The sequence below is a fragment of the Pseudoalteromonas umbrosa genome, assembly GCF_030125375.1.
Taxonomy (GTDB): Bacteria; Pseudomonadota; Gammaproteobacteria; order Enterobacterales; family Alteromonadaceae; genus Pseudoalteromonas; species Pseudoalteromonas umbrosa.
Genome location: NZ_JASJUU010000008.1, coordinates 1 through 57,671 on the forward strand (window position 1 = coordinate 1; position 57,671 = coordinate 57,671).

Consider the following 57,671-nt stretch of genomic DNA (forward strand, 5'->3'; position numbering starts at 1 on the left):
TGTCATGGTGTGTGCAAACTTTTAACGCCACTGTATTAACAAAAAAACCGATTAATGACGATAGTCCAGCATCTGCTCTATTCGCCACCGGCGTGCCAATGACAATCTCCGACCGGTTACTGTGGCGTGCTAACACTTGTGCGATTAAACCATGAACCAACATAAATGGCGTCATACCCTGTGCTTTCGCTAGAGCCTTAATACCCTGTGCAACACCTGTATTTATAGATGTGCAGACCTTTGCGCCTTGATACTGCTTTTGCGGCGGCCTTGGTTTGTCTAAGCGTAAACCATGGATAGGCTCTACATCTGCCAGTTGCTGCTGCCAATAATCCAACTGAACTTGCTGCCTCTGTGTATCTAACCACGCTCTTTGCCAGTGCACATAATCACTATATTGCAATGCCAAAGGCTTCGCCTCATAGTCAATCCCTTGCTGAAGACTGTGATACCCAGCCATAAACTCATCGATTAAGATATTTAAAGACCAGCCATCCGATGCAATATGATGCATATTAAAAAGCAGCACCCCTTCTTTGTCCCCTGTTGCAATGTAACTGGCTCTCAACATCACATCTTCACTAAGGTTAAATGGACGACTCTGCTCCGCCTCAATGCGTTCTGTCAGCGCATTTGACTGAGCCACTTCGGGATGTCCTGATAAGTCTTCAAAGCCAAGCTTAAATTGCCAAGTAGGCAATACTTTTTGTCTCGGCCCTTCTGGTGAGTCGAGATAGACACTTCTTAATACTTCATGCCGAGCAATGATGTCGCAAAATACCGACTCTGCCACCTTATGTTCAAACACACCTTGTACTTGAAAGCTTTGGAACAGGTGGTACTCACTACTTTGCCCTTGCAGCTTATCAATAAACCAAACTCGTTGCTGTGAAAATGACAACGGTGCTTCTGTCAGATGTAATCGCTTTGGTTCACATAGGGCGCTCGTGTGCGTTTTCTCCACCGCTATCGCTAGGTCTTTAACTGTTCGCAGCTCAAACACATCTCTTACTGACACATCTTTGCCCCAGAGCTTTCTGATTTCAGCAACTAACCTGACCGCTAATAAAGAGTGTCCACCCAACGCAAAAAAGTCCCCCTCTCGACTGACTTGGCAAAGCTCTATCGCTAATAACTTGCTGAAAATAGCAGCGATGTCTTGCTCAACCTCTGTCGTGGGTGCAATGTATACTTGCTCCGTGATAAACGCATCAATCGTCGGCAATGCCTTTTTATCTAACTTGCCATTCGCTGTCATCGGCCATTTATCTAACCAAATAAATATCGATGGAACCATATAACTGGGTAAAGTCTCTGCCAACTGGGCCTGTAACGCACTGTTTGACACATCTGGCGACGTGTCCTCTAAAGACGAGCGCGTTAAATACGCAACTAAATGCTGTTTGCCCTGCTGATCTTCTCTGGCCAAGACCTCAGCCTGTTCAACACCTTGGCAGCGGTTCAATTGATGGGCCACTTCGCCACACTCAATACGCAAACCGTTGAGCTTCACTTGCTCATCCGAGCGCCCAAGATACTGTAAGGTGCCATCGTGGCGATGACGTACTAAATCGCCCGTATTATACATGCGATCTGTATCATTATCCGTGAAAGGGTTTGGCAAAAACTTTTGTGCTGTTAGCTCCGGCTGATTCAAGTAACCTCGGGTTACACCTGCCCCGCTTAGATATAAAGTCCCTATTGTGCCGCGAGGTACCAGTTTCCGTTGTGTATCCAACACATAAGCACGTGTGTTTAAGATTGGACGACCAATATGTTGAGCGCCATTTAACTTCCGTAATCCGCAAGTTGAATAAACAGTATCTTCAGTTGGACCATATAAGTCATATACCTTTTGAACCCCTTTTTGATATAAAGCATCAACCAAAGTTTGCTTTAATGGTTCCCCGGCTAGATTTACAACCTCAACGCTACTAGGGAGCGCACCCGCTTCTAAAAATGCAACCATGACAGAAGGGACTGTGTTGATTAAACTGACGTCAGCATCTACCCCTTGCTTACACACAGTTAGTAAGTCTGAGGCTAGCCAAACTTGACCACCAGCACTCAATGGAGCAAATATTTCAAAAATCGAGATATCAAAACATATCGAGGTTGCAGCCAATACGCTGCGCAGCTCCTCTGCAGTATAAGTTTGCAGCGCCCATAACATCAGGGCGTATGCATTTCTATGTTCGATCATGACGCCTTTTGGTCGGCCTGTAGAGCCCGATGTGTAAATCACATAGGCAAGATCATGACTCCTAACTTTCACTTGCTTGATATCAGGGTTATGAGTGTTAAACGCTCGTAGATCCAGCTTATCCAACATAACCCAGTCTGGCGCATCATTCTTGATTGATAACTCCGCCAAAGCCATTTCACTCAAAACGACTGATACTCCTGTATCTTCAAGCATATAGCTCATTCTATGTTCTGGGTAAGTGGGGTCTATTGGCACATATGCACCTCCGGCTTTGAGGACCCCTATCATAGCCGCCACCATATCGAAAGAGCGATTAATGCATAACCCAATTAGTTGCCCCGGACTGATGTCATGCATTTTTAGCAAATAATCAGCGATTTGGTTGGCTCTAGTATTTAATGCATGATAGCTATAACTACATTCGCCGTGTTGCAACGCGACTTTATCTGGATATCTTGCTACTTGAGCCTCAAATAACTGATGAATACAGCCATGCGTTTGTGACTCTTCAACTTGACCACTCAGTGTCTCCAATAAATATGTACGCTCAGATTTGGACAGTATGTCCAACTCACTCAATGGCGTATTACACAAACCTGCATTGGCTTGAGCTGAGGAAAAGGTCCCCAACAGGGTCTGGAAATGGAGCGCAAGTTGCTCGATGTAATGCGGCTCAAACAAAGCATTGTCATAGAGCCAAATAATGTTTAGCCCATCATCATGCCATTGTAAATCTACCTCCAAATCAAACTTCACTGCGACATTCGATCTATCCCTCACGGATAATTGCGTATCACCTAGCTGTATACTAGAGCGAGTATTTACCGCACCTCCATCAAAGTCTGAGTTAGTAGTAAGCATGATTTGAAATACAGGGCTGTATGAGCGAGTAAATGGCAAATCCAAGCTTTCTACAACCTGCTCAAATGGAACGTCTTGATGATTTTGTGCGTCTAAATGCACTTGCTTTACATGAGACAGATATTCATTAAGACACTTATGCTTTGTGTTAACTCGTAAAGCTAGCGTATTGACAAAAAAGCCAATTAACGACGCAAATAAAGCAGAGCTGCGATTTGCAACTGGCGTACCAACCACAATGTCATGGCGATTACTGTTACGCGCTACAACCAACGCAAACAAAGCGTGTAACAACATAAAAGGCGTAAGCCCCTGTTCACTTGCAAATTGTCTTAAATTTTCTGCTATGAGCTTGTCATTTTGCAGACTAACTTTGCTGCCTTTAGACTGTTTTTCTTTGGGCCTTGGCTTCTCTATTAACAACCCATGTGTTGGTTCTATATTATTTAATTGTTGATGCCAATAAGTAAGCTGTTTTTGCAATTTACTTTCATCTAACCACTTCTGTTGCCAAGCTACAAAATCCGTATACTGCAAACTTAAAGGCTTAAAAGCGAGTTTTTCACTATTTAAATTTGCTAAATAGCCTGCAACAAATTCGTTAATCAACACCTCAATCGACCAACCATCAGAGGCAATATGATGCATATTGAAAAGTAATACCCCTTTATTGTTCGATAAGATGACATAGCTGCACCTCAGCATGAGATCTGTTTCAAGATTAAATCGCTTTTCTCTATATAGATTTGACAACCTATCCAGCTCAATACTCTGCGTCTGGTCACTCAGCGATGAAATATCCTCAACTTGTATATTGAATTGCCATTGAGTACTGACTCTTTGTCGCAGATCATCGCCGCTCTCAACGTAAGTCGTTCTCAATATCTCATGCCGCTGAATAATTGCATTGAATGCGATTTCCGCAGCTTTTAAGTCAAACTCGCCTGATACATCGAAGCTCTGGAATAAATGATACTCACTGCTTTGACCTTGTAATTTATCGATAAACCATAAACGCTGTTGTGAAAAAGATAAGGGGCCTTCATTAAGATTTAAACGCTTAGGTTCAAGGTATTCACTTGAGCTGGTCCCCTCTATCGCTTGCGCTATCTCTGCCACAGTGCGTTGCTCAAATATATCTTTCACGGAAATACTTTTTTGCCAAAACTGACGAATTTCTGAAACCAATCGCACTGCAAGTAAAGAGTGACCGCCAAGCTCAAAAAAACTGTGTTCTCGACCTATACCTTTTGGCTCAACATTAAGTAATTCACCTATAATTCTAACCAACTCTCGCTCAGTGTCGCTTTTTGGCGCAATATAATTCTGAGTCGTAATATGCTCTTCAATCGAAGGCAGTGCGCTCTTGTCCAATTTTCCATTAACTGTAATCGGCCAATGCTTCAAGCCTATATATATTGATGGCACCATATAACTTGGCAATGCGCGCTTTAAATGCGCTTGCAATGTACTCGGTGAAATATTTAATTGAAGCTCAGACTCATCGACATACTTAATATAAGCGACCAAATGGTGCTGACCGTTTTTATCCTGCTGAGCTAAAACTTGTGCCTGTTCAATCTCTCTAACGCCACTCAGATGATGCGCGACTTCGCCACACTCTATCCGCAACCCATTTATCTTTACCTGCTCATCCACACGGCCTAAATATTGTATTCGTCCATCGTTGAGGTATCTGACCAGATCTCCCGTATTGTACATTCGGGTACAAACGTCACTGACAAAAGGATCGCGGGTAAACTTTTGTTCTGTTAATTTCGGCTTATTTAGATACCCTCGTGTAATACCCTCACCACTTAGATATAAAGTTCCGACTTCGCCTTTGGCGACCAAACGCTGTTGATCATCAAGAATATAAGCTCGGGAATTAGTGATGGGACGACCAATGCTCGGCTCTATGTCAGGTGCTCTCAAAGCATAGGTTGAGTAAACCGTATCTTCTGTAGGACCATATAGATCAAAGACCTGTTTAACACCTGCTTTATAAAGAGTTTCTACCAATGCTTGACTAAGCGGCTCACCAGCAAGGTTAATCACCTCTACACTAGACGGCACCTTACCGGCTTGCAAAAAGGCTGACATGACAGAGGGCACCGTATTTATGAGACTGATCTCTTTACTGATCCCAGTCTCGCACAAAGCCAATAAATCCTGTTCGATTAAAACTCTCCCCCCAACCATCAATGGAGCAAATATCTCAAATACAGAAATATCAAAACACATTGAAGTCACAGCTAACACGCAATTCAACTGAGATGGTGTATAAGTCTCACTCGCCCAATGCATGAGCGCATTCACATTACGATGTTCCACCATCACACCTTTGGGACTTCCCGTAGAGCCAGAGGTGTAAATCACATAAGCAAGATCCGACGCCTTCACTTCGTCACTACAAGCTTGATTATTTTCAATACAATATTCATCTAATGAAAGACAATCTAACGCTAACCATTTGGTCTTCATTGAGGTGATACCTTGAAGCCCACTTTCACTCAGAACTAGGCTCAGGTTTGCGTCTTCAAGTATGTATTGTATTCTGTCTTCTGGATATGTAGGGTCAATCGGTACATAAGCGCCACCGGCTTTAAGAATAGCCAACATCCCAACGACCATATCCATGCTGCGCTGAACACACAGACCGATCAGCTGACCTCGCCTTATTTCGTGTTTACTCTTTAGATAAGATGCAAGCTGATTTGCTCGCTGATTAAGCATCTGATAGCTAAGAGTTGTATCACCACATTGTAAAGCCACCTTATCGGCATATTTATTCACTTGTGCCTCAAACAATGTATGAACACAATGATTAGTAACTTCACATACCCTTGCTGATTGAGATAAATCCAATAAGTGTTTTACCTCCTGATCAGGAAGCAATTGAAGTTCTTCTAACTTAATATCTGGATTACTTGCAACTTGCTCAATGATAAATAACAGTCGGGACTTTAGTAATGCCATATCATGTGGTGACAGATAGCTCAAATTATAATCGAACTGAAGCTCCACGCTATTCTCAAGCTCCCATACATTTAAGACAAGGGGTAGCTGTTCATGGAGGTTTGAAATATATTCTAAATGTGCATCTTCATCGCCGAATAATATTGATGTCTCTACTTTTAGATAATTGAATGCAATATCGAACAGGTTTTGCCCATCTAAATCATCATATAGAGACTTTTGATGACTGATGGGGAATTTTTGATGACGAAAATTAGCTTTTGTAGTACTCGCCAAGTCCTTACAAAACTGTCGAAAACTAGATGTTGATGTTGCGTAGATATGACACGAATTAAAATTAGTAAATACACCTAGACTGTTTTTTTCTATAAATGTCCTACGGTTATGCACCGGCATGCCCATTGTAAACGAACTAAAATCATTTAACTTTAAAAAGTAGCTCGCTAATAAACTCATATATATTTGAGCAATACTCACACCGGACTGTGTACCAATCTCAATGATCCTTTTATGTTGTGCTTCGCAAATTAACATATTTTCACGTTGACTTGGCAAACAATCAACAGCTTTAAAGTCCGCTTTATAATTTTGCGTTATTGCACTCTTTACTTTTTTATTTTGCGCTTTTAAAGCAATATTTTCCCAATATTTCCTGCTTTTTTGATACTGCGCAGAGCTAATATAATCTGCACCTTTGTTTGCTATCTCCTGCCAAGATATCGGTATCTGGCTCGTTGAGCCTGTATTATATATCTCAGCTAAACATTTCGCCCAATTAGAAAAGCCCCAGCCGTCACTCATCAAGTGATGTGCCAAACCAACATATAGGTGTTTATTTTCACCTGTTCTAATTAGCAGGCTCTTAAAAAGCTCATTATCAAAGATTTCTATAGGAGTACTGAACAATGTCTGTAACCACTGTCTAACCTCTATTTTAGACTTTGCACTGAAATCTAATACTGTGAGCTCGACAGTTCTTTCTAATGAAATTTTTTGCTTATGTTCGTTTTCAGTAGAGACAATCCTTAGGCCAAAAATATCGTCGCTTTCAATCAGCTTGGCATGTGCCTGTATTAGTCTATTCTCATCAATATTAACTAAATTTATTACCCCACCAATATTATACATCGGATTATTTGGGTGGTTAATCTGATCAAAAAATATATCTAATTGAGGTAAGGTTAATTGAAACTCATTATATTTATTTTCCATCAAGGTTATCTCTACTCTTATTCTTTTTATTTTGTATCTAGTAAATATATCTCTACTTAGGCGGGCTCTAACTGCTTTATAAGGGACTCATTTTCTGCTCTAACCTTACCACTCTCCATTACTATCGTTTTATCAGCAATATGAAAGTATCTATCGTCATGGCTAATAACAATAATTACTTTATTTTTTGCTTTAAGTTCTGGAAGTATCTTGTTATAGAAAATATCTTTAAACACTGGGTCCTGATCTGCTGCCCATTCATCGAAAAGATATACCTCTTTATCAATCATCAATGAGACCAGCAATGCCATGCGCTTCTTCTGCCCATCGGAAAGAGAAAGCGTAGAAAATCTGCCATCTACAATGTTCACTTTGGCATCTAATTCAAGCATTTTAAGATATGTATTTGCACGAGCTAAGCGCTCACCGTCAATATCAAATAAAAATGTATCAAATAAGAAATAATCAGAATAAATCGCACCTATTTTCTGTCTATAACTTTCAATATTATTTAACCCTAGCGATTCCTCACCAAAAGAAATCACACCATTTTTTGGCAAATAGTGTAGCGTCAATAGTTTAGAAAGTGTCGATTTTCCAGAGCCATTTGCACCAACTAAAAATGTCACATCTCCCTTTTTCAGAGTGATATTAATTGGGCCAACCGAAAAGCCTGCCTCTTCTCTTTTACTTGGATAAGTATATTCAACATTTTTTAGTTGTATTGTTTCCCATTCAGGTGTGTCTGAGACTGTTTTAACATCTGTCTCCACCGGAATACTTGCTAGCAATTTATTTAATTTACGATGAGAAATTGAAGCGACAACCATACGAGGGATGGTATCGAGCAAGACTGAAATAGGACCCGTGATATAAAGTAACGCCATAATTACACCAACCAGTTCTTGAGAGCTAATTGTGTGGTAACTGATAAACACAAAACAAACGGCACCAATAACAAAGAAACTGATTAGATCTCCAAAAATCCCCATCATAGTGATGATACTGTAAGCACTTTTTTCATCTTTCAAAATTTTTCTTTCGTTATCCAATAGCGCTTTTTCAAAGTAAAACTCACGATTTTTCTTATCTAATTTCAATTCTTTAAAGCCGTATATCAAACCATGAATTGAGCGCTGTAGTTCGTCTCTAGTCTCACGTGACTTTTCCAACATTTTATTTCCAATAGACATAGGTAGTTGAAAGCATACTCCTCCTACGAATATTGCTAACATGACAAGCTTAAACACTTCAAAATTAATAAATATTAGAAAACCTAACATCCCTATGAGTGTAATACTGTTGACTAAAATAGAAGGTAGCGCTCCAGCCCCAGAAACAATTCGTGGGATATCGGTACTGATAGAAGCTATCAACCTTGACGATCCTATATTTTCTACACTCAATAAAGATGAACTGATGATCCGTTCATAAAATTGACTGCGTAAATCTTTGCCAACTTTGGCTGCGACTCTAACCAAGATAATCTGTGAGACACTTCTCATTACAAGAATTGATACACAGGTAACAAAAAACAATGCAGCCATTTTATAGTTAGATACATTGAATGATAGAACTTCAGTGGTTAGCTCAATTTTATTCGTAAAATTAGGGTCTTCAGGAGAAATACTAGATAAAACAAGAGGGATAAGAGACGAGTATAGAATCCCCGCCAATGCCCCAAAGATAATTGAGATAAATAGGGCGTTAGGTGCTTTTTTCGAAAACAGCGTAAGCATATTCATTGTTATAACTCCTGATTAGTTTACGGGTATTAATGTTTGAGATTTACTTACGGGTCTGTTTTTGTCGAAATTAATATATTCAAAGTTACTGAACATACCAACCATATCATCGTAGTGCTTACTGCCTATTTGGCCAGACTGCCCTGTAGAATTGATAAACTCATGTGATGGCTCACTGGGAGACATACTGATAATTTGCCTAAAACCAGCACCAAAAACTTTGCTATAGCCATTATCTTTGTCATAACTATAGGACGATGCATTAATCGTATTAATATGGCCTTGCGCTTCGAGCTGCCTTTCAAATAGCTGCTTAAGCACTTTAACATCACTAAATGGCATATGCTTTAGAACGGTAAAATGCGTGTCTCCCCAGCGCCAGTCCTCGACTTTTCTACCAAATTGCTGCTGTAATTCGCCAATAGAATTAGTAAAAGAGGTGTGTAATACGTCAGCACATGACTCCAATGCTTCTGTCTTTACATTGTCACACCATGGGCTTTCGTCATTAATCGTTTTGTAGACAGTCGCAGCTTCAACACTCGAAACAAAGCTTTGCAAATACAAATTATGTTTTCGATTGTTCCAACTAGGTGACAGCTCGTCTTTAAAAATATCTCTTTTTATATTCTCTAACCATTTATGTGCTATTGTTGCACCAATACTGTCTTTATTTACTCGACCATCCCATTGCTCTAGTGCTTCTTTTGCTAATATGATCTCCTTGTCAGTCGCTTTTATATAGTGTACATAGCTCTTCATTGGTACAGCAGACAAATCAAACACATCAGCTTGAATCTCTCTCATATGTGCAACACCGATTTGTTGATACTTATCTATTAAGTCTTTAACCCTCTGAGCACGGTAAGGTGGTGCAAAATAACTTGAAATATAGTGCGGGTAGTCATCTGCAACATTTCTATTATTTGCATTTATGATAATGCCACTAGGTGGGTTAGTTTGTTGAGGCATTTCAGAGTAAGGGATATATCCAATCCAGCCTCCTACATCAGGGTCAGAATAACGAGCACTTTTATCAACCTCCTGCCTAATTGGGATTTTCCCAACACCTTGTAAGGCAATATTGTGTTCATCCACGTAAAGTAAATTCAAGGTTGGTGCTACAAAATGTGCCAAAGCCGACCTGAAACTTTGTAATGAAGAGGCGTAATTTACTTCTAACATTGCTTGATAAGTCGTATCTTGTTCACTTAGTCCGGTCCATCTCAAAGCAACAGGCCCATCAATTGTACTGTAATTATCGTTAATAACTGGCCCAACTTTCGTCATTCTAATTGATAGCTCTATATCATTAAGTTCAGGCCTTAACATCGCTGGGAAGTCATTTTTTATAGATATGCTTTCTGAAACCACTGTAAAGTCATGCCATTTTCCTTCATACCAATATTGCTTTGCATTATCCGGGTTGATCACGAGAGGAACGAGATCTTGCGTATCCGCCATCATATTCGCTCCTCCCCATGCAATTTCTTTGTTTTTACCAAACATCACAATAGGTAAGCCGACAATACTCTGCCCCTGTACATTTAGATTTTCCCCTTGAATCTTTACTGCATACCAAAAAGAAGGGATCTGTAAACCAAGGTGCGGATCATTTGCAATGATTGGATATCCTGTTTCAGACCTTTTTCCATCTACAGCCCATACATTACTACCCACATATTTACCGCCTATATTAAACTTAGACTCAAGCTCTTTATTAATATCATACATTGCCAAATATGACTCAACATCACTCTTAGATGAATGCCTATTTTGTGAAACTTTGATATTCGGAAATAAACTGCGTAGTTGGTCTGGATTAAGGTAATTACTCACAACTAATTGGATAAGCTCTTCATTAAGATCCCCTGACAGGTTTAGGGCAAAAAGTTTGATCCAAGCCAAAGAGTCAGCAACGGTCCAAGGTGACATTTCATTGTTTAATAATGAAAACTCAGCTGGCAACTGTTCAGTTTGGCTTATCCAAGTATTGATTCCATCGGTGTATGCCTCAAGCGAAGCAACTGCTTGGGGTGATAAATGTGGTATGCTTTTTTGTGCCTTATTGTATAGCTGTAATGTCCGGATCCATAGATCAGTTTTAACCGTGTTTTTTCCCATTATTTCGCTTAAAGTTCCTTTTACTAGGCGTCTTTGCAGCTCTAATTGCCAAAGCCTATCTTGCGCGTGGACATAGCCCATCGCAAAAAATGCATCTTTGTCTGATTGCGCAATTAATGACACCACGCCATACTGGTCACGCTCAATAGAAATAGGGTGTGAGATACCTGATACTTCAACCTTTTCACCTAGCATATTCAAAGGCCGCTCAATCAAATATAGGCGTGTCAGCAGCGTGAATACGATTAATGGCATTATTAAAAAAATTAAAAACCGAGCTAACAACGGATACTTTTTTATCATTATTTTTCCTCACTACAACTCTTTTTTGCAGTCTGCTCATGGTCATATTGCATGAACCCAGCAGACTGTGCCGACAGCACTTTCTTACTTTTGCTAATCATTGCTCACTTCCAGGCTAAACTTAGTTTTATTTTTACACGGTATAATTTACGCTCTATACCAAACAGGCTTAGTATCGAACACAAGTTACTTCAACACCCATTAGTCTAGATTGAGTACATAGCAATTCACAAAACTGTGTTTTGATAGAAAACATAGTCAGTTTTTCAGATAACGTAATTGCTTGGACCTACTCCACAATTACTTTAATAAAACAATGTGTCTATTAGAATTAACGTCGAATTGCTTTGCTTTTTGAGCAATGTGACTCAATGCCAAAAATGATGTTCGTTGACATAATAAGTAGTGGCAACGAAATTCACAAGCTTAACCTTTCATTAATTAGGTTTTAATTTTTTAGCATATCGAATAAAAGTCTTTACGATAACTCGTCTCACGTGTGAGATGTGTGGCTTAGTTGTCAACCGCCGTAATTTATGGTCTGATAGTTATAAATTGTCACACACTCAATAGACAACATAGTTTGCCCGATATTTACACTTAAATAAGTTTACTAACTTAATACCTCTTCACCTTGATTAGGATGCATAAATACAGGCTAACTTCATCACTTGTAAAAACAAGTATAAGGAAAACAATGGAAAATACAATAATGGCTTCAGTTGCTGCTGAGTCAATAACAAGGCGTTCGTTTGATCACTCTAATACTCCTTACGTATATGAATCGAATAATACTAGCGAGAACTTAATTGAATTTTTCGATAATAATACAGCATTGATTAATCAAGATCTCAATCAGCACGGAGCGTTATTGTTCAGAGGATTTAATATAAAAAACATCCAAGATTTTGATAAGTTTACATCATATAGATTGCAAGAAAATGTAAAATATGTTGGAGGTGCTACACCAAGAAAAAAACTATCAAAACTGACCTCAACTTCCACTATCTTCCCTAAAGATCAATCGATCCGCCTTCATAATGAGCTATCTTATGAAATCACCATGCCCGCAGAGCTCTTATTTTGCTGTATTATTGCGCCAAGTGAACAAGGTCAAACGCCCATTGTAGATACACATAAAGTTTATAACGATATTGACCCCCTCATTATTGAAGAGTTTAGACAACGAAACGGTTGGAAACTCACCAGAAACTATGGACAATGCTTTGGTCCCTCAGTAAAAGAAGGTTTTGGCACAACTGATAAAGAGCAAATAATAAGCGATTGTAAACTTCGCGACATTACCTGTGAAATACTTGATACTGACAAAATACGAACAACCCAAATTAGGCCAGCTGTTCATGAGCACCCAAATAAAGTAGGTTTGCCACTTTGGATCAACCATGTCGCCTTTTGGCACTCATCTAGTTTATCAAAAGAATATTTTGAACATATGTCTTCTAGTTTGGCACCAGAGGAATTCCCTTACCTTATACAATTTGGTGATGGTACAAATATTCCTGACTCTTATGTAGAACACATTCATAAGGCATACCAAAAAAACGAAATTATATTTGACTGGCATAAAGGCGATGTATTATTACTGGATAACTACCAAATGGCGCATGGCAGAAAGCCATATGATGGAAATAGATTAATTGCCGTCTCAATGGGATATTAAAAATAAACTATGAATATCAATAATTTAGCAATAAACGCGACTTTATCTATGTTACTATTCAGTAACTATGGGTACACTTTCGAAGAGTTTTCTATGGAAGAACAAATTCAGTTTATCGAAAAACTGGAGGACGTTTTAAATGACTCAACATTAGATACCGGTGTTATCGAAAAAACTGTTGGACAGCTTAAAAATAACGTAAAGCAAGATAAATACCTTGGATATGAGCAAGTAGAATATTTCGCGAAAAAAATACAATCAGACTTACAAGAGTATACTGACAGCAAAAACCTGATAATAAACCATGAGCAAGCAACCCATCTAGATACTGAGCTGTCGGACGATAACCCTATCAATTTTAATATTGTTAATGGAGATATCGGTTTTTTAACTGTAAATGCTTTCAGTTCAACAAAAGAAATAGATCTCGCTCTCGATAAAATTAATGAAATCGATACTCTTATCATTGATTTGCGCACGAACAAAGGAGGTAAAGAATCTGTTTCACGTTATCTGGCAAGTTATTTTTTTGACCAAAAAACTTTACTAAGACGTGTAATTTATAAAGATAAACAAAACAATACTGATGTATGGACCAACCCAAACAAAAATAATATAAGTAAGCCATTATTACCAATTTATATTTTGGTTGATAAAGCAACATCAGGGCTTGCTGAACGCTTTACGATGAGTATGAAAGCGTATGACAAAGCCTATATTGTTGGCGAGCCTACACTTGGAGAGATCAGTTTTATTAAGTCATACCCGCTGCTTAAAGGTGTCAGTATTGAACTACCTGTAGCGAGCATAGCTGGACCAAAAGGCGAGACGTGGCCAGAAAGTGGTATAGAGCCAGATTTATCTGTTGTATCTGTACTAGCATTTAGAGAAGCACAATCAATGGCACAATATTCCGCTATGGAATATCGCGTTAAAACGGGCAGAGGTACAGCAAATGAAGAATATACAGTTAACAAAGGGGAAATAGATTATGGTGATTGGGTACTTTATAATGGAAGCTGCTTATTAAAATATAAATTTGCCAAGCCACTATTTAACAAAAATAAAAAAACATATTCATTCCCTTTTCAGCTTATGTATTACGGTATTAATCCAACATCCATGACTTATAGGCTAGGAAACAATGATAAAACAATAAAACAAACTGTTAACTTTACATCAAGGAGTGATATCAAAAAGGGGTTAGCTATAGGTTTTAAAAACCCTGAAAACTTTAGAGTTATAAGCTGCGAACACGATAAATAAAAAATGAAAGTAGCCTTTAATTACCGATAAGGCTACTTTCATTAAATAAGTAGTAAACCATAAAAGTATAACCTCGTAAAAATCATTACCAAAAATATTTCTAGAACAATATAAACTAAAGAACCTCTCTTGCAATTTCAAATAATATTGTACTTACCGCTCTTTTAAGGTCGCTACCACTTAATAAAGTTTCTGGAAGCAATTTCGCACAAATATCATCAGTGTATTTACTTAACAACGGATCTAGCTTACTCGGGCCAATTGTACCTGATTTAATTCCAGTAAAATTAACCATAAGAGCGTGTCTGTTTTTTTGCAATTCCAAGATCACTGCGCTGCGGATTGGACTGCTTTGACAAAGGTGCTTCTTACATGCGCGAATCGTTATTTCCATAAACGCAGAAATTTCGGCATTACTGTGAGTTGGATTATTTAAGCTTTTACGCTTACCCTGCGCACTAGATACATGGGTAATGCTATTTTTAAAACCAAGGGCTCTATCACCAATTAGTTCCATTTCATCACTCGTTAACATCTGCTCGCCAAATCTCGCAAAGTACATCACTTTATCCGTTTCGTTTTTTAGGATAATTATGCGGGTAATTTTTCCGGTGTACATTACACTTTATTACACGCTCTGTTATAAAATTTAAATTTGTTGCGCCATATACAAAACGATACAATACGACTTTTAATCCAAAGAGCCTGCTATCGTGCAATTTGAAGTTGAAGCCATTGGCCATATTGAATCTCCATATAAGCAAAAGTTTGCTATTCCTAGACAGCCTAGACTGGTACCAGAAGCCACTGCAAAGTTGATATTCAGCGATGCATTTAACCGCGAAGAATTTGTACGGGGTATTGAAGAGTTCACACATCTTTGGCTGCTATTTCGATTCCATGAGACTGCTGATAAAGGCTATTCAGCGCTAGTGCGCCCACCAAGACTTGGCGGTAATGAACGAAAAGGCGTATTTGCCACCAGAGCAACTTTTAGACCTAATGGCATTGGCATGAGCGCGGTAAAGTTAGAAGGTGTTGAATATAAGAATGGCCAACTTGCACTTTTGCTGTCAGGCATCGACTTACTCGACGGCACACCAATCGTCGATATAAAACCTTATCTGCCCTATTCGGATGCACTGCAAGATGCCTCAGCGGGATTTGCAGATACACGTCCAGAAACAGAAATGACCGTTTCTTTTAGTGAGCAAGCCAAAAGCTTTATTGAAAAGCAGCGTCAATATCCCGAGCTAATGAGCTTTATCAGCAACGTCTTAAAGCAAGATCCAAGACCTGCCTATAAAAAGAAAAAACAACAAACACAAAGCTATGGCATGAGTCTGTACGAATTCAATATTCGCTGGCAAGTTGAAGATGAGCATAACCATGTCATCGAAGTGAGCGCAGAGAAACCGCAAACAGCCAAAAAACCACAAGAATAAATATCTTTACAGCGAAAATAACTCTTTTTTAGCACCTTAGGCACTGTTAAACTACGTGCCTAATTAAAAACACATAACATTGAACGGAACAAGCATGCGTACCAGTCAATATATTTTAGCGACTCTTAAAGAGACGCCTTCTGATGCCGAGGTGGTCAGCCACCAGCTAATGCTACGTGCGGGTATGATCCGCAAACTCGCTTCAGGTTTATACACTTGGTTGCCGTCAGGTTTAAAAGTACTTCGTAACGTAGAAACTATTGTACGCGAGGAAATGGAAAAAGCTGGCGCGATCGAGATGTTGATGCCTGTCATTCAGCCTGCTGATCTGTGGGAAGAATCTGGCCGCTGGGAACAGTTTGGTCCTGAACTACTAAGAATTACCGATCGCCACAATCGTCCATTTGCACTTGGCCCAACGCACGAAGAAGTGATCACTGACTTTGTACGTAAAGAAATAAGCAGCTACAAGCAATTGCCTTTAACCCTTTATCAAGTACAAACTAAAGTACGTGATGAAGTTCGCCCGCGTTTTGGCGTAATGCGTGCACGTGAATTCACAATGAAGGATGCTTACTCTTTCCACCTAGATGACGCTTGCCTTGAAAAAACTTATCAAGTTATGCACCAAGCATACTGCAATATTTTTGAACGCCTAGGTCTAGATTACCGTCCAGTTATTGCTGACACAGGCTCAATTGGTGGTAGCGTATCACATGAATTCCACGTACTTGCTGAGTCTGGTGAAGATGCGATTGCATTTAGCACTGAAAGTGATTACGCGGCAAACATCGAAAAAGCTGAAGCACTGGCGCCTTCAACTGAGCGCGCAGAGCCAAGCAAAGAACTAAATACTTTCGATACACCAAACGCAAAAACTATCGCAGAGCTTGCTGAGCAACATGGTGTTAAAGCGCACAAAGGCGTTAAAACACTGATTGTATACGGCGCTGAAAACGAAGACGGTGAGCGTGGTCTGGTTGCATTAATCGTTCGTGGCGATCACGAATTAAACGAGCTTAAAGCTGAAAAGCTACCGCTTGTTGACTCTCCGCTTGAAATGGCAAAAGAAGAAGACATTGTTGCTGCAATTGGTGCAAAACCTGGCTCACTTGGCCCTGTTGGCCTTGATATGCCAGTTATTGTTGACCACAGTGCTGCTGTTATGTCTGACTTTGTTGCCGGAGCAAACAAAGACGGTGTGCACTACAGTGGGATTAACTGGGGTCGCGATGTAGCTGAATTCACAACTGCTGACATTCGTAACGTGGTTGAAGGCGATCCAAGCCCGTGTGGTCAAGGTACTTTGCAAATCAAACGCGGCATTGAAGTTGGTCATATCTTCCAGCTTGGTAGCAAGTATTCAGAAGCAATGAATGCAGGCGTACTAGGTGAAAGCGGTAAAAACCAAGTAATGACCATGGGTTGTTACGGTATTGGTGTGTCACGTATCGTGGCTGCGGCGATTGAACAGAATCATGATAAGTTTGGTATTAAATGGCCACAAGCACTTGCACCATTCGACATCGCAATCGTTCCGATGAATATGCATAAGTCTCACCGTATTCCTGATATCGCAGAAAAGTTCTATGCGGACTTAAAAGCAGCAGGTCTTGAAGTATTGTTTGACGATCGTAAAGAGCGCCCAGGCGTTATGTTCAACGATATGGAACTAGTTGGTGTGCCATTCACATTAGTTATTGGGGAGCGTAACCTTGATAACAATCAGGTTGAGCTGAAAAACCGCCGTACTGGTGAAAAAGTCATGTTAGACATTGATTCAGCAGTTGCTGAAATCACTAAGCTCATGGCTTAACTCTCCCCCTCTTTTAAAAACGCGCCTAAATGGCGCGTTTTTTGTTTCTACCTGCTACCTTTGCAGAAAATGTCATCTTAGCGTCTCAATACTGATAAAAGTTTGTCATCTCGTGCCTTTACCGTAGACATTATTACGCTTGAGAGTAAACAAGATGGAGCAAACTTACTACCCCAGCATATGGATTTCAGATGTGCACCTTGGCTATAAAGATTGTAAGGCTGAATTCTTATTAGACTTCTTAAATTGCACGCGCTGCGATACCCTGTATTTAGTAGGTGATATCGTGGATCTTTGGTCTTTAAAAAGGCAGTTTTACTGGCACCCAAGCCACTATCAAGTTTTAGAATGTATTCAGAAAAAAGCAGAGTCCGGTACACGTGTTATTTACATCCCGGGTAACCACGACGAGACGTTTCGCAATTATGTAGATATGACACTGTTTAATGTTGAAGTGCACCACACATACGTGCATACCACCTCTGCAGGCAAGCGTTTCTTATTGCTACACGGCGATGACTTTGATTCGGCCACCCGCTACAACAAATTAATCAGTATTATTGGCGATCAAGCCTATGACTTTTTGCTGTTTCTAAATCGTTGGACCAATCGTGTGCGTAAGCTCTATGGCGGACACTATTGGTCGCTGGCTTCTTGGCTTAAAAACCGAGTTCATAAAGCTCGCGCAGCGATTGCCGCATTTGAGCAAGCCGCTGTGCACGAAGCAAAAAAGCAAGGCATGGATGGCATTATCTGTGGCCACATTCACCAGCCCAGAATTAATGTAACTGATGGTATCGTATATTGTAATGATGGCGACTGGATTGAAAACTGCACGGCACTTGTTGAAAACGAGCAAGGCCGCATTGAGCTACTGCACTGGTCTGATATACAAAAAGTATTGAACGTCGTTGAGTTAGACACGCAAAATTTAGACGGCATTAAAGCCGCCTAATTGCTATCTAAATAACACGGACTCTTTACTAAACCAACGTATACAAAACATCAGCAATGCCCCAGCAAGCAGTGCTGATGCAACAAAAATCATCATCACGGCACTGTAGTCAACAGTGCCTTTAATGATCTCTTTAATCGCTAAAGATACATTGGTAATGGGGATCCAAGCCGTGGTGGTATTAAGCGACATATTTGGCATCACCGACACGACAATGGGCACAAACACCAGCATGCTCAGCGGCCCCATATAGTTTTGTGCCTCTTTAAACGAACGTGCATAGATGGAAATTGCCAACACCAAGGATGAGAGCATCACAGCCACAGGCAGTAACAACGCAAAAATCAGCATAAAGTCCGTAATGCTCACACTAGAAAAAGCGTCTTTGATGGTGTCTAACACCCCTATACCGCCAGCAATACTTATCCAAATAGCCATGCTAGAGACTGTCACTAAGGCACAGGCAATGGAGCTAGTCAATATTGTTAAAAACTTGCCCAGTACCAGTTGCGTGCGCGTCACAGGCGTCAACAGCAAGGTTTCAAGAGTACCTCGCTCTTTTTCCCCTGCGCCCAAATCAATCGCAGGGTAACTTGCCCCCATTAAAACAAGCGGGATCAACATATAAGGAATTAATGCACCTAGCTTTTCACCGTAGTTTTCACGTTTATCTGCGGTATCGACTTTGGTAATGGTGATCGGTTTTAGAATTGCACTATGATGCGCTTTAGTCGCCCCTAAAGCTTCTAACGTTGCAGAACGAATGCCTGCAGCATATTTATTAATGAGCTTTTCCAGTCGCTTATATACAAAGTTAATCGATTGGGCATCATTAAATACCACATGCCAAACAGCTTGCTCTGGTGTGACATTCAATTGCTTATCTTGCTGTTTTGGGATCTCAATACCAACATCTATTTTCCCCGCCTTTACAGCGGCTTTTAATGCATCGATGCTGTCAAACTGCTCATCCCCTTCATACGGCTTAAAGCTTTTATGATAAAACAGCATTTGTGCAAACTCTGATGAGTGTTCTGCATTGGCAAGGTAGTAAGTATGCACCTTTTGCTCCGCTTCAAAGGTCGTCTTTGACGCTAAAAACCCAAGCAAAGCAAATAAAATAGGAAAAATAACAATGGGCAGAGCAATGACAAAAAACAGGGTCTTTCTGTCACGCAGTAGTTCTTTGACTTCCTTTAAAAACACTTCAAACATCTGCACATCCGTGATTAACAATATTCAAAAACGCATCGTTTAGCTCAGTACTCTGCCCTGCTGTTTTAAACGCCTCAATGCTACCAGAAAAACGACTTTGCCCCTTATCTATCAAGCACACGCTGTCACATAATAAAGCGATTTCATCAAGGTGATGCGTAGAAAACACCACTGGGGTTTGCGCAGATTTGAGCTCACGAATAAACTGAATAATGGTTTGCTTGGTCATAATATCTAAGCCTGTAGTTGGCTCATCCAGCACAACCACATCTGGTTGATGTACCACTGCTCGGGCAATATTGGTTTTTTGCTTCATGCCTGTTGATAAATGCTCAGCGCGTTTATCTAAAAAGTCGTCCATTGCTAATTGACTAAACAATTCATCACAGCGCACTTTAAGGGCTTTGCCTTTTAAACCATGCAATTTAGCAAAATACTCGACATTCTCTTTTGCCGTTAAACGACCATATAAACCCGTTGTACCAGATAAAAAGCCAATGGCTTTTCGACCTTTCAAGGGGTATTTCACAATGTTATGTCCAGATATTTCAATGCTGCCGGCATCAGGTTTGAGCGCGGTTGATAACATGCGTAACGTGGTGGTTTTCCCAGCGCCATTGGGGCCAAGTAGCCCCAATACTTCACCTCTATCACAGCGAAAAGACACGTCTTCCACAGAATGAAAGAAACCATCACGCTGCCTTGCGTCGCTACGACTGGTGGTATTTTCTAACTCTTTGGCGAGCTTAAAGCGTTTTTTCAGTCCGTTTACTACTATCACTTATCTTCCTTCTCTTAGGCCTAAAGTAGCTTTCATCCGCGTAAAATGCTTCATCTTGCGTGTCATAGTGCCAACCAGGTATGCCCAGTAAAGGGATTGGTGACATCTGTTTATTGTCATCCAGCACCTTATCCATTGTGATCAACTCAACCAAGCGGCTATCCAAGTGCGCGTATTGCTCAAGTAGAGGGAGTGCAGTAAAAGACTCGTCGACTTGAATACATAGCAACTTGCCCGTTAGGCCGATGAACGGGTTAGTCAGCATTTCGTAATTGGCATGGCCAAAAATAAAAGGTTGGGCTTCTTTATGCCACTTATCTTGTTGCACAAAAAACGCGTCATGCCATAAATGCGAACGCAAGTCTTCTTGCCATTGCATATGAGGCACCGCGAGTACTAATCCGCATTCATCAAACAAGGTTAATGCATTACGTTTTCGACTGCGCTCTTTTAAGCCGTGCAGTGCTATTTCTTCGATATGGAGTTTATTAAGGAGACTTTTAGTTTTTGGGAATAAACACCAAATCATCGCACCAAAAAAATCATGCCAGTTATTCTCTCGTGTCGGCACCTGACCGGTCTGCGCAATGATCTCTTCGTAGTAGCGAGTTTCTTCTTCCAGCTTACTATTTTCAGTAAAAACAATATGCTTACCCTGCGCATTTTGCTGGTTGGTTTGCCCATTTAACCACTCAAAGCTTGGCCAAGTATCAAAGGCTTGTAAATTAAATATCGCCTGTAAATGCGCAAAAGGGGCTTGCGCAAACAATTGATTTTGCCAATTTTCAGGGGGAGTAAACTTTTTCATGCTAACTATGCGTGCTCATTTCGCAAATTGTACTATTGCGCGCATTTTACCAAATACACGCGAGGGCGCAAAAAGATAAATAACATCTGCGTACTTTTCCATCTACCTAGCGCTATACATCGGCTAAAGTCGAATTTACTTTGCAATTATGATATTAATTAGCCGGAAGTAATCTCATAAAAAAGAAAGGTCATGAAACTAAAATTAACACTGAGTGCTCTGTCGCTTGCCATTTTAGCAGGCTGTGCAACGACAAAAAGCAACACACCTGAAGATATTGTTACGGCATATAATAGTATTAATGCCGAGCAACTAGGTGAACACATCAAAACACTCGCCTCTGACGAATTTGAAGGCCGTGCGCCATCAAGCAAAGGTGAAGAACTAACGCTTGCTTATTTGACTAAACATTTCAAAGCATTGGGTTATGAGCCGGGCAACGGCAATAGCTTTTTGCAAGAAGTACCACTGGTATCAATCGAAGCCGACCCAAACATGACGCTAAAAATCGGTGAGCGCAGCTACCCGTACAAAAAAGGCATGGTCATGGGCACAAGCCGCATCAGCCCAGCACAGTCTTTAAACGACTCAGAATTAGTATTCGTTGGATACGGTGTCAATGCACCAGAATATGGCTGGAACGACTATGAAGGTCTAGATGTAAAAGGCAAAACGGTTGTTATGCTGGTAAACGATCCTGGCTACGCAACAAAAGACCCTAAAGTGTTTAACGGTAATACCATGACTTACTATGGACGTTGGACATACAAATATGAAGAAGCAAGCCGTCAAGGTGCAGCTGGTGCCATCATCATTCATGAAACAGCACCTGCATCATACCCATGGGAAGTAGTTGAGAACTCTTGGAGCGGTGAGCAGTTTGGCTTCCAAAAAGAGAATAACAACATGGATCGCGTTGCGGTTGAAGGTTGGATAAGCGTTGATGTTGCAAAAGAGCTCTTTGCAGATGCTGGCTTGAATTTTGAAGATGCCAAAAAGAAAGCTGCTGAAGGTGCATATCACGTAGACATGGGCGACTTAACTGCGTCTGTCGATGTGAAAAGTACTATCAAAAAGTCAGTATCATATAACTTTATCGCCACGCTACCGGGCGCTAAAAAGTCAGATGAGCACATCATTTACTCTGCGCACTGGGATCACCTAGGTGTCGATCCTAACCGTAAAGGCGATAAAATTTATAACGGTGCACACGATAACGCGACAGGCACAGGCGGCATCATTGAAGTAGCAGAAGCATTTGCTAAATTACCGCAGCGCCCTGATCGTTCGATCACCTTCTTAGCGGTCACCGCTGAAGAGCAAGGTTTATTAGGCTCTAAATTCTACGCTGAAACACCCGTGATCCCAGCAAACCAGACTGTTGCGAATATCAACCTAGATGCCCTTAACTTACTTGGTAAAGTAAAAGACATCAGCGTTGTTGGCCTTGGTAAATCATCTCTAGATGGCGTACTTAAAGAAGTGGCTGATGAGCAAAACCGTTCAATCTCAAATGAGTCAAACCCGTCTGCGGGTATTTACTACCGATCAGATCACTTCGCTTTTGCTAACATGGGCATCCCAGCTATGTATGCAGGTGGTGGTCATGAACCATTCGACGATGCCACAGCAAAATACCGTAAGCGTATGAGCCTTGTGCTACGTGGTTGTTACCATCAGCCATGCGATCGCTACAGAAAAGAGTGGGATCTCAGTGGCGCAGTCCAAGATCTTCAGCTATTTTTCAAAGCTGGTTACTTAATTTCTCAAGAAGAAGCGTGGCCAACTTGGAGTGCAACATCTGAATTCCAAAGAAAATAAATGGAAATGATATTGATTTTCATTTAATTTAACACTAAAGTGCAACTGTTATTAGGTTACCGGTTGCACTATATGCTCTCATATTCTCGTTCTTATCCGTTCAAGGCGGCTTCTCAATTTGCCTATCTGGCAGCAAATAAGCGGTTGATACTCCCGCTATTATTGATAGCAACTTTACTTTATGCACCTATCCGTGACATTGCGTTAGGAACACTTGCAGACGCTTTTTTCCAAGTCAGTGTGTTTGTTGCAGGTACCTTAGCAATTTACTACTACTTCGTAGAAAAACTCCCCCAATTGGAGCTGAGTTATTTAAATAAAAAATCTCCTGCGCTTGAAGTTACCATGGCAGCCGTACTTGGTGCATTACCCGGTTGTGGCGGAGCCATCATCGTTGTAACCCAGTTTACCAAAGGGCAAGCCAGCTTTGCCTCCGTCGTTGCCGTTTTGACCGCAACCATGGGCGATGCAGCATTCTTACTTTTAGCAAAAAAGCCGCTTGAGGGCATGGCAATCATTTTGCTTGGCATCGCAGTTGGTACCATCAGTGGCTTAGCTGTAAACCTATTTCACAAAGCAGATTATTGCAGACCAAAGGCCAATGACAAACAAGTAGAAGACTGCGACCCACCCACTTTTGCAGTGCGCATGAGCGAGCCTGTTTGGAAAATTGTTTTGTTTCCTTGTATCGCAATTTCGCTTGTTATGGCATTTAATATGGACTTAGGGCAATTTGAGCAACCTATCGAGTTACTCGGTGCCGGCATGGCCATTTTTGCGGTGGTTATTTGGGCTTTGTCTTCTAAGGGAAAAACTTATAAGCAAATTACGGCAGAAGAAGAAGAAGTTAAGCCCCCTTCTCGTTTGGCTAAAATCCTTCAAGACACGCACTTTGTGACTGCTTGGGTAGTTGCAAGCTTTATGATTTACGAGCTCTCGGTCGCTTTATTTGGCTTAGACTTAGCGGCTTGGTTTACTGAGTATGCGATTTACGCACCGCTTATTGCAATCATGATTGGATTACTGCCAGGCTGTGGTCCGCAAATTGTGGTGACCAGCTTGTATATTCAGGGCGTATTACCATTTAGTGCATTAGCAGCAAACGCTGTCGCAAATGACGGCGATGCGTTATTCCCAGCAATTGCCCTTGCGCCTAAAGCAGCACTGTTAGCAACGGCCTATTCAGCAATACCCGCTTTGTTTGTCGGGTACGGTATTTACTACTGGAACCTACTCTAACCTATTTCAATTCGCATATTCACAACCAGAACAAAAAAGCGACCTCATGGTCGCTTTTTCATATTTGTTATTTACCGAACTTGTTACGTTACTTTTCTATCCAAGGTTTAACACTGACCAAGTTAGCAAGTACGTTAAATCGAGTATTATCATTTTCCCAGCTGTCATTGATATGAAAACGGCAGCGGTTCAACTCACAGATGACGTCCTCACCACTTAAAGCGACGTTGTTTGCAAACTCCACCGTAACGCCTTTTTGATCAGGCAGCATGAAAGATAATAACTTACCCACAAATACACCTGACAAATCGCTCAATAGTGTCTCGAACTCAGTGTGTAGTTGATATAATTTGTGTTTGGTAAGGTGTTGATTAGAGAAGTATGCAGATTCAATTTGGATCTTAATTTCACAATAAGTCGCCGTTTCAGGTTTTACAACTACCACCGCTTTGTCTTTATCAAGCTTTTCGTCAATTGGTAACATTAACTGTGCATTTTCAGTGTAGTGCAGCGGCATTGAAGCTTGCTCAGTAACTATGTTTCCCTCTGCAATGGTGCATGGCTTTTTACTTTCACCTTCAACCAAGTAAAAGTTCACTCGAGCAAACTCGAAATCACCTTTTTTGACCACCTTGAGGCGGTCATAAAAGCCTTCATAAGAGGCCACAAACTCTTCTGCGAAACAACCAAAGCTACTAGATAACAGCAGCAGTGGTAGGATCCTATTCTTCATCAAAATAAGCCTTGTTATGTCTGATCATATCATTGAGTTCTTCAATGTAATCTTGTCCACGTTCAGAGTATGACATTAAACCCGGCGTCAGAGCCGTTGCAGTGATCTCTTTTTTATCTGCTCTAAGCTGCGCACGAACTGCGCGAAGCTCACGATAAGCATCATGTGTATTTATATTTCTAAAATACGATGTAACCGACGCCCTGACAGACTTAAATGCCGCCACTTCATGTGCGGCCTCATCAGCACGGCGCTTCGGGATCATGCCGCACCCAGCCCGGTAACACCATTGACCGAAAAAGTTTAAACCGATTCGTGCAAATCGAGAGGTACCCCAAGCAGACTCATTGGCCGCCTGCATTAATGCTAACTCTTTAGGGATAATATCAACTCTATCAAGGGCCAATTTTAAACTCTCAACAGTGATCTCTTCTTGATCTAGCTTATAAAGTTGAAAAATAGTCTCTACACGTTCAACCTGTACATCACTTAGCGACTCATCAAACTGCAGCATCATTAATGCAATTTCAATACTGGCTCTTTGTTGCAAAATGACCTTATTCTCGGCCTCTACATGAGGTTTAATGAAGTCGAAAAAGGTCTTTTTCTTAGTCGCAATGTCTTTAATAGACGCAAAGTCAGGTAGCTGCACATCATGTAATGGCTGCTCAGGTAATTCGACTTCAGGGATCTCAACGATAACTTCTGGTACTTCTACTGGCTCTGGCTTTTCAGGTGGTTCGGTTATAAACGGATAAATAATTGCGTACAAAGAAACTGCAATTAATAAAATCTTGATAAAATTAGAACGCATGATTCTCCTCTCACTAGTACCTACCAAACGAGCTATCTGAACTTCCTTTGTCAGAGAAAGACTCGTTGTACTTAGTTCATCTCATAAAACGGCGACCGATTATAGCAACAATCGCAGTTAAACGCGAATTTACGCCAATCCGTCGCTAAAATAAGCTTTTTTCCAGCCACACCAAGTAATTACATTTTTAACTTTGCATCGCTATACTTAGCTTACAAAGATGGAATAAGACAATAACCAGCCACGTAGAGTATTTTATGACCCAGTCCGTATGGCAACAAAGATCGCTAGATCAAGTAAAAAATCGTCCCAATGATAATCGCTCAGCGTGGCAAGTAGACCGCTCTCGGATCATCCATGCAGCAGCCTTTAGGCGTCTGCAATCAAAGACCCAGATTATGAGCATTGGCGTAAACGACTTTTACAGGACACGGCTAACACATTCATTGGAGGTATCACAGATAGGCACGGGGCTATTGCGCCACCTCAAGCTGCAAAACCCTGAATTTGAGCACTTCCCCTCAGCAAGCCTGATTGAAACCATCTGCCTTGCCCACGATATCGGTCATCCGCCTTTTGGCCATGGTGGGGAAATCGCGCTCAATTATTTAATGCGCGACTACGGCGGCTTTGAAGGTAATGCGCAAACACTGCGGATCGTCACTAAGTTAGAGCCCTATTCAAATGGCTATGGTATGAACTTGACCAGACGTACGCTGCTCGGTTTTATAAAATATCCAGCGCACATCTCTTCATTGCAGCTTAAACCACACAGTATTAACCCGCATCAGCGCTTTATATACACGCAAAAATGGTTCCCAGCTAAGGGCATTTACGATTGCGATAAAGACGTGTTTGATTGGATATTGTCGCCTTTGTCCAACAAAGACAAAGACCTTTTCACAACACACAACCCCATTGATGAATTTAAATCTAAGACTATCTACAAATCCCTTGATGCGGCCATCATGGAGTATGCAGACGATATTGCTTATGCAGTTCATGATTTAGAAGATGCGATTGCCACTGGCACACTCAGTGAGCGCGACTGGTATAACTATGCGATGCCTGAATTTAAACAAATTAACTCGCCTTGGCTTGAGCAGAATCTATCAAGTCTAACGCATCGTCTCTTCTCAGATGATGAACCGCTTCGAAAAGATGCCATTGGTGAGCTCGTCAACATTTTCATTGTTCACTGCGCTTTGGTACAGCACGATGCAGAGTTTGACGACCCCTTGCTCAAAAATACAGTTAAGCTCGGCGATGAATTTGAAGCCATCCTCAAGGTACTCAAACAATTTGTTTACCAAAGGCTCATTCGTGAACCGACTATGCAGCAAATTGAGTTTAGTGGTCAGAATATGTTAATTGATTTGTTCGATGCATTTTCCAGCGACCCAGTGCGTTTACTGCCTTATACAGCCCAATCTCAGTACGAGCATGCTGAAAGTGACACGGCAAAAATGCGAGTGCTTGCAGATTATTTATCTGGCATGACTGATGAATACGCAAGACGCTGTCATGCTCGTTTATTTGGCAATAGCATGGCGAGGTTATAGGGTGCGTACGGTGATATTGTCGTGCTTACAAATAGAGATAATAAATAAGTATTTTTAGCGTTCAGCGCTAAACACAGCCAAATTGTATTGTCACTAATTTATAGCTTGTTCTTCACACAACGGTGTTAGCCTAATTTTGATGTTCATAAAATCAAAAAAGGAATAACAATGAAATTAAAACTACAAAAAGGTAATTTAAAGAACTTATCGAATGGTAATGTAACTTTAAACAAGCAAGCAACTAAGCAGATCAATGGCGGAATTAGATGGTACGCGACATGGGAGTGTACAACTGGTTGGCACCGTTGTGAGCCATAAATCATCTTATAAACATGGGGTCAGCTGACCCCATGCTTTTTATATCCTTTCAAAGCCTATTTCCCACTTGCTTTTAAACGAATAACATCAATCCAAATTTTCATAAAAAGTCATTTTAGTAAATACAAAATGCGAGTGCTGAACAATCAGAAATATAAAAGCATGGCTTTGCGGTTTTTGGGGCGAGATCAAAAATAGTGAGTGTGACGTTAAATGGGTGGTAACGTCTACCACCCATCAAAAAGGTCGGTTATTTTAGTTTATCACTGACGATTGGGTAATGATCCCAGACATTTTTATCTGCAAGTGAACGGACTAATTTAACGTACTCTGCATGTGTCCAAGCCAGCGGTGTGGCCGAGTTTGTGCCTTCACCTAGCTGATAACCAAACGGGTTAACACCAACGCCATCCCAAACTTGCTCTGGTAGCATCAAACCTTCGTTGGCAAAGTGCTCCATGCCGCGGACATAGGTATGTTTAATACGCGTCACAGCCTCTTTGTTTAAGCCCTTAGTCGCAGCTGCAGCCGCTATTTCATAATGGCCTTTTTCACCTGTAAAGAATGGCCATACACGTCCACGCTGTCCCGGCGTATTTTGACCGCCCTCAGCATAATTAGTGCCTTTTACTTCATCTTCACCATAGCCATCGTTACCGTAACGACGGTAGCCTGGATAAGTATTTGGGTCACCTGCAAAGGTAAAACTGTATTTTACACGCAAGTTTTCAGGTAACGTTTCATCTTCGTACTCTGGCAGTGTTTTCAAAATACTAGGCGCATCGGCATCCCTGACACCATAACGTACCAACTCTAAGAAACCACCATCAATGATCTGACGCTTATCAAGTCCTGTACGGCCATTGTTATCACCCAATTTTGTTGAGGTGTTTGGGTTCTCGTCTCGTGCGATACGGAAGAAGTATTCACCATCTGTATCTTGGCCTTTCAAGTTACCTTCGGTGGTGAACATGAGCTTTTCAACAGTATCATTATACTGTTTAGCAGTATCTAGATACCTTTGCTCACCAGCTTTATCACCAGCAAGCTTGGCGATGTCACTTGCTGTCACTAGGCCCGCAATCACAGCAGCGGTTGTCGAAGGAGAATACCCGTCTTGCTCTTCCCAGCGCTCTTGTTGGGTCGCAGGTGGTGTAATTTGCGTGTCATTCCACAAAATCTTTGCCAGACCGCCATCTACTAGAAACTCTGCCGCAGGCTTGAGCATACGCTCGTACCAGTAAACTAGCTTTTCATCACTTAACACACCCGCTTGCCATAATTTCCAAGCAAGCATGATCGGCATTGCAGTTTGGTCAAGCTGAACACCTACCCACTCTAACTCACCATCAACATGTGTTTTTTGTAAAAACCAGCCAGTATCGCCTTGGTTACCCGGCGTGCCATCCATCACTTGAACTTTTTCAAGGTATTCAAATGAGGTTAGCGCGGTATCTGGGTCGCCCATCGCCATGAACGCCATAGCGACTTGATAAAAGTCACGTACCCAAACAGCTTTATATCCTGTGTGACCTTGCTCAGCAGCAACTGTGTCACCCCATGGATTAGACAATGATGCAATGAGCGCTCCGGCGTGCGTTTTATCTTCTTGTGCTTTTAACACTAATGCACTGACATTTAATAATTTACCGCTGTCAGTGGTATAGTTTGCAAGACGTTGCATAGGTTCAAGGCTGGCTAAATAATCTTCCCAGCCTATGTGTTCGCCTTGACCATTGTAATGTGCAAGGACTTTGTCATAGCCTTTATTTAGCGCAGCGGCACCTTGAGCAAAACTATCTGCTTGTGACTTGCCAAAGCTCAAAGCAAGATCAAAGGTCGCAGATCCCTTAACTTCACCAAGCTCAGCAAGCCAGTTTACATTGCCTTTTGTGTCACCTGTGCTTTGGTAAGTACGCGTCAATGCATGATTTTTCTTAAGTTCATTCAGATTGTCACTACTACCTGTAAAACCTACCGATGCTTGCTCAAACCCTGTGCTGCTTTGTAAGGTTAAAAAGTTATCAGCTTCCCAAGCAACCAGACCTTTGTCTGTCACAGTTGCTGAGTCATTCAAGCCGTTATTATTTACATATGGGTTAACGTTCACAAACGCTTTTACACCGCTCAGCTGCGTATCCACTTTTGCTCTGACAAATAAAGTCTGACTATCAGGGTCAGTGAAAATGTGCTTTTCTAATGTAAAGCGGCCCGGCTTGTCTTTACTAACAACTTTATAAGCCAGTGACAAAGGACGACCTTGTGCATCTTTATATAGATAGTCAATAGACACATCTAACTCATCGCGCTCAGTCACAGTAAAGTCTTTACCTGTCACCACAAACTGCATATCACGAATTTGCGCTTGGTGAATAAGACCAAACATGGTCTCAGTGATCATGCCCTTGGCAATTGAAAACCAAACTTTAGATACTTCACCTGTTTGTGCATCATTTGCATACTGGCCATTTTTATAGGCTTCATAAGATGTGCCAATGCCCGTTTTATCTGAATAAGTCCAAAACGGCTTATCGCCCGGCGCACCGGGTGCGGTCTCAATCTGCTGTGTATTCGTTGCACTACCACACCCAATAAGGCCTGCGGCAATCAGTGCCAACGACAAACATGACAATTTTTTCATTTTTACTCCTCAGTGGCTGATTTATTGCGCGCTTGTTTTCACACGTGCAACAGACAGCGCCGCTAAAATAAACGACACACCACCAATAACTAATGCATAAATAGGTTGATTCTCGAAAACATTTCTTAAGATAAGGCCAAGTACACTGGCTGCCAGCAGTTGAGGGATAACAATAAAAAAGTTAAAAATCCCCATAAATACACCCATTTTGTGCGCTGGCACAGCATCGCTTAACATGGCATAAGGCAGAGATAAAATAGATGCCCATGCAAAGCCGATACCTATCATCGGTACCCACAGTAAACTTGGATCTGAAATAAACAAAAAGCTCAAAAGCGCACCAGCACCTAAAAGCAGATTTAAACTATGCGCCCACTTAAGGCCAGCACGTTTAACCACAAATGGAATACATACGGCTGCTAGCGCTGCAAAACCATTGTATGCAGCGAATAGGATACCGACCCAATCAGCGCCATCGTTATAGGCTTTAGAAGTCACATCCGTCGCGCCATAGTGAAAACTGGTTACTGCCGATGTGGTATAGATCCACATTGCAAATAAAGAGAACCAGCTGAAAAATTGCACCACCGCCAATTGCTTCATGGTTTCTGGCATAGTGAATACGTCGTAAATGACTTCGTAGAAACCACCGCTTGTACGTTGCTTGTTTTGCAGATATCCAGCAATGAGAATGAGCGCTGAGAACGACAGCAATAGTGCACTTAACAAGTAAAGCTCTTTTTCTAGCTTCAACACGGTGACACCCGCCAAAATAAGCCCACCAATCACACCACTTACAAGTGCATACTTGGCAAACTGGATGCGTTGTTTTGGCTGTGATGATGCTTGTTTCAGCTCTGGCGATTCAAATCCGGCTAACTGCTCAGGTGTGTATTCTCTGGTTTTAAGAATGGTCCAGCCAACCGCCAAAAATAAAATCACACCACCAAAATAAAAGGCATATTTAACGGACTCAGGTATTTCCCCAGGCGCTGCCGTGTTGCTGATCCCAAACCAATTAGTCATCATCCAAGGCAATGCAGAGGCGATAATGGCACCAATACCAATGAAAAAGCTTTGCATTGCATAGCCTGTTGCGCGCTGCTTTTTATTAAGATTATCACCTACTAATGCACGAAACGGTTCCATCGTGACATTAATTGACGCATCCATGATCCACAGCATACCGGCTGCAATCCAAAGTGTTGGCGAGTTTGGCATGATGAAAAGTGACAAAGTCGTCAGTATCGCGCCATACAAAAAGAAAGGACGACGACGGCCAAGGCCCGTCCAAGTTCTATCACTCCAGTAACCAATTATCGGCTGTACAATCAACCCTGTGAGTGGCGCTGCCACCCATAAAATAGGAATATCATCAACTGATGCGCCTAGCGTTTGGAAGATTCGGCTCACATTACCGTTTTGTAACGCAAAGCCAAATTGAATGCCCATAAAACCAAAGCACATATTCCAAATTTGCCAGAAACTCAGTTGTGGTTTTTGTTTTTGCATAATTAATTCTCTAGCTCATACACAACACTGGCAAGCGGTGCCAAGGTGATGTTGAGTTGATTATTTTTAATGACAAGTGTTGGATGAGACTCCAACTTATCTACGACTTTGCCTTGCCACCCCTCAGGTAATTCAATCGTAACCTGCGCGTTATCAGCATCAAAGTTACTTGCCACAATGACTTGCTGATCGCCATTATCACGTGCAAATGCCATCACTTTTTCAACTGGCTTGTTAGCACTATCTAATGTGTTTAATTGCACCAATGCGCCATGTTGAATAGCAGGCATTGAGCTTAAGTTCATGAGCTTTTTGTAATATTGACGTAATGCCTTTTGCTCATCACTTAGCTGGCCACCGTCAAATTTGCCCTTATTCATCCAAGCCTGATGTGCAGGTACACCGATATAATCAAAAATGCTGGTGCGGCTCGGTTTACCAAAACCGGCCATCTCTGAGCCGTCTTCACCGACCGATTGACCAAAATACAGCATAGTCGGTGCTTTACTGATTAAATGGCTCACTACCATCGCCGGCTTACCTTTTTCAGCGCTGCCTGCAAATTCAGGGCTGGCGATACGCTGCTCATCATGGTTTTCTAAAAAGTGCAGCATGTGTGGTGCAATATCTGACACGCTTAAATGTGCATCCATTACACTTTGTGCATTGCCAGTGCCTTGCATCAACAACTTCAAGCTGTCATAAAAGCCCACTTTGTCGTATAAGAAGTCCATTTTTCCTTGGTGAATATAAGGGCGGTAAAGGGTTGGGTTGTACACCTCAGCCAACAAAAAGGCGTCAGGATTTTGCATTTTGATGGAAGAGTTTAAAAAGCTCCAAAATTCAACTGGCACCATTTCAGCCATATCATAACGGAAACCGTCTACCCCTTTATCAAGCCAATATAAGGTGATGTCTCTAAACTTATACCAGCTATCTGGTAGTTCTTTATCTTGCCAAAATGCATAGTGTGCACGGTAGTCTTGCTTTGCCATCTCAGCGGGCAGCGTTGGGAAGTCATAGCTGCCGTCAGGGCGCACGCCGTAATTCACTTTAACGGTTTCATACCAGTCATGAATATGCGGCTGCGCAGCTCGTGCGCCATTTCCCGTCCATTTCGCAGGTGACTCTGTAAATTGACCATCCGCAAGCGGGTGAGGCTTACCACCTAGTACTTGGTAATCAGCAGATGTAGGGACTTTAAAATCCTGCCCGGTCACATAATAAAAGTTGTTATCACGGGCATAAGTCAGCGCCGTATTGTCTTGCGCACCAAAATCTTTTACCCCTTGCGGCGCACTCAAAGATTGGTAATTTCTTGCAACATGATTGGGCACGATGTCTATCACTACTTTCATGTCTGCATCATGAGTACGTTCGATCAGCGCTTCAAACTCTGCCAGACGCTTTGCAGGGTCTCGTGCTAAGTCAGGGTTAACATTGTAATAGTCTTTAATTGCATAAGGTGAACCTGCACGGCCTTTCACCACATCGGGATCATCTATACCAATGCCATATGCGCTGTAATCGGCAACTAAAGCATGATGTAGCACACCCGTATACCAAACATGAGTCACGCCCATGGCTTTAATTTCCGATAACGCCTTTGGCGTGAAGTCTTCGAATTTACCCACGCCATTTTGTGCCAAAGTACCCCAGGGCACATTATTAGTGTTTGTGTTGCCAAATAGTCTCGTGAATACTTGGTAAACGACAGGCTTTTGCTCTTGTTGTTCGGCTTGCTTACTTTGCTCAGCTTGTTGAGAAGACTGACATGCTGTCAGCAAAACACTGCCTGATATTAAGCTCAGTGCAAGCACCAAAGGTTTTATTGTCATTATCTTGTTGTCATATTGGTATTTTAATTGAGTCTACTGACTTGCAGCCCAGTGTTGAACCACTTGCATACGTATTCAAAGTCGTGATTAATTTGTTATTCATATAAAAAAACGCGAAGTATGGTAGATACTTCGCGCCATGGCAATATTGCTAAAATACACCGCATTATTTTGTCATTTTATCGATAAATGCTTGGTGGCTTGGCAGCTTATTTACTGTGGTCTGTAATAACACTTTTAAGCTATCCAATAAGCTTTTTAAATGCTCGTCATCAAACTGCTCAGCCAATGGATGATAAGTCTTTGGCACCAGCCCCTGCCCAACCATCACTTGTTGCCATGCTACGTTTTGAAATAAATCATCGGTTTTCGCGGCGAAATGGCCAGTTTCTTCAAAGAGTGCCATTTTTCTGTGTAAGCTTGGGGGGATAAACATATTTTTACACCACTGCCAAAATCGCGAATCGTCTCTTTCAGTCAGTTTATAGTGAAGGATTACGAAGTCTCTCACTTGTTCCATCTCATTTGCAAACTCCATATTGGCGTTTTCAATGGCACTGTCCTTTATCGCATCAAATGGAAAGTGTCTGATCAAACGTAAAATAGATGTTTGGATTAAATGAATACTAGTTGACTCTAGCGGCTCTAAAAACCCACTCGACAAGCCTACTGCAAAGACATTACCTTGCCATTGCTTACGACGCATGCCCGTTTTGAATGTAATCAATTTAGGCTCTGCTAAAGGGCGGCTTGGCAAACTTTGTAATAACGCTTCTTTGGCATCTTGCTCAGATATAAATTTGCTTGAAAACACGTAACCATTGCCAATTCTATGTTGCAACGGTATTTGCCATTGCCATCCTGCTTCTTTTGCAATCGCGCGAGTATAAGGCTTAATCTCACCATCAAATTGTTCACTGGGCAGTGCCCACGCGCTATCACAAGGCAACCAATGTGACCAATCTTCAAATCCAACATTCATCGTTTGGTCAATTAACAGGCCTTTAAATCCACTGCAATCTAAATATAAGTCAGCGCTATATCGCTCACCATTTGCTAAATGGACTGATGTGATATGCCCTGAGTTAGGATCTGTCTTTACCTCAGTAACTTTCCCTTCAACTCGCCTAACACCTTGACTTTGAGACTGCTTACTCAATAACTTAGCGTAAAGTCCTGCATCAAAATGATAAGCATAAGTAAGGCCTTGCAACTGTGTATTAGGGATATGCTGCAAGTGTGCAAATCGGTTTGCTTTTGCCGCTTGGGTATTTAATGAATACTCAGCCAAGCAATCCGTTAACCCCTGTTGCTTTGCTTTGAGCCAAACTTGAAAAAAGTCGCAAAAAGGAAAGCTTTTTCCCAGCTCACCAAACGCATGCATATAGCGACTATCCTGATGACCCCACCCTTCAAACTCAATACCTAGCTTATACGTCGCTTGAGTTTGCTCCATGAATGTGCGCTCATCGAGCCCAAGTGCGGCATTAAAATTAACCATCGGCGGAATGCTGGCTTCGCCAACGCCGACTGTGCCAATGTCATCTGACTCAATCAAGGTGATGTTAACCTGATCTTTTAGTACTCGCTTTAGCAATGACGCACTTAGCCAGCCCGCTGTGCCACCACCGACAATTAACACATTTTGAATTCGTTCAGTCATGCTCACCTCTTTAGCAATAAAAAAGCCTTATCGCAGTACGATAAGGCTTTTTCTATATTCTCAAGTCAATGCTCTACTTAAAACTTGTAGCTTGCGCCTAACAAGAATACGCGTCCGTAATCTTGATAATCTCTAACTTGTAGATGATTGTCACCAGATAAAGACGTAAATGGCTCTTCAGTGATATTCTGTGCCTGTAATGTCACAGCTAGCCCTTCAAGGGACTTAATACCTGCTTCACCAAAGTCATAACCAATTTGAGCATCCCAAATTGTTTCACCTAGGATATCCACTTGCTCTGTTTTAAAGCCTGTGCCGTATACATCACCTTTAAAGTCAGAACGTTTACGCATGCTGGTTCTGAACTGGAAACCGTTATTTTCATAGAAGAAAGTTAAGCTTTGCACTTTTTCTGACAAGCCTGGTAACTTGTATTCTTCACCGTTGTGATCTTCAACATCTTGATGAATACGCGTATGGCTCGCTATTAAACCAAAGCCCTCTAAGCTGCTATGGATCAAAGTGAACGGGAATGTGACTGCCGCTTCATAGCCCCATAAGTTGCCACCGCCACCATTGACTTTCAGTTTACGTGTCGCAGTTGGATTTGCCGGTACCAGACCCGTCTTAGGGTTAATAACACCCGTTAGATCTTCTTCAGTGTTTGAATCAAAGATCCAGTTTTTAAGGTCTTTGTAGAAAGCCCCAACAGAGAAGTATCCTTCTGAGTGATAATAGTTTTCATAAGTTAAATCAAAGCCATCAGCTTCTTTTGGCTCAAGCTGCGGGTTGCCACCAGTGATCTCCCAAAAGTTTCCACTGTCATCAGGTACATCTCTGTACGATCTGATAATAGACGAGTTCATCTCAGACATTTTTGGACGTGAAATCGTTTTCGCGTAACCAAATCGCAGCATTTGCTTGTCATCAATAGATAAAGACAAGTTCAAGCTTGGTAACACATGACTGTAATCATGGTTTTCTCGACTGTCTTCTAGTACAACTTGACCACTGCCATCAATCCCCGCTTTTGCACCTTTAGTATCGACTTCAGTTTTGACATAACGCAGGCCTGCATTACCTTTTAGCGGCATGTCAGCCACTTCCATATCAATATTCGCTTGTACAAATGCTGCAGTGACTTCTTCGCTCACAGACCAAGTTCTAGCTGCGTGGCTCGCATCCGTCAGGCTTTCTGCCAGCAAGGAGAAATAACCATCCGCGACCATCGCACGCGAGTCATAGGCAATCATATCGCCCATACCGATAAAGTCTAAATTCGCCGTACCCAAGCGGTATTGATCAGGTACTGTCAATAAGTCGGTATTATCTGGGTAAGAGAAATCTTTTAAAGTCATGAAGTAACCTTCAGATACTTTTGACTTTTCACGCTCTTTATATGACAAACCCGCTTCTACTGAGCTGATATAATCATTATCTAGCGCATGCTTTGCAGCCAACTTAAGTGCGTTAATTTCGTCTTCTAAGACTGGCGCATTAATAAAGCCATCTTGCAACGTATTTTGGAATGGGTGACCCTCAACGTTTGTACCGTACTTTTCATTAAGCGCTGTGCTGCTGCCCCAAGACAACGGCCCGCCCACTTTGATTAAGTCGTAATCACTATAATCCAGCTCATGAGTAAATTGTGCTCCAGTGTTGCCATCATTAAAGGTATAACCGATATTGTCAGCCGCACCACGCAAATCACCACGGCCAGTGCCAGAGTAACTCTCTAAGCTCCAGATTTTATTCTCAACACTTGAGTGACTTAAATCAACTTCAATGGTTGTCGCATCAGTTAGCTCATAAGTTGCATTGAAACCAAATGCCTGCATTTGCGCGTCTTTAGACTCGTAGTCATTACGTACTACAACTCTTTGGCCTTCTGTTATTGCACTGGTAATAAAACCAGACGTTTCGTCTACAGACACACTTTGCGGGTTCAGTAGACCTTGGCCCCAACCAAATGGAATTTCGATACCACGTAAGATTTTATCTTCGGTAAAGTCAATATAAAGCGCATCAAATACCATAGATAGCTTGTCATTTGGCGCAGCCTCAAATACAAACATCACAGAATCACGCTCAAGTGTTGTAGAGCGAACAAATGGCTTGGCACCACCTAGAATTGAGTACTGCTTACCATTCTCTTCAAATTCTGGGTAACCCCAAGTGTTCCAACGTTTTTCTTGGTTAGGTGATGAGCTCGTTGTTAAAGCCAATGCAACACCATATTTGTCATCTGCAAACTGATCAATGTATGAAAAAGTGCCACGTAAACCAGCATCATCAGCATCTGGGTTCAGCTTACCGATATCTGACTTTTCATAAAGTGCATTAACCTGTAAAACACGCTCATCCATACTCAAAGGACGTACAGTCTGCATATCAATGACACCCGCGATCCCTTCTGCTTCTAGATTCGCGCTTGGCGTTTTATATACAGTAACACCACTCATAATCTCTGAAGGGTATAAATCAAACTCTACACCGCGGTTATCATTAATTGATACTTGCTCACGGCCATTGAGCGTCGTTGCCCCTTCATTTTCACTAAATCCACGTACCGTTACTTTATTTGAACGACCGTCTAATCGTTGCGATGTAAGACCTGGTAGGCGTGCGATTGACTCTGCAATTGAAGAATCTGGTAATTTACCAATATCTTCTGCAGAAATAGACTCTACAACCTCAGATGAAAAGCGTTTAGTATTGATTGACTTTACAACACTTGCACGGAAGCCGCGTACTTCTACAACTTCCACTTTCTTTTGATCATTTTTTACCGACTCTTCGTTTTGCGCAGCAATTGCGTGATTGCTTAAGCCCGCAGTAACGAGTGCCAAGGTCAACATACTTGGTTTGAACGTAGACATAATGTTTTATCCCAATTAGCTTTTTGTACGTCACTTTGTTGTTATTTACTTAATGCAGGGATTGATAGTAAAACTGCAAAAATAAATTCATTTGACGTTAATTTTGTTGTCACCCGCCATATTAGCGTTGTGACTTGGCTAGTCACAACTTTATGCATACGTATTCAAAGAATGGTGAACAGGCGTGAACTTTAAAAAAGTCGTCTTTAAATACTTGTAACCTTATGCTTTTATTAACTTTATTTGACATGCAACCAAAATTAACAATTTAAGCAATGCATTTAAGTATATTTTACAAGCAAGTAACTCAATCGCTTAACAAGCAGAGTATGGCATAAAAATCGGCATATAGATGTGTGTTGAATGCGTGACCATGAAATTGGTATTACCAATTTAAATATTCCAAGCACTTATAAAACCTGAACTCTAATCTATTCACTATAAATTGGTAAAGATGATTTAGTAAACCTCCAATAGTCAGAGATCTGTAAAAATTTCATAATATTTTAAATGCATACGTATGCAGTTTTTTTACTCACATGCATGCATGCCGTATGCTTTTCGACAATATTAACGACCAGAACCACTTTATACTTTTAGCTGGCTTAGTTCGCTTTAAGAAGTGGCTTCACTGCACAAAGCTGGAGAATCGTGCATGGCGCAAAATGAATGGTGGAAAGGTGCGGTAATCTATCAGGTTTACCCACGCAGTTTTAAAGACACCAAAGGTGATGGTATTGGTGACCTTAATGGCATCATTGAACGTCTTGACTACATAAAGTCATTAGGCGTTGATGCGATTTGGATATCCCCATTTTTTAAATCGCCGATGAAAGACTTTGGATACGATATCAGTGACTATCGAGATATTGATCCCATGTTTGGTAGTATTGAAGACTTTGATAACTTGATTGCTCAAGCACATCAGCGTGATATCAAAATTATTATTGATCAGGTTCTTAGTCACACTTCCAATGAGCACCCATGGTTTGTAGAAAGCCGTCAAGATAAAAACAACGAAAAATCTGACTGGTACGTGTGGGCTGATGCTAAACCTGATGGCAGTCCTCCAAATAACTGGCTATCTATTTTTGGCGGCGTTGCGTGGCAATGGGAACCGAGAAGATGTCAGTACTATTTACACAACTTCTTAACTGAACAACCTGATTTAAACTTCCACAACCCGCAAGTTCGTCAAGCGGTATTAGACAACGTCAAATTCTGGCTAGACAAAGGTGTGGACGGTTTCCGTTTGGATGCGATTAACTTCTGCTTCCATGATAGTGAACTGAAGGACAACCCTGCTAAGCCAAAAGAGTTGAGACAGGGTCGTGGATTTAGCGAAGACAATCCTTATGCTTTCCAGTACCACTATTACAATAACACGCAACCGGAAAACTTGGATTTTATGGCTGAGATCCGTGCCCTGCTTAACGAGTACCCGGGTACGGTCAGTTTAGGGGAGATTTCATCAGAAGACTCTCTTAAAACCATGGCAGATTACACATCCGGTGGTGACAAACTGCATATGGGATACAGCTTTGAGCTACTAACCAATGATTACAGCGCTGAATATATTCGCGAAACGGTATCACGTCTAGAGGCTGTGATGACCGAAGGCTGGCCATGTTGGGCATTTAGCAATCATGACGTTGAACGCGTAGCCAGTCGCTGGTCTAAAGACGGACAAACTGTGAATCCTCAGCAAGTGAAAATGCTCACCGCCTTACTTGGCTCACTGCGTGGCAGCGTTTGTATGTATCAAGGTGAAGAGCTTGGATTAGGTGAAGCACAGGTTGCATTTGAAGATCTTCAAGATCCTTACGGCATAACATTCTGGCCAAACTTCAAAGGCAGAGATGGCTGTCGTACACCAATGCCTTGGTCTGTGGAACAAGCACATGCAGGCTTTACACAGGGTAAGCCTTGGTTGCCTGTTTCTGATGCACACGCTCAAACTGCGGTAGATCTTCAAGAACAAGATGATGACTCTATCTTGGCACAATATCGCGCATTTTTAGCTTGGCGAAAAACGCGCCCAGAGCTTGTCACAGGAGATATTGAATTTATAACGACCAAAGAGCCGATTTTAGCCTTTTATAGAACATTAGAAGACAAAAAATTGCTTTGTTTGTTTAATTTGACGGAACAAACTTCTGAATTTGTGGTCGAACAAGACATAAAGGTTTCCATGGATGAACTGGCCCACCATACCGGTGAGCTTAAAGCAGGCACAGTAACCCTGCCCGGTTACGGCTGCTATTTCGCATCTATCTAACACAGATGACCTCAAAAGCCCCATTTATGGGGCTTTTTCATTCCTGTATTAAATTTTTAAACGCACTGATTTTCAATGCCTTACTGTAATACCAACCTTGATGCACCACCACACCTCGTGCGCTGAGATAATCAGCCTGTAATTGTGTTTCAACCCCTTCGGCTATCAGCTTTTTCTCTAATTTATCAGCCATTTCAATCACTGCATTCAATACTGGGGATTGCAAATTATCAAGTCCAATGGACGCCACAAAGCTTTGATCTATTTTCAACAGATCAATTGGGAAGCTCTGTAAATATTGTAATCCACAGTAGCCCGTTCCAAAATCATCAATGGCAATCTCAACACCCAGCTCTACCAGTTGATAAAGTACCGACTTAATTTTAGCTTGGGATAACACATCTCGTTCAGTGAGCTCTATGGTCAAGTTATTAAATACACTCTTTGCTTCACACAATTTTTTAATATAGCTTGGGCAACTCAAGAGGTAGCCATTGACATTAAAAGAGACTTTAAAATCTGGCTTAACTGCTATTACTGGCGCCAGATCAGATATCGCTTTATCTATTTGGTAAAGAGACATCTCCAAAACGGTGCCGTCTCGCTCGGCCTCAGGTACAAAATAAGTCGGTCCAAGCTCTCCTTCTACAGGATGCATCCATCTTATCAATACTTCAGCACCAAGAATATTTTGCGACTTTGCATCAATCAAAGGCTGATACGCATTGAATAATTCTTGTCGGTTTAGTGCACCGAGCAACAGGGCTCGGCTACTTAACACGCGTTTATCATAATGGTTGAGCAATAAAACCAGACCTAGCCAAGATAATACGTACATCAGGCAAAGTGCTGTTAACCATACTGGGCTTGGTAGCCCTAAATAACGCGCATTTTTACTGACCACGACCGATAATTGCGGCACATTCTTAAATGGCTTTATATGTATAAACTTACGGGTTTGATCATCAAATACTTTTTCAAGCTCAACATTTTGCACTATTGGGAAAAGCGAGTGCCCTAGCGGCAAGCTGTAGTCGCCTTGTAAAAATACCGGGACCCCAGTTTCACTATCCACAATGGCGATGTAATCAAGTTCACTATATTTACTCAAGTGCAGCATGTCCTTTATCCACTCGGTAGGAAGCAAGGCGTTTACCTCGTAGCCGTCATGTCGAGTTCTAGCCAATACAAATGCAGACACCTGCAGAAACTCAGAAATAATAGGGCCATGATATCTAAGCCCTCGTTTCTTAGGTGGCTCACTAATGAACATAGGCGTAGGTAGTAAACCAAAAGAATTACAAACGAGCTCGCCACTGGGGTTAACAATGCCAATTTCGCTCACTGCTGGGTGTTTAAAAACGAATTGTCTCATCTGCTGAATGGTTGCAGCAGAGCATTGCACATCAATGCTATCGGATTGATGTAAAAAAGTATCAACATTATTTAGCTGAGATCCAAAATCGAGTATGACGCGCTCAGCCATCGCCCTAACATCAGCTCTATTAGATTCTGCATGCTGGATATAAATAAACGTGGATATAAGGCCAAAAAGAAACGAGCAGATCAGCCAAGAAACTACAACATTTTTAGAATGATTAGTCCAAACTGACAGCCTCTGACCCAAGTTAAAACCTCAATATAAAAGAAGTTACGAAAGTGTAGAGAGTAGATATTACCAATATATGACAAAGGGTTTACCCTTGCGAGTAAACCCTTTGATGTAAAGCCTTACAAATAAAAGGTAGAAACTACCCCGTTATTTGGCTTACAGGTTCTTGCTTGTGCCTACTTCAACACGAGTTTTTAACTTCTGACCTGGTCGAAAAGTTACTACACGCCTTGCAGAAATAGGTATATCTTCTCCAGTTTTAGGATTTCTACCTGGGCGTTGTTTTTTATCACGCAGGTCGAAATTGCCAAAGCCAGAGAGTTTAACCTGCTCTCCGTTTTCAAGCGCTGAGCGGATTTCTTCAAAAAACGCTTCAACTAAGTCTTTGGCATCCTTTTTATTTATCCCCAGTTTTTCAAATAGGTGTTCAGCTATGTCGGCTTTAGTAAGCGCCATATCTAGTCCCTCAACGATGCATTAAATTGTTTGGCCAATTCGGCCACGACTCTGTCTACAACTTCGTTGATATCTTTCTCTTCGAGCGTTTTATCAACGTTTTGTAGGGTTAGGGCGATGGCTAAACTCTTATAATCGGGTTCAATACCTTTGCCCTTATACACATCGAATAAGTTTAGGTCAACTAATTGATTTCCGCCAACTTTCTCAATGCTTTCTAAAATATCGCCTATTTTTACATCATCTGCAACTAAAATAGCAATATCTCTGCGATTTGATGGAAATTTTGAGATACTAACCGCTTCTGGCAGCTTTCTTTGTGAAATTGCATCCACTTCTACCTCAAATACAAACGCTGTGTCATTCAATTCTAACGACTTTTGTAATTGAGGGTGTATCGCACCAATAAATCCAACTTTTACGCCATCAGCATAAATCGCTGCTGATTGACCAGGATGTAAACCATCACTTGCTTCGGCTTTAAAAGTAAATCTAGCAGGGTCGTTGCAAACTGCAAGTAATGCTTCAACATCGCCTTTAATATCAAAGAAATCAACTTTGCGGCTTTCAATACCCCAGTGTTCGTTGTGCGTATTACCATAGACAATACCGCCAATCACTGCGTTTTGACGTACACCGTTTTCTGCACTTTCGTCTTTAATGAACTTTAAACCATGCTCAAAGAAACGAATACGTGATTGCTGACGATTTTGGTTATATACCAAGGCGTTCACAAGACCAGGCATTAAACTCACACGCATTGCTGACATTTCAACAGAAATTGGGTGAGGCAACACAAGTGCATCGCTTTGTGGATGAAGCAGCGCTTGCTTCTTAGGATCTACGAAGCTGTATGTAATTGCTTCTTGGTAACCGCGTGCAACAAGTTCATTGCGGAAACGAGAAACTGGTACAGATGCCTCTTGGTGATCTGTCATTTTAAGTGCTGCAGTTGGCGCAACATTTGGAATGTTGTTATAGCCAAATACGCGTGCAACTTCTTCGATAAGATCTTCTTCAATGCTGATATCAAAACGGTAACTTGGCACTTGTGCTTGCCACTGACCCGCTTCAACCGATACCTCAAGGCCAAGACGTGTCAAAATATCAGTTACTTTAGCATCTTCAATATGATAACCGATAACACGGTCTAAACGCTCACGACGAAGTGTTACTGATTTAGCCGCAGGTAAATCTGCATCAGAAACCGCTTCAACAACCGGACCTGCTTCACCACCCACAATTTCAAGTAGCAATGCTGTCGCACGCTCCATTGCATCACGCTGTAGCTGGTGATCTACACCACGCTCGTAACGGTGAGATGCATCAGTATGTAAACCATAACTACGTGCTTGACCAGCAATTGCTAATGGGTTGAAGAATGCACTTTCAAGTAGGATATCTTGAGTACCCTCTTTAACACCAGATGCTTCACCACCAAAAATACCCGCCATTGCTAACGCTTTTTCGTGGTCAGCGATCAGTAATGTTGATGTATTAAGCTTAGCGGTATTGCCATCTAGCAATACTAACTCTTCATCTTGCTGTGCTTTACGTACCTTGATACCACCAGAGATAGCGGCAAGGTCAAATGCGTGCATCGGATGACCTAGCTCAAGTAATACATAGTTAGTCACATCAACAACAGGGTCGATTGAACGAATACCTGAACGACGTAGTTTTTCTACCATCCAAAGTGGTGACTCAGCGTCAAGGTTAATGCCCTTGATTACACGACCTAAATAACGAGGACATGCGTCGCTATCTACTAGCTCAATATCAATCTTGTCATCAATGGTTGGCTCAACTGTGTCGATAGTAACTTCGGTTACATCTAGACCGTTTAAAACACCCACTTCACGTGCAAGACCTTTAATGCCTAAACAGTCACTACGGTTTGCTGTTAAATCAACATCGATGGTTACATCATCAAGTGCGAAATATTCACGAATATTTTGACCAATTGTCGCATCAGCCGGTAATTCTAAAATACCATCAGAGCTTTCTGCCATGCCAAGCTCTTCAAACGCACAAAGCATACCGTGAGACGGCTGACCGCGTAGCTTCGCTTTTTTAATTTTAAAGCCGCCAGGTAAAACCGCGCCAACTTTAGCTACCGCTACTTTTAGACCTGCACGGCAGTTTGCTGCGCCACATACGATGTCTAGTAGTTCTTCTTCGCCAACATTTACTTTGGTTACACGAAGCTTGTCTGCATCTGGGTGTTGGCCACACTCAACGACTTCACCAATGACTACACCATCAAAATCACCAGCAACCGGATCTACACCATCTACTTCTAAACCTGCCATAGAAAGCTGTTCAGAAAGAGCATCCGTATCAATCGCAGGATTTACCCACTCTCTTAGCCACTTTTCACTAAATTTCATTTTTGGTTCGCTCTTATCTGAATTGGTTTAGGAATTTTAAATCGTTTTCGAAGAATGCACGTAAGTCGTTCACGCCGTAACGTAACATCGTCAAGCGCTCAACACCCATACCGAAGGCAAAACCAGTGTATTTTTCAGGGTCAATTCCGACTGAACGTAAAACATTTGGATGCACCATGCCGCAACCAAGTACTTCTAACCATTTGCCGTTTTTGCCTTTTACATCTACTTCAGCAGACGGCTCAGTGAACGGGAAGTATGAAGGACGGAAACGAATTTCCATGTCTTCTTCAAAGAAATTACGTAAGAAGTCGTGCAAAATACCTTTAAGCTCAGTGAAGCTCACGTTCTCATCTACCATAAGGCCTTCAACCTGATGGAACATTGGCGTATGTGTTTGGTCGTAATCATTACGGTACACACGTCCAGGAGAGATAATACGAAGTGGAGGCTGCTCAGCTTCCATGGTACGGATCTGTACGCCACTTGTTTGAGTACGTAAAACAAGCTTTGGATTAAAGTAGAACGTATCGTGGTCAGCACGCGCAGGGTGATGCTCAGGAATATTCAAAGCATCAAAGTTATGAAAATCATCCTCAATTTCAGGACCTGATTTTACTGCAAACCCGAGCTCACCAAAAAATGATTCAATACGCTCAATAGTGCGCGTCACAGGGTGTAAACCACCTGTAGGCGCTGTACGTCCAGGTAAAGTCACATCAATTGTTTCTGCTGCTAGTTTTTGCTCTAATGCAGCATTTGCAAGTGCTTCACGTTTTTCGTTAATTGCAGTTTGTACCTGGTTTTTTGCTTGGTTGATTACTTGACCGGCTTCTTTGCGCTCTTCTGGCGCTAGCTTGCCTAAGGTTTTTAATAGCCCAGTAATCTCACCTTTTTTACCAAGGTAGTTAACTCTGACTTCCTCAAGTTGCGCAATCTCACTGGCACTTGAAACGGCTTCAAGTGCTTGCGCTAAAATATTCTCTAAGTTCATTCTATACCTGATCTGGTTGAGGTAATTTGCCTTTTCTGAATCAGTTATGATAACTGAAAGGTGGGGCTAGATTCTAGCCCAAATTCACAGCTTTAGTGTTGCTTTTATAAAAGGAATGGTAAGTTTTCGCTGTGCGGCCATAGATGCGTGGTCCAACTTGTCCAAAACATCCAATAATGCTCGCATATCTCGGCTTAATCTGGTCAATAAAAATCGCGCACATTCATCACTTAATTCAAGCCCACGCATGTGCGCACGCTTAACCAACGCCTCAGCTTTATCATCATCACTCATGGAACGGATCTGAAAGGTGGTGCCCCACGCCAATCGAGATTCTAAATCTGGCAATTCGATGTTAAGCATATTTGGTAACAGATCTGCGGTCATTACCAAGCACTTTCCCGCTTCGTTAAAGCGATTAAAAAAGTTAAATAGCGCTTTTTCCATCGCTTCATCACCCGCCACTAGATGCACGTCATCAATACAGACTACATCGAGCGCATCTAGGCCTTCCAATACATCAGGGCCAAATTTAATGACCTCTCTCAGTGACAGTAAAATGGTTGAAAGGCCAAGTTCTTGAGCATGAATACACGTCGCATACAGCAAGTGGGATTTACCAGAATCGGCCAGCCCACATAAATAAGTAAATTGAAAACTCGCCTGAATGTCGCTCAGCGCTTTCTTTAAATGCGTGACTTCCAGTGATTCTTCGCCACCGAAATAAGACGTAAATGTCTCATCATCCGGCAGTGTTACAGGTAAAGCTAACTGCATAGGATCTAACATGATTACTGCCCTACCCAGCTGTACCTTAAGTTTTCAGCGCTGACGACTTGGTGAAATGCTCTGGGATCAACGTACACTTCAAACGACTGCTCAAGTTTAAGTGATTTTTGTAAATCCGACACAGATGATAAATGCTCAACTTCAAATTGAACTTGTTGCCTATTGCGATAGATGACATCGACATTATTGACTGTACTAATAGTTAATAGCTCTCTTTTCGCTCGTTCGATTTTATCAAACGTTCTTAATCCATCCACGGTGATCACGGTGCTATTGGTTGCGTATGACTTGGTGGGGTCAATGATATATTCGTTCGCCAACGCCGCTGACATATCATTGATCATCGAAATCAATAACTGCTGTTTATCGCCCACAAGTTGCACAGACTCAAACATATCAGCGTCAGTATAACGCCAATCTAATTGCCAGCTACTTGAATTTGCCTGTTTAAACAAACGTCCTGTAATCACTCGCTCGGCATTATAACGAGCAGATGCAGCTTCAACTGGCTCAGAGAAATTTCCCCAAACCTCTGCAATACCAACCTGAGCGCGGTCAGTTAAGTCCATCAAGGGCACGACAACGGGGATCCCCCACTCAGCCGCCGTGTCATAAATTAATCGCTCTAATTGTGGGTAACTCTCTTGCGTGACAAAATCGCGTCTTAGGTTGTCTTCAATCACCAACCAAATAGCGATTAAGGGCCGCCTGTTACCCCATAAGCCAAAGCCACTTTCCCTAACTAGACTTTCAACTTTTTCTGCTTCAAAGCGCACTCTTATTTTTAGCTCTTGGTTAGCATGCTCGATATACTCATACTTGAGCATATAATCTGAAATGCGCCTTTTACTTTTTTTAATTAAAGGGTGGTTACTATGACCGGCCTTGCCAGTGAGCTTTTTAATCACTTGGTCAAGTGCATCTTGACTCGCCTTGGCCCGAGTGGCTCGCGTTTTATCGTCAACCACTAACGTCGCTTCATATAGATCAGTTACCTCTATCGCAAACGCTGAGCTGCACATCCAAAAAAGACAAATAAAGAAGAGTTTTTGTGCCATTAGCAACCATCTAAACAAAAATAAAGTTTGATCCTAATGCAATCATACACGCTGGTAAAGCCATGACGATACATTTAGGTAGCAAAATAAATTTGATTTTTTCCTTTACCTTTCGCTTCATACAATGCCAAGTCAGCATCGTGGATTAAAGCTTGCGCATCAAATGATTGGTTGATCACTGAAGCAATGCCAATGCTGCAGCCGCATTGCACTTCAATACCAGATTCTAAAGTGATGGGAGATGACAATGACTTAAGCATCCGCTCAGCTAACTGAGTTAATGACTGTTTGTCTATTTTTTCAGTTAACATCACGACAAACTCATCGCCGCCTAATCGACATACAAAGTCATAGCTGCGTAAAGTTTGATTAAGTCGTTCACTGACCGTTTTTAAAACTAAATCACCGCTTTGATGGCCATGATTATCATTGATGGGTTTAAAATCATCGAGATCTAAATATAAAACATAGACGAGAATATCCCCGCGTTGTGAGCGCGCTGATAATCGTTCCAGCTCCTTAAACAGATATTTTCGATTGGCAAGTCCTGTCAAACTGTCATGTAAGGAGTCATGTTCCAGTTGCTGTTGTAAGGACTCTCTCACTTCTATTTCATGCTCAAGCTTTGTTAAGCTCTCTTTAAGTTCAGAGGTCCGTTCTTGCACCTTGATTTCAAGCTCTGTTTGATAACTTTGTAATGCCCTATTGGCTTCTATCAAGGCTTGCTGATTATTGAATGCATCCAGTGCCGAAGAGATCACATGGCTGATGGTATACAGTACATCCACTATCATTCCCGAATATTCATTCTCTTTTCGGTAAGATTGAATAATGAACGCACCTAAATGCTGACTGCGATTAACAAGCGGAAAGCATAGCCACTGCATGGGTACTGAACCCAAAATGTTTACTTCGCCCGTCTCAATTAACTGTTCAATATCATGCTGATTGAAATTACACACTTTATGTGATTTCAGAGCAAAGGCTGTCAATGAATGTGAAATATCGTCTAAAGACAAATTATCTAACTCTTCAGCCTCAATATCGTCTTTAACATCATGAAAGTACGGGAAAGATAAATTCCCATTTTCTTGGTACAAGACCACGTAAAAATTGTCTGCATAAGTTACTTTTTGCAATATACAATGAATGTCTAACAAGAAGCGTTGAATTGAATCTGATGTATTCAAACACGCTACTATATCCGTCATGCTATCGATCACATAGCCGCTGTCTACTGCCTCTACAGCTATTTTTTCCATCGCGTATCCCTCTGTAACTATTAACGCTGCGCACTAAGCCTAACTGCTCAAAGTTTAGACAAAACTTTAACCTTTTGCAGTATTTGAAAAATGACATATTTATGTAAACATAACAATTTACACTATATTTACAAAAATAATAATTAATATGAAAACCTTTATGCAAAGACAAACTTTTATTGTCTTACATGTGATTGCCATTGTGATAACTATCGGCAGCATGTTAACAGGCTTTAGAATCGCCATCATTAGCCAAGATTGGTTGGCGCCTATCTCCGCGCTCATACCACAAGGTGCAGTACATAGCTGGCACCTTGGCTTTTCTGTGGGACTAACCTTACTCGTGGCAGTTTTTATTGGTTACACTATTTGGGCACCTTTTCGCAGTTATCCATCTATTTATCATAAATTAATTAACTACTTAGGGTATATCAGCATCTCCCTTGTCATCTTATCTGGTTGGGCTGTTTGGGCAAACTTTTACAGTCACGAGGCGCGCAGTATTCATCAAATCGCCATGTGGCTAATGGTCAGTTACTTTATTCTTCATGCTTGGGTTTATATCTTGCAAAAAGGCCGTGGGGTATTTGCCGCAATATTGCCAAAACGACTCAAAATGGCACATATCAGCGCTATGCTGTGCTTAGTTGTCTTAGGTGGGTTTGTTCACACTCTCACTCTAAATGCCAGCCATCAGCTTGATGTGCACACCATTGCCGATACCACTTTTATTGAAATTGATGGCCAAGGCACTGAACCTCAATGGCAAGATGCAGATACATTTACCGTAACCACCATAGGTGGAGCTAACTTTGAAAACGGCAGTACCGATGTCTCAATTAAAGCACTAGCAAATCAATTTGAAAGCTACTTTCTTATTTCTTGGCAAGACAACTCAAAAAGCACCAATCATTTACCACTATTAAAAACCCCCACTGGCTGGCAGGTACAAGAAAATGGCTTTTATCGGTTCGATGAGCGTACATTCTATGAAGATAAGTTTGCCGTCATGCTTTCTGATGGGTGTGAAGCTGCTGGTGATAAAACTTATTACTCCGGTGATAAGCCTCTCAAGAACAAGCCGAAAAATTGGCATGGCAAAGGGTATCATGCCAGCTTAGATGGCAAGGTTCGAGATTTATGGCATTGGAAAGCCGTGCGAACCAATGACATGTACCTCGCTGATGATAACTTTATCGGGCCGCCCAGCGAACACCTCAAAGGCAAACGTCGTTACTCTGCAGGTTATCAGGCGGATGGAAAAGAGAGCGGTGCTTATGTCATGAACTGGCAATGGTACAGCGCCAAAGGCATATCGCCTAAGCGCTTACCTGAAAAAATGCAGTCACACCAAGCAGTGTTACCTTGGTTCGGTTCAACCCCTTACCAAAGTGCGCAAGATACCTACCCAATAGGTACATTTTTACCCTCAGTTTTGTATCGTTCTAACCGTTTTGAAGGAGACAGAGCTGACGTGCGGGCTCGAGGGCTGTGGCACGATGGGCGCTGGACCTTGGAATTGGTTCGCAAGCACAACACCCACTCCAAATATGATGTACCACTGCAAACAGGAACATGTATGTGGGTATCTGCTTTTGATCACGCACAAATTGCCCACACCCGCCATATTCAAGCAATAAAACTGAGGTATTCTCTGTGATACAGCGACTATTTATATCAGCCCTGATCCTAGCAGCTTTCATCGGTATTTGTTTGTTGCCGCAAGCTCAGCCTAAGTTGAGCCAACATAAACGCTTCACTAAGATAACCCAAGATGGTGGCAAGCTCTCTCCATGGCAAGGTCCATGGGCATGTGTGCACGACAAGCAAAATCATATCTTGTGGGAAGTCAAAACCGACAACGAAAGCATTCATGATGGTTATTGGACTTATTCTTGGTTTGATGGCGAAAAAGGCAAGCAAAACTTTGGCGATTGTTATTTTGAGCCAAACCGCTGTGATACCCATGATCTTATTCGTCATACCAATCAACAAAGGCTTTGTGGCGTGTCAAAGTGGCGATTGCCCACAGCCAAAGAACTGAAAAGCCTCATTCAAGCGCCGACATCTCCGGCATTGCCGCATATCGCCAATGACTTTTTCATACATATCAAACAAGGAGATTATTGGAGCTCCGAGCACAGTCAGCCTTTGGCTAAGCAATATCGTCAAGGCGGCCAAGGTGCAACCGCCATTAATTTTCATTTTGGTAAAAGTTACACACTACCCTACCGAAATGCCGCATTTGTGATGTTGGTAGCTGATCTACCAACGGCAAATATCCAACCGCAGTTAAGTCGTCGCGAAATAAATACACATCAGAAACAGGAATGAAAACTATGAGAGCCCTCCATTTTGGCCTCGCTTCAACATTAATCATGGCAGGAAGCTGCTATGCAGGGAGTGATTATCACCGCATAGTTTGGGATGGCAACCCAAGCAGTCAAGCAACTATCGGCTTCACACCAGCAGGTGGTTCAAATCACGTCGTCAAATATGGTACCAGTACAGACGAGTCTAGCTGGACAACAAAAGCAGTGACCGCAAGCCACACTTTTGCAGGCAGCCTAAGCAACCAATTTGTAAAACTAACCGGACTGCCTGCTGACTCAGCGATTTACTACCGAGTGTGTGATAGCACTGGATGTGGTCAGCATTTATGGTTTAAAACGGCACCAACATCGACAACAACAGGCTTTGTTGCCATCGCAGGTGGTGATACCCGTACAGGCTGGACCACACGTCGTTCAGGCAACCAAATGGTCGCCAAAATCAGACCTTTGTTTATCATGCATGGTGGGGATTATACCAATGCCAACTCAGCCTCTGAGATGAAGGAATATCTTAAAGATTGGCAGCTGACCTTTTCAAGCGACCTGATCGGCGGACAAAACTATAAACGTGTGTATCCATTTGTCGCTACGCATGGCAACCATGAAGATGATAACTATAAAACCCTGTGCCAAGTGTTTGGGGTTGATTATAACAATGATGGTCAATGCACCAGTGCTGATACCTACGGCGCTTTCAACGTGTCTAACTTGCTTCGTGTCTATACGCTAAATAGTCAATATAAAAACAGCGGCTGGTCAAGCTACGCAATAGCGATGAATAACTGGCTAAAGCAAGACTTACAGAGTCAAGGTAACAGCGCGAAATGGCGCGTAGCTCAGTACCATAAACCTATGTATCCTCACTACTCTGGCAAGTCTGACAATACAATCTTGCATACGTGGTGGGCTAATAACTTTTACGACCATAGCATGAACTTGGTAGTTGAGTCCGACACACATATTAATAAAATCACTGAAGCGCTCAAACCTTCCGGTAGCAACTTTGCTAAAACCACCACTGGTGGAACTGTATACGTAGGTGAAGGCAGTTGGGGGGCGCCAGCACGTTCAGCAAATGACCCTAAATCTTGGACCATTGATTTAGCTAGTATCCAACAGTTTAAGGTGCTTTCTGTAACACCCAATAAACTTGAGGTAAGAACGGCGCAGTTTTCATCTTCAACTAATACCCTATCTCGTGAGCAGCGTGCAGCAGACCCACTTGCATTACCGGGCAATGTAAACTGGTGGTACGCAAGCGGTTTAGGTGATGTGCTACCACTTGTACAAAGCACATCTGGCCGTTCAATTATTGATACGCCTGACTTACCAAACCCGAATGTTCTTGAAAATGACGTACCAGCGACAGGTTTAACTGGCGCAAAAGGCAGCAAAACCATTTACACCATGGAAGTACCTGCCAACACTAATCAGCTATCGTTTACTTCAAGCGGTGGTACAGGTGATGTAGATATGTACGTGAAGTTTGGTTCAGAGCCAACAACATCCAGCTACGATTGCCGCCCATACAAAGATGGTAATAATGAGTCGTGCTCTATCACAAATATTCAAGCGGGTACCTACTATGTCATGCTAAATGGCTATGCAACTTACAGCGGTGTTTCACTGGTTGGCTCATTCAGTACAGTTGCCGATCCAGGTAATAAACAACAATGGACAGGCCTGTCGGCAAGCAAGTCAAACTGGACTTATAAAACCTTTGAAGTGCCTGCTGGCAAAGCTAAATTAACGGTAAAAATAAGTGGTGGCACTGGTGATGCTGACCTTTATATTCGCTCAGGCAGCCAGCCGACAACCTCATCGTATGATTGTCGCCCTTATGAAAATGGCAACACTGAAACATGCACCATCACCAACCCAACTGCGGGCACATGGCACCTTGGTGTTAGAGCTTATGAAACCTATAGCGGCGTGACTTTAAGCGCAGAATATTAAGCTATACGTCGATTGCCCCTTGCGAAGTCAGCGTTTGCCCATATTATGTTGGGCATATTCACAAGGGGCAAGTTATGAACTTTTTACATACCATGGTGCGCGTAAAAGACTTAGACGCATCACTTAAATTTTATTGTGACCTACTAGGACTGGTTGAAATTAAGCGAAAGGAAAGCGAAAAAGGTCGCTTTACACTTGTTTTTTTGGCTGCACCGGGCCAATTAGAACAGGCACAAGACACTTTTTCACCTACGATTGAACTCACCTATAACTGGGATACTGAAGAGTACACAGGCGGCAGAAATTTTGGCCACTTAGCATTTGCTGTGGACGACATTTACGCACTATGTGACAAAATTCAACAAGCCGGTGTGACAATAAATCGCCCACCAAGATGCGGACACATGGCGTTTATCAAATCACCTGACGGTATTTCAATTGAACTACTGCAAAAAGACAAACCACTAGAGCCGCAAGAGCCTTGGTTATCTATGCCAAACACAGGGTCTTGGTAAGCAACTTAATAAAAGCGGATGTTTAGTCCGCTTTTTTTAATCTGCTTTTTTAATCAGGAATGTGATACGAGCTCACTAATTCCTTCATGTATTTTTTAAATGGAAGCGATCCCGTTGTCTTTTGTAAAGGTCCAAACAGGTACTTATTATCTTTTGGGATCAGTATCGCCCGATAATATTTTTGATGGGATTGATGTGACAAAGACAAGCTGGTCCACCAGCCGTTCTTCTTAGCAAAGTAAAAGAAGGTGGGTCGGCTTACCACGGCAAAATCGAGCTTTTGCTGTAAAATCAGCTCAAGTAACTCTTTCTCACTCTTAGCATCCACCCTTGTCAGCTTCTCTCTTCGCTCAGCTTCTGCCAATTTGGGGTAATAATAGCCTTCGACGCCGCCATATTTTTTTCCATGCAGCGACGCTTGGCTTTGATAGTCAAACGGCTTTTTTATGCTGGAGACAAATTCATCTGTGTCATAAAAAAGCGGATCACTCCAGACAAACTTCTGCTGTTCAACGTCGTCAAACCATAAAGGATTCACGCCCAATACAGCACCTGCTAACGTATTCCGCTCAAGTTGCTGCCGGATCTGCTCTTTGCTCATAAACACCAGCTCATATTGCAGCTTAGGCTGAAACTCGTTTAACAGATTGACAATGTCAAAGTACAAGCCCTTTTTATCCGCCAAGCTCTCGATATAAGGCGGTTTGTTATGGTAAGTAAACAAGCTTAATCGTTCTAGCTGCTCACTTTTCACACTCATTGATAAAAGGGCAAAGACACCCAGTACAAATAACTTTAGCAACATACACCCTGACAATGACTAAACAGCTTTAGTTATAATTTATCCTGTCGCTGTTTAGTCATCAAGTTTTAGACAACAAAGTTAGTTGCAATAGCCTTCATTGTATCGAACTAGCACCGTCGCCCCTTGGTGTATACCAGATACTTTAAGGTAACCCCAATATTGGCTTTGTCCGGTCAGATTAATACACTCGGTGTTTCCTTCTAATGAAGAGCGAGCCTCAACATTGGTGTCATTGGGCCAGCCTTGGTTACTGTATTCTAAAGTTAAGTCACCACTGCCATGAGCTGTTTGAATACTAATACTGCCCTGCTCTTGCACATTCTCTAGGCTAAACCACATAGGTGCTTGACTCGCTGCCAAACAAACAGGCGTGCCCGCGCTTAACCTGCCGCCAGACAAACCACCTTGTGTAACACACAGATCCGGTAAAGTAGAAGCTGGCGGTGTAAAGTCAGCAACCAAGGTTACATTGTCAAAGCGGTTATATCCGCGCAACATAATAAAGTAGTCACCTATTAATGGCTGCGCGATATCACACCTTTCGGCGTTGCCGCCAACATACGGACGACAATCATAACTATCCAGTGTCGGTAATTGTCCCTGTTTAACATACAGGTCGGCATCGCCTGTACCACCTGACGTCGCGATCACTAAATCAGTGGCGCCAGCCGGTAGAGTGAGTCTGAAGTACTTAAATGCATCTTGCTCAGCTGCCACTGTGACAGACTGCCCTTTAAGCAGTGTCACCACGTTATTGGCCGTTTCTGATACTTCTACCGAAGTCGATACATTGGCTTGCGCACCTTGCGGGTCGCTTACGGTTAGCGAAACTGTATAGGTCCCCTGCGCACTGTAGATATGAGTCGGGTTTGCACTGGTACTTTGCGCACCGTCACCAAATTGCCATAAATAAGTCAGTGCTTGCCCTTCAGGATCTGAACTACCTTGACTGCTAAACTGGATGTCATTACCAATCGTGCCTGAGTAGGGCCCATTGATAGATGCAAGGGGCGCTTTATTACCGTCACTTCCTGCAAGTGCTAATGTCCATTGCGTAAACTCCTGATCATAGCGCTGTGCCCAATCATCGACTGTTGTCTTATATCCCGACCAGTTTCCTTCTCTAGTATGGGTAAGCATGACTTTCAACTCTTCAAAGTGACGTTCAAACATAAAGCGTACTGCCAAGTAACCCCAACGGTAAATTCGGTCTTGATCAAAGCCCGCATACGTCGTCGCAAATATCTCATTCAAACGATACGTACTACCATCTTTTATCGTATCTATAGCTGCTTGGTTGTCATTTAAGTTAGCAACATACTCGGCAACCCCTTCGCTCCACCAAACAATCGCTTCAGTTGGCGCATTAAAATCTCCATACAAATCAAATCGGCCATCTAGGTAATGTACATATTCGTGCTCTAGGTTCCAAACAAAGTGGTCCGCTTTGGCATAGCTTGCCTCATAGGCAATAAAATTAGCCTGATTACCAACTTTACTGGGGTCACCCTCCAAATACATACCGCCATTATTGGTATCAATCTTAAAAATCGCTTTAGCATATTTTCCATAGTCACTGCTACTATCAAAAATATTCACCTGTAACATGGTATTGTTGTCATCTGCCACGGGGGTTTGGTTGGTTGCCAGCATTTGATGAAAACGCGTCTCTTCAAGCGCCATTGTCTGACACGCCGCGAGGTGCTGCTGCGCAGTCATATTTTGTGAACGGATCCGAATTGTTGGGCTGCATTGATGTGTTTGAGACAATGCCTTTTGTGTCAGTGTTTGTTCAAAATTACAAATGCCAAAGGTGTCGCAATCAGCGTAATACGTTGCCACATCTGCCGCAGCGAGCCAGATCCCATCTCCATAACCAAAGCTTTCAAAGCGGCTAAATAAGTCTTTCAACGCCGTATCAACCGTCGGCTGAATTGGGGCATTTTTATAGGTTTTTAATCTCGCTAACTCACTGGCAGAGTTGATTATCAAGTATTCGGCATCTGAGCCAATCATCCAGTTTTGTTTTGTAAATTCAGCAAGCATGTTCACCAGTTCACTGTCTGATTGTACTTTAGCTACAAACTCCGCATTCCACTGACCGCGATACAGTATGGTAAAAATGCCATTTACCGCACTGCGCATATACCATTTATCCGCGTAAGACTGCTGCCACTTTGATAGCCATGCTTTAACAACTGGCAAATAGACATCTTGCATTTCGGAAGAGTCCATTGACGTGATGACTTCTTTCAACACCTTACCATGGGCATCTGAATTGGTGTAAAAATGCGGACTTTTTACAAACTCGTCTATGGCGGCACGTACCTCAGGTTTTAGGCTCGAACCAAAGCTCACCGAGTCATTGTAAAACTCCACATAATAACCTGCACGGATAAATAGAAATAAGGCCTCTAAAGCCGCACTGCCATTGCCGTCATAACTCGTCGCCAATGACTTTGCACGAATTGCTGCTGCACGCATTTTTTCTGTGGTAAATACGGATGTTTGCAGGTTACTCGATGCACTAAATAATTCATTAACACAACTTGCGCCTTGCTGCACAACCAGATCAGCAATGCTCGCATCATTCGCTTGCGCCAACAAATTAATGTCACACTGTACGACAGCAGCCTGTGTCTTCATTGTCATAAGGGCAGAATTAAGAACACTCTCTGTGTGTTTGAGCAAGGTATTTTGTGCTGTTGGCGCGTTGTCATGCACAAATTGACCATGCTCATCGCCGTGATTTAGTTGATGCGGCTGAGATGTTTGCAATGGTTTAAAAGCTCGCTCATTAACTTGG

At 42.0% G+C, this 57,671-nt stretch carries 37 protein-coding genes (1 of these 37 running past the window's edge); 14 read left to right on the plus strand and 23 right to left on the minus strand.

What is annotated here, in order from left to right; translation table 11 throughout:
• The 3 genes from QNM16_RS21250 to QNM16_RS21260 all read right to left on the minus strand — a co-directional run.
• Positions 1-7,258 (minus strand): non-ribosomal peptide synthetase (locus QNM16_RS21250; protein WP_284022291.1); only part of this gene is annotated, 7,258 nt, incomplete at its 3' end.
• A 56-nt stretch (positions 7,259-7,314) separates the two neighbouring features.
• Entirely contained in the window at positions 7,315-9,003 is a 1,689-nt protein-coding gene (locus QNM16_RS21255) for a cyclic peptide export ABC transporter (protein WP_284022292.1), read from the minus strand.
• 15 nt (positions 9,004-9,018) lie between these two features.
• Positions 9,019-11,430, minus strand: a complete 2,412-nt coding sequence (locus tag QNM16_RS21260; RefSeq protein WP_284022293.1) for a penicillin acylase family protein — start codon at positions 11,428-11,430, stop codon at positions 9,019-9,021.
• 697 nt (positions 11,431-12,127) lie between these two features.
• Between QNM16_RS21260 and QNM16_RS21265 the strand changes: the two genes are divergently transcribed.
• Both QNM16_RS21265 and QNM16_RS21270 read left to right on the plus strand, forming a co-directional pair.
• A complete protein-coding gene (locus QNM16_RS21265) occupies positions 12,128-13,111 on the plus strand; it encodes a TauD/TfdA family dioxygenase (RefSeq protein ID WP_284022294.1) in 984 nt (327 codons plus the stop codon).
• A 93-nt stretch (positions 13,112-13,204) separates the two neighbouring features.
• Complete coding sequence (locus tag QNM16_RS21270; protein WP_284022295.1) at positions 13,205-14,377, plus strand: S41 family peptidase; 1,173 nt, start codon at positions 13,205-13,207, stop codon at positions 14,375-14,377.
• Positions 14,378-14,492: 115 nt separating this feature from the next.
• On the opposite strand, the gene QNM16_RS21275 is transcribed toward QNM16_RS21270, so the two are convergent.
• Complete coding sequence (locus QNM16_RS21275) at positions 14,493-14,939, minus strand: hypothetical protein (protein ID WP_284022296.1); 447 nt, start codon at positions 14,937-14,939, stop codon at positions 14,493-14,495.
• A 151-nt stretch (positions 14,940-15,090) separates the two neighbouring features.
• On the opposite strand from QNM16_RS21275, the gene tsaA reads away from it, so the two are divergent.
• The 3 genes from tsaA to QNM16_RS21290 all read left to right on the plus strand — a co-directional run bounded on the left by tsaA (position 15,091) and on the right by QNM16_RS21290 (position 18,593).
• Positions 15,091-15,822 (plus strand): tRNA (N6-threonylcarbamoyladenosine(37)-N6)-methyltransferase TrmO, encoded by a 732-nt coding sequence (gene tsaA, locus QNM16_RS21280; protein WP_417710421.1) that lies wholly within the window; start codon positions 15,091-15,093, stop codon positions 15,820-15,822.
• Between the two features lie 94 nt (positions 15,823-15,916).
• On the plus strand, positions 15,917-17,638 hold the full coding sequence (locus QNM16_RS21285; protein WP_284022297.1) for a proline--tRNA ligase: 1,722 nt from the start codon (positions 15,917-15,919) through the stop codon (positions 17,636-17,638).
• 154 nt (positions 17,639-17,792) lie between these two features.
• Positions 17,793-18,593: a UDP-2,3-diacylglucosamine diphosphatase gene (locus QNM16_RS21290; RefSeq protein ID WP_284022298.1), complete on the plus strand. Its 801-nt coding sequence runs from the start codon at positions 17,793-17,795 to the stop codon at positions 18,591-18,593.
• 3 nt (positions 18,594-18,596) lie between these two features.
• Here QNM16_RS21290 and QNM16_RS21295 read toward each other — a convergent pair whose 3' ends face one another.
• Genes QNM16_RS21295 through QNM16_RS21305 form a run of 3 tightly spaced genes read right to left on the minus strand, consistent with a single transcriptional unit; the run spans position 18,597 to position 21,397 of the window.
• Positions 18,597-19,808, minus strand: coding sequence for an ABC transporter permease (locus QNM16_RS21295; protein ID WP_284022299.1), 1,212 nt, complete (start codon positions 19,806-19,808; stop codon positions 18,597-18,599).
• Entirely contained in the window at positions 19,801-20,589 is a 789-nt protein-coding gene (locus QNM16_RS21300) for an ABC transporter ATP-binding protein (protein ID WP_284022300.1), read from the minus strand. The genes QNM16_RS21295 and QNM16_RS21300 overlap by 8 nt, the downstream gene beginning before the upstream one ends.
• Complete coding sequence (locus tag QNM16_RS21305; RefSeq protein ID WP_284022301.1) at positions 20,555-21,397, minus strand: DUF3025 domain-containing protein; 843 nt, start codon at positions 21,395-21,397, stop codon at positions 20,555-20,557. Before QNM16_RS21305 ends, QNM16_RS21300 begins: the two co-directional genes overlap by 35 nt.
• 192 nt (positions 21,398-21,589) lie before the next feature.
• Between QNM16_RS21305 and QNM16_RS21310 the strand changes: the two genes are divergently transcribed.
• Together QNM16_RS21310 and QNM16_RS21315 are read left to right on the plus strand one after the other, a co-directional pair.
• Positions 21,590-23,218, plus strand: coding sequence for a M28 family metallopeptidase (locus tag QNM16_RS21310; RefSeq protein WP_284022302.1), 1,629 nt, complete (start codon positions 21,590-21,592; stop codon positions 23,216-23,218).
• A 72-nt stretch (positions 23,219-23,290) separates the two neighbouring features.
• Complete coding sequence (locus tag QNM16_RS21315) at positions 23,291-24,457, plus strand: putative manganese transporter (RefSeq protein ID WP_284022574.1); 1,167 nt, start codon at positions 23,291-23,293, stop codon at positions 24,455-24,457.
• Positions 24,458-24,545: 88 nt separating this feature from the next.
• Here QNM16_RS21315 and QNM16_RS21320 read toward each other — a convergent pair whose 3' ends face one another.
• Both QNM16_RS21320 and QNM16_RS21325 read right to left on the minus strand, forming a co-directional pair.
• Positions 24,546-25,190 carry a DUF2987 domain-containing protein gene (locus QNM16_RS21320; protein WP_284022303.1) on the minus strand — a complete coding sequence of 215 codons (645 nt, stop codon included), beginning with the start codon at positions 25,188-25,190 and terminating at the stop codon, positions 24,546-24,548.
• Positions 25,180-26,004: a glucosaminidase domain-containing protein gene (locus QNM16_RS21325; protein ID WP_284022304.1), complete on the minus strand. Its 825-nt coding sequence runs from the start codon at positions 26,002-26,004 to the stop codon at positions 25,180-25,182. The genes QNM16_RS21320 and QNM16_RS21325 overlap by 11 nt, the downstream gene beginning before the upstream one ends.
• Before the next feature lie 257 nt (positions 26,005-26,261).
• Between QNM16_RS21325 and QNM16_RS21330 the strand changes: the two genes are divergently transcribed.
• A complete protein-coding gene (locus QNM16_RS21330; RefSeq protein ID WP_284022305.1) occupies positions 26,262-27,566 on the plus strand; it encodes an anti-phage deoxyguanosine triphosphatase in 1,305 nt (434 codons plus the stop codon).
• Positions 27,567-27,734: 168 nt separating this feature from the next.
• Positions 27,735-27,884 carry a hypothetical protein gene (locus tag QNM16_RS21335; protein WP_284022306.1) on the plus strand — a complete coding sequence of 50 codons (150 nt, stop codon included), beginning with the start codon at positions 27,735-27,737 and terminating at the stop codon, positions 27,882-27,884.
• Positions 27,885-28,134: 250 nt separating this feature from the next.
• Here the strand turns inward: QNM16_RS21335 and QNM16_RS21340 are convergent, their stop codons facing one another.
• The 5 genes from QNM16_RS21340 to QNM16_RS21360 form a co-directional block, all read right to left on the minus strand.
• Entirely contained in the window at positions 28,135-30,525 is a 2,391-nt protein-coding gene (locus QNM16_RS21340; protein WP_284022307.1) for a glycoside hydrolase family 15 protein, read from the minus strand.
• A gap of 21 nt (positions 30,526-30,546) precedes the next feature.
• Positions 30,547-32,037 carry an MFS transporter gene (locus tag QNM16_RS21345; RefSeq protein WP_284022308.1) on the minus strand — a complete coding sequence of 497 codons (1,491 nt, stop codon included), beginning with the start codon at positions 32,035-32,037 and terminating at the stop codon, positions 30,547-30,549.
• A 2-nt stretch (positions 32,038-32,039) separates the two neighbouring features.
• Positions 32,040-33,875, minus strand: a complete 1,836-nt coding sequence (locus QNM16_RS21350) for an alpha-amylase family glycosyl hydrolase (RefSeq protein WP_284022309.1) — start codon at positions 33,873-33,875, stop codon at positions 32,040-32,042.
• Positions 33,876-34,041: 166 nt separating this feature from the next.
• Positions 34,042-35,538 carry a tryptophan halogenase family protein gene (locus QNM16_RS21355; protein WP_284022310.1) on the minus strand — a complete coding sequence of 499 codons (1,497 nt, stop codon included), beginning with the start codon at positions 35,536-35,538 and terminating at the stop codon, positions 34,042-34,044.
• A gap of 77 nt (positions 35,539-35,615) precedes the next feature.
• On the minus strand, positions 35,616-38,417 hold the full coding sequence (locus QNM16_RS21360) for a TonB-dependent receptor (protein ID WP_284022311.1): 2,802 nt from the start codon (positions 38,415-38,417) through the stop codon (positions 35,616-35,618).
• 655 nt (positions 38,418-39,072) lie between these two features.
• Here QNM16_RS21360 and QNM16_RS21365 point away from each other — a divergent pair.
• Positions 39,073-40,695, plus strand: coding sequence for an alpha-glucosidase family protein (locus QNM16_RS21365; RefSeq protein ID WP_284022312.1), 1,623 nt, complete (start codon positions 39,073-39,075; stop codon positions 40,693-40,695).
• A gap of 37 nt (positions 40,696-40,732) precedes the next feature.
• On the opposite strand, the gene QNM16_RS21370 is transcribed toward QNM16_RS21365, so the two are convergent.
• From QNM16_RS21370 to QNM16_RS21400, 7 genes are all read right to left on the minus strand, one after another.
• Positions 40,733-42,181, minus strand: a complete 1,449-nt coding sequence (locus QNM16_RS21370; RefSeq protein ID WP_417710428.1) for an EAL domain-containing protein — start codon at positions 42,179-42,181, stop codon at positions 40,733-40,735.
• Positions 42,182-42,463: 282 nt separating this feature from the next.
• Positions 42,464-42,763: an integration host factor subunit alpha gene (gene ihfA, locus QNM16_RS21375; protein ID WP_023400419.1), complete on the minus strand. Its 300-nt coding sequence runs from the start codon at positions 42,761-42,763 to the stop codon at positions 42,464-42,466.
• A 2-nt stretch (positions 42,764-42,765) separates the two neighbouring features.
• Complete coding sequence (pheT, locus tag QNM16_RS21380) at positions 42,766-45,153, minus strand: phenylalanine--tRNA ligase subunit beta (protein WP_284022314.1); 2,388 nt, start codon at positions 45,151-45,153, stop codon at positions 42,766-42,768.
• Between the two features lie 13 nt (positions 45,154-45,166).
• On the minus strand, positions 45,167-46,147 hold the full coding sequence (gene pheS, locus QNM16_RS21385; RefSeq protein ID WP_039609339.1) for a phenylalanine--tRNA ligase subunit alpha: 981 nt from the start codon (positions 46,145-46,147) through the stop codon (positions 45,167-45,169).
• A gap of 84 nt (positions 46,148-46,231) precedes the next feature.
• Entirely contained in the window at positions 46,232-46,936 is a 705-nt protein-coding gene (gene hda, locus QNM16_RS21390; RefSeq protein WP_237135754.1) for a DnaA regulatory inactivator Hda, read from the minus strand.
• Positions 46,937-46,938: 2 nt separating this feature from the next.
• Complete coding sequence (locus tag QNM16_RS21395; RefSeq protein ID WP_284022315.1) at positions 46,939-47,994, minus strand: DUF2066 domain-containing protein; 1,056 nt, start codon at positions 47,992-47,994, stop codon at positions 46,939-46,941.
• A 74-nt stretch (positions 47,995-48,068) separates the two neighbouring features.
• On the minus strand, positions 48,069-49,256 hold the full coding sequence (locus QNM16_RS21400; RefSeq protein ID WP_063362080.1) for a sensor domain-containing diguanylate cyclase: 1,188 nt from the start codon (positions 49,254-49,256) through the stop codon (positions 48,069-48,071).
• 160 nt (positions 49,257-49,416) lie between these two features.
• Between QNM16_RS21400 and QNM16_RS21405 the strand changes: the two genes are divergently transcribed.
• From QNM16_RS21405 to gloA, 4 genes are all read left to right on the plus strand, one after another.
• Positions 49,417-50,916: an ethylbenzene dehydrogenase-related protein gene (locus QNM16_RS21405; RefSeq protein WP_284022316.1), complete on the plus strand. Its 1,500-nt coding sequence runs from the start codon at positions 49,417-49,419 to the stop codon at positions 50,914-50,916.
• Positions 50,913-51,590: an Lcl C-terminal domain-containing protein gene (locus QNM16_RS21410; RefSeq protein ID WP_284022317.1), complete on the plus strand. Its 678-nt coding sequence runs from the start codon at positions 50,913-50,915 to the stop codon at positions 51,588-51,590. Before QNM16_RS21405 ends, QNM16_RS21410 begins: the two co-directional genes overlap by 4 nt.
• Before the next feature lie 5 nt (positions 51,591-51,595).
• Positions 51,596-53,545 (plus strand): pre-peptidase C-terminal domain-containing protein, encoded by a 1,950-nt coding sequence (locus QNM16_RS21415; RefSeq protein ID WP_417710433.1) that lies wholly within the window; start codon positions 51,596-51,598, stop codon positions 53,543-53,545.
• A 74-nt stretch (positions 53,546-53,619) separates the two neighbouring features.
• Positions 53,620-54,060, plus strand: coding sequence for a lactoylglutathione lyase (gloA, locus tag QNM16_RS21420; protein WP_284022319.1), 441 nt, complete (start codon positions 53,620-53,622; stop codon positions 54,058-54,060).
• Positions 54,061-54,109: 49 nt separating this feature from the next.
• Here the strand turns inward: gloA and QNM16_RS21425 are convergent, their stop codons facing one another.
• A complete protein-coding gene (locus QNM16_RS21425) occupies positions 54,110-54,865 on the minus strand; it encodes a type 2 periplasmic-binding domain-containing protein (protein ID WP_284022320.1) in 756 nt (251 codons plus the stop codon).
• Positions 54,866-54,943: 78 nt separating this feature from the next.
• A protein-coding gene (locus QNM16_RS21430; protein WP_284022321.1) for a collagenase crosses the window boundary here: on the minus strand, positions 54,944-57,671 show its 3' portion. Its footprint extends 65 nt past the window's final position; the window shows 2,728 of its 2,793 coding nt (coding positions 66-2,793); its start codon lies off the right edge, out of view; its stop codon occupies positions 54,944-54,946.

Excerpts from the sequence above, each read along its gene's own strand:
- QNM16_RS21255 (WP_284022292.1), bottom strand. The coding sequence starts at position 9,003 with ATGAATATGCTTACGCTGTTTTCGAAAAAAGCACCTAACGCCCTATTT.
- QNM16_RS21260 (WP_284022293.1), bottom strand. The coding sequence starts at position 11,430 with ATGATAAAAAAGTATCCGTTGTTAGCTCGGTTTTTAATTTTTTTAATA.
- QNM16_RS21265 (WP_284022294.1), top strand. The coding sequence starts at position 12,128 with ATGGAAAATACAATAATGGCTTCAGTTGCTGCTGAGTCAATAACAAGG.
- QNM16_RS21270 (WP_284022295.1), top strand. The coding sequence starts at position 13,205 with ATGGAAGAACAAATTCAGTTTATCGAAAAACTGGAGGACGTTTTAAAT.
- QNM16_RS21275 (WP_284022296.1), bottom strand. The coding sequence starts at position 14,939 with ATGTACTTTGCGAGATTTGGCGAGCAGATGTTAACGAGTGATGAAATG.
- QNM16_RS21285 (WP_284022297.1), top strand. The coding sequence starts at position 15,917 with ATGCGTACCAGTCAATATATTTTAGCGACTCTTAAAGAGACGCCTTCT.
- QNM16_RS21290 (WP_284022298.1), top strand. The coding sequence starts at position 17,793 with ATGGAGCAAACTTACTACCCCAGCATATGGATTTCAGATGTGCACCTT.
- QNM16_RS21295 (WP_284022299.1), bottom strand. The coding sequence starts at position 19,808 with ATGTTTGAAGTGTTTTTAAAGGAAGTCAAAGAACTACTGCGTGACAGA.
- QNM16_RS21305 (WP_284022301.1), bottom strand. The coding sequence starts at position 21,397 with ATGAAAAAGTTTACTCCCCCTGAAAATTGGCAAAATCAATTGTTTGCG.
- QNM16_RS21310 (WP_284022302.1), top strand. The coding sequence starts at position 21,590 with ATGAAACTAAAATTAACACTGAGTGCTCTGTCGCTTGCCATTTTAGCA.
- QNM16_RS21315 (WP_284022574.1), top strand. The coding sequence starts at position 23,291 with ATGCTCTCATATTCTCGTTCTTATCCGTTCAAGGCGGCTTCTCAATTT.
- QNM16_RS21320 (WP_284022303.1), bottom strand. The coding sequence starts at position 25,190 with ATGAAGAATAGGATCCTACCACTGCTGCTGTTATCTAGTAGCTTTGGT.
- QNM16_RS21325 (WP_284022304.1), bottom strand. The coding sequence starts at position 26,004 with ATGCGTTCTAATTTTATCAAGATTTTATTAATTGCAGTTTCTTTGTAC.
- QNM16_RS21330 (WP_284022305.1), top strand. The coding sequence starts at position 26,262 with ATGACCCAGTCCGTATGGCAACAAAGATCGCTAGATCAAGTAAAAAAT.
- QNM16_RS21335 (WP_284022306.1), top strand. The coding sequence starts at position 27,735 with ATGAAATTAAAACTACAAAAAGGTAATTTAAAGAACTTATCGAATGGT.
- QNM16_RS21340 (WP_284022307.1), bottom strand. The coding sequence starts at position 30,525 with ATGAAAAAATTGTCATGTTTGTCGTTGGCACTGATTGCCGCAGGCCTT.
- QNM16_RS21345 (WP_284022308.1), bottom strand. The coding sequence starts at position 32,037 with ATGCAAAAACAAAAACCACAACTGAGTTTCTGGCAAATTTGGAATATG.
- QNM16_RS21350 (WP_284022309.1), bottom strand. The coding sequence starts at position 33,875 with ATGACAATAAAACCTTTGGTGCTTGCACTGAGCTTAATATCAGGCAGT.
- QNM16_RS21355 (WP_284022310.1), bottom strand. The coding sequence starts at position 35,538 with ATGACTGAACGAATTCAAAATGTGTTAATTGTCGGTGGTGGCACAGCG.
- QNM16_RS21360 (WP_284022311.1), bottom strand. The coding sequence starts at position 38,417 with ATGTCTACGTTCAAACCAAGTATGTTGACCTTGGCACTCGTTACTGCG.
- QNM16_RS21365 (WP_284022312.1), top strand. The coding sequence starts at position 39,073 with ATGGCGCAAAATGAATGGTGGAAAGGTGCGGTAATCTATCAGGTTTAC.
- QNM16_RS21370 (WP_417710428.1), bottom strand. The coding sequence starts at position 42,181 with ATGGCTGAGCGCGTCATACTCGATTTTGGATCTCAGCTAAATAATGTT.
- ihfA (WP_023400419.1), bottom strand. The coding sequence starts at position 42,763 with ATGGCGCTTACTAAAGCCGACATAGCTGAACACCTATTTGAAAAACTG.
- pheT (WP_284022314.1), bottom strand. The coding sequence starts at position 45,153 with ATGAAATTTAGTGAAAAGTGGCTAAGAGAGTGGGTAAATCCTGCGATT.
- pheS (WP_039609339.1), bottom strand. The coding sequence starts at position 46,147 with ATGAACTTAGAGAATATTTTAGCGCAAGCACTTGAAGCCGTTTCAAGT.
- hda (WP_237135754.1), bottom strand. The coding sequence starts at position 46,936 with ATGTTAGATCCTATGCAGTTAGCTTTACCTGTAACACTGCCGGATGAT.
- QNM16_RS21395 (WP_284022315.1), bottom strand. The coding sequence starts at position 47,994 with ATGGCACAAAAACTCTTCTTTATTTGTCTTTTTTGGATGTGCAGCTCA.
- QNM16_RS21400 (WP_063362080.1), bottom strand. The coding sequence starts at position 49,256 with ATGGAAAAAATAGCTGTAGAGGCAGTAGACAGCGGCTATGTGATCGAT.
- QNM16_RS21405 (WP_284022316.1), top strand. The coding sequence starts at position 49,417 with ATGCAAAGACAAACTTTTATTGTCTTACATGTGATTGCCATTGTGATA.
- QNM16_RS21415 (WP_417710433.1), top strand. The coding sequence starts at position 51,596 with ATGAGAGCCCTCCATTTTGGCCTCGCTTCAACATTAATCATGGCAGGA.
- gloA (WP_284022319.1), top strand. The coding sequence starts at position 53,620 with ATGAACTTTTTACATACCATGGTGCGCGTAAAAGACTTAGACGCATCA.
- QNM16_RS21425 (WP_284022320.1), bottom strand. The coding sequence starts at position 54,865 with ATGTTGCTAAAGTTATTTGTACTGGGTGTCTTTGCCCTTTTATCAATG.